Source organism: Intestinimonas sp. UBA1698 (assembly GCF_002320075.1).
Classification (GTDB): domain Bacteria; phylum Bacillota; class Clostridia; order Oscillospirales; family Oscillospiraceae; genus Intestinimonas; species Intestinimonas massiliensis.
In genome coordinates, this window is sequence record NZ_DCJO01000018.1 from 22,862 (window position 1) to 70,326 (window position 47,465).

The 47,465-nt window shown below is 64.1% G+C and carries 47 protein-coding genes and 1 tRNA gene; 15 read left to right on the forward strand and 33 right to left on the reverse strand.

The features are described 5' to 3' along the window. Nucleotides 1–44: 44 nt before the first annotated feature. From B3H64_RS04015 to B3H64_RS04030, 4 genes are read right to left on the reverse strand one after another with little or no spacing between them, the layout of a single operon-like run. Nucleotides 45–3,131, reverse strand: a complete 3,087-nt coding sequence (locus B3H64_RS04015) for an efflux RND transporter permease subunit (RefSeq protein WP_286733176.1) — start codon at nucleotides 3,129–3,131, stop codon at nucleotides 45–47. A gap of 6 nt (nucleotides 3,132–3,137) precedes the next feature. Next, complete coding sequence (locus tag B3H64_RS04020; protein WP_050617239.1) at nucleotides 3,138–4,313, reverse strand: efflux RND transporter periplasmic adaptor subunit; 1,176 nt, start codon at nucleotides 4,311–4,313, stop codon at nucleotides 3,138–3,140. Nucleotides 4,314–4,332: 19 nt separating this feature from the next. Then, nucleotides 4,333–5,628, reverse strand: coding sequence for a TolC family protein (locus B3H64_RS04025; protein ID WP_050617240.1), 1,296 nt, complete (start codon nucleotides 5,626–5,628; stop codon nucleotides 4,333–4,335). Continuing rightward, nucleotides 5,625–6,272 carry a TetR/AcrR family transcriptional regulator gene (locus B3H64_RS04030; protein WP_050617241.1) on the reverse strand — a complete coding sequence of 216 codons (648 nt, stop codon included), beginning with the start codon at nucleotides 6,270–6,272 and terminating at the stop codon, nucleotides 5,625–5,627. Before B3H64_RS04030 ends, B3H64_RS04025 begins: the two co-directional genes overlap by 4 nt. A 156-nt stretch (nucleotides 6,273–6,428) precedes the next feature. On the opposite strand from B3H64_RS04030, the gene lysA reads away from it, so the two are divergent. After that, nucleotides 6,429–7,724 carry a diaminopimelate decarboxylase gene (gene lysA, locus B3H64_RS04035; RefSeq protein WP_050617242.1) on the forward strand — a complete coding sequence of 432 codons (1,296 nt, stop codon included), beginning with the start codon at nucleotides 6,429–6,431 and terminating at the stop codon, nucleotides 7,722–7,724. 284 nt (nucleotides 7,725–8,008) lie between these two features. Beyond that, nucleotides 8,009–8,257 (forward strand): sporulation transcriptional regulator SpoIIID, encoded by a 249-nt coding sequence (gene spoIIID, locus B3H64_RS04040; protein WP_050617243.1) that lies wholly within the window; start codon nucleotides 8,009–8,011, stop codon nucleotides 8,255–8,257. Nucleotides 8,258–8,303: 46 nt separating this feature from the next. Here spoIIID and aroE read toward each other — a convergent pair whose 3' ends face one another. Genes aroE through aroF form a run of 8 tightly spaced genes read right to left on the reverse strand, consistent with a single transcriptional unit; the run spans nucleotide 8,304 to nucleotide 15,578 of the window. After that, nucleotides 8,304–9,164, reverse strand: coding sequence for a shikimate dehydrogenase (gene aroE, locus B3H64_RS04045; RefSeq protein WP_154666620.1), 861 nt, complete (start codon nucleotides 9,162–9,164; stop codon nucleotides 8,304–8,306). 18 nt (nucleotides 9,165–9,182) lie between these two features. Further along, entirely contained in the window at nucleotides 9,183–9,635 is a 453-nt protein-coding gene (gene aroQ, locus B3H64_RS04050) for a type II 3-dehydroquinate dehydratase (RefSeq protein ID WP_050617245.1), read from the reverse strand. Continuing rightward, on the reverse strand, nucleotides 9,632–10,126 hold the full coding sequence (locus B3H64_RS04055; RefSeq protein WP_286733184.1) for a shikimate kinase: 495 nt from the start codon (nucleotides 10,124–10,126) through the stop codon (nucleotides 9,632–9,634). The genes aroQ and B3H64_RS04055 overlap by 4 nt, the downstream gene beginning before the upstream one ends. A gap of 1 nt (nucleotide 10,127) precedes the next feature. Continuing rightward, entirely contained in the window at nucleotides 10,128–11,282 is a 1,155-nt protein-coding gene (locus B3H64_RS04060) for a bifunctional chorismate mutase/prephenate dehydratase (protein ID WP_050617247.1), read from the reverse strand. A 9-nt stretch (nucleotides 11,283–11,291) separates the two neighbouring features. Next, nucleotides 11,292–12,269, reverse strand: coding sequence for a chorismate synthase (locus tag B3H64_RS04065; RefSeq protein WP_050617248.1), 978 nt, complete (start codon nucleotides 12,267–12,269; stop codon nucleotides 11,292–11,294). Between the two features lie 5 nt (nucleotides 12,270–12,274). Beyond that, nucleotides 12,275–13,447: a 3-phosphoshikimate 1-carboxyvinyltransferase gene (locus tag B3H64_RS04070; protein ID WP_286733187.1), complete on the reverse strand. Its 1,173-nt coding sequence runs from the start codon at nucleotides 13,445–13,447 to the stop codon at nucleotides 12,275–12,277. After that, nucleotides 13,444–14,520 carry a 3-dehydroquinate synthase gene (gene aroB / locus B3H64_RS04075; protein WP_286733190.1) on the reverse strand — a complete coding sequence of 359 codons (1,077 nt, stop codon included), beginning with the start codon at nucleotides 14,518–14,520 and terminating at the stop codon, nucleotides 13,444–13,446. Before aroB ends, B3H64_RS04070 begins: the two co-directional genes overlap by 4 nt. 38 nt (nucleotides 14,521–14,558) lie before the next feature. Next, nucleotides 14,559–15,578 (reverse strand): 3-deoxy-7-phosphoheptulonate synthase, encoded by a 1,020-nt coding sequence (gene aroF / locus B3H64_RS04080; protein WP_286733193.1) that lies wholly within the window; start codon nucleotides 15,576–15,578, stop codon nucleotides 14,559–14,561. 473 nt (nucleotides 15,579–16,051) lie between these two features. Between aroF and B3H64_RS04085 the strand changes: the two genes are divergently transcribed. After that, the gene (locus B3H64_RS04085) at nucleotides 16,052–16,261 is read left to right on the forward strand and encodes a hypothetical protein (RefSeq protein WP_286733195.1); all 210 of its coding nucleotides are present in this window, start codon (nucleotides 16,052–16,054) and stop codon (nucleotides 16,259–16,261) included. Here the strand turns inward: B3H64_RS04085 and B3H64_RS04090 are convergent. From B3H64_RS04090 to B3H64_RS04100, 3 genes are all read right to left on the reverse strand, one after another. Further along, on the reverse strand, nucleotides 16,258–16,392 hold the full coding sequence (locus B3H64_RS04090; protein WP_256319394.1) for a hypothetical protein: 135 nt from the start codon (nucleotides 16,390–16,392) through the stop codon (nucleotides 16,258–16,260). The two genes, B3H64_RS04085 and B3H64_RS04090, sit on opposite strands and share 4 nt — an antisense overlap. An 80-nt stretch (nucleotides 16,393–16,472) precedes the next feature. Next, nucleotides 16,473–18,122 carry a DAK2 domain-containing protein gene (locus tag B3H64_RS04095; protein WP_286733200.1) on the reverse strand — a complete coding sequence of 550 codons (1,650 nt, stop codon included), beginning with the start codon at nucleotides 18,120–18,122 and terminating at the stop codon, nucleotides 16,473–16,475. A gap of 43 nt (nucleotides 18,123–18,165) precedes the next feature. Next, entirely contained in the window at nucleotides 18,166–18,516 is a 351-nt protein-coding gene (locus B3H64_RS04100) for an Asp23/Gls24 family envelope stress response protein (protein WP_050617255.1), read from the reverse strand. Between the two features lie 156 nt (nucleotides 18,517–18,672). Between B3H64_RS04100 and B3H64_RS04105 the strand changes: the two genes are divergently transcribed. After that, nucleotides 18,673–18,864: a hypothetical protein gene (locus B3H64_RS04105; RefSeq protein ID WP_050617256.1), complete on the forward strand. Its 192-nt coding sequence runs from the start codon at nucleotides 18,673–18,675 to the stop codon at nucleotides 18,862–18,864. A 23-nt stretch (nucleotides 18,865–18,887) separates the two neighbouring features. On the opposite strand, the gene B3H64_RS04110 is transcribed toward B3H64_RS04105, so the two are convergent. From B3H64_RS04110 to B3H64_RS04120, 3 genes are read right to left on the reverse strand one after another with little or no spacing between them, the layout of a single operon-like run. Continuing rightward, complete coding sequence (locus B3H64_RS04110; protein WP_050617257.1) at nucleotides 18,888–19,349, reverse strand: PaaI family thioesterase; 462 nt, start codon at nucleotides 19,347–19,349, stop codon at nucleotides 18,888–18,890. Between the two features lie 7 nt (nucleotides 19,350–19,356). Beyond that, the gene (locus B3H64_RS04115; protein ID WP_050617258.1) at nucleotides 19,357–20,274 is read right to left on the reverse strand and encodes a SufB/SufD family protein; all 918 of its coding nucleotides are present in this window, start codon (nucleotides 20,272–20,274) and stop codon (nucleotides 19,357–19,359) included. Continuing rightward, on the reverse strand, nucleotides 20,271–21,008 hold the full coding sequence (locus B3H64_RS04120) for an ABC transporter ATP-binding protein (RefSeq protein WP_286733210.1): 738 nt from the start codon (nucleotides 21,006–21,008) through the stop codon (nucleotides 20,271–20,273). The genes B3H64_RS04115 and B3H64_RS04120 overlap by 4 nt, the downstream gene beginning before the upstream one ends. Before the next feature lie 206 nt (nucleotides 21,009–21,214). On the opposite strand from B3H64_RS04120, the gene B3H64_RS04125 reads away from it, so the two are divergent. Continuing rightward, a complete protein-coding gene (locus B3H64_RS04125; RefSeq protein WP_050617260.1) occupies nucleotides 21,215–21,907 on the forward strand; it encodes a ferritin family protein in 693 nt (230 codons plus the stop codon). Between the two features lie 124 nt (nucleotides 21,908–22,031). Here the strand turns inward: B3H64_RS04125 and B3H64_RS04130 are convergent, their stop codons facing one another. Further along, nucleotides 22,032–22,190, reverse strand: a complete 159-nt coding sequence (locus B3H64_RS04130; protein ID WP_286733215.1) for a hypothetical protein — start codon at nucleotides 22,188–22,190, stop codon at nucleotides 22,032–22,034. Nucleotides 22,191–22,298: 108 nt separating this feature from the next. On the opposite strand from B3H64_RS04130, the gene B3H64_RS04135 reads away from it, so the two are divergent. Next, entirely contained in the window at nucleotides 22,299–22,475 is a 177-nt protein-coding gene (locus tag B3H64_RS04135; RefSeq protein WP_321067888.1) for a ribbon-helix-helix domain-containing protein, read from the forward strand. 18 nt (nucleotides 22,476–22,493) lie between these two features. On the opposite strand, the gene B3H64_RS04140 is transcribed toward B3H64_RS04135, so the two are convergent. The 14 genes from B3H64_RS04140 to B3H64_RS04205 form a co-directional block, all read right to left on the reverse strand. Next, the gene (locus B3H64_RS04140; RefSeq protein ID WP_050617261.1) at nucleotides 22,494–23,198 is read right to left on the reverse strand and encodes a V-type ATP synthase subunit D; all 705 of its coding nucleotides are present in this window, start codon (nucleotides 23,196–23,198) and stop codon (nucleotides 22,494–22,496) included. A gap of 3 nt (nucleotides 23,199–23,201) precedes the next feature. Then, nucleotides 23,202–24,581 carry a V-type ATP synthase subunit B gene (locus tag B3H64_RS04145; RefSeq protein WP_050617262.1) on the reverse strand — a complete coding sequence of 460 codons (1,380 nt, stop codon included), beginning with the start codon at nucleotides 24,579–24,581 and terminating at the stop codon, nucleotides 23,202–23,204. Then, on the reverse strand, nucleotides 24,581–26,356 hold the full coding sequence (locus tag B3H64_RS04150; protein ID WP_094762317.1) for a V-type ATP synthase subunit A: 1,776 nt from the start codon (nucleotides 26,354–26,356) through the stop codon (nucleotides 24,581–24,583). Before B3H64_RS04150 ends, B3H64_RS04145 begins: the two co-directional genes overlap by 1 nt. Before the next feature lie 161 nt (nucleotides 26,357–26,517). Continuing rightward, nucleotides 26,518–26,835, reverse strand: a complete 318-nt coding sequence (locus B3H64_RS04155) for a V-type ATP synthase subunit F (protein WP_050617264.1) — start codon at nucleotides 26,833–26,835, stop codon at nucleotides 26,518–26,520. After that, on the reverse strand, nucleotides 26,828–27,829 hold the full coding sequence (locus B3H64_RS04160) for a V-type ATPase subunit (RefSeq protein WP_242853669.1): 1,002 nt from the start codon (nucleotides 27,827–27,829) through the stop codon (nucleotides 26,828–26,830). Before B3H64_RS04160 ends, B3H64_RS04155 begins: the two co-directional genes overlap by 8 nt. Before the next feature lie 33 nt (nucleotides 27,830–27,862). Further along, nucleotides 27,863–28,549 carry a V-type ATP synthase subunit E gene (locus tag B3H64_RS04165; protein WP_238073674.1) on the reverse strand — a complete coding sequence of 229 codons (687 nt, stop codon included), beginning with the start codon at nucleotides 28,547–28,549 and terminating at the stop codon, nucleotides 27,863–27,865. Between the two features lie 20 nt (nucleotides 28,550–28,569). Beyond that, on the reverse strand, nucleotides 28,570–29,058 hold the full coding sequence (locus tag B3H64_RS04170) for a V-type ATP synthase subunit K (RefSeq protein WP_050617266.1): 489 nt from the start codon (nucleotides 29,056–29,058) through the stop codon (nucleotides 28,570–28,572). 4 nt (nucleotides 29,059–29,062) lie between these two features. Further along, a complete protein-coding gene (locus tag B3H64_RS04175) occupies nucleotides 29,063–31,012 on the reverse strand; it encodes a V-type ATP synthase subunit I (RefSeq protein ID WP_286733224.1) in 1,950 nt (649 codons plus the stop codon). 1 nt (nucleotide 31,013) lies between these two features. Further along, entirely contained in the window at nucleotides 31,014–31,328 is a 315-nt protein-coding gene (locus B3H64_RS04180) for a hypothetical protein (RefSeq protein WP_050617599.1), read from the reverse strand. Between the two features lie 265 nt (nucleotides 31,329–31,593). Continuing rightward, the gene (locus B3H64_RS04185) at nucleotides 31,594–32,673 is read right to left on the reverse strand and encodes a putative glycoside hydrolase (protein ID WP_286733227.1); all 1,080 of its coding nucleotides are present in this window, start codon (nucleotides 32,671–32,673) and stop codon (nucleotides 31,594–31,596) included. 100 nt (nucleotides 32,674–32,773) lie between these two features. Next, the gene (locus B3H64_RS04190) at nucleotides 32,774–33,211 is read right to left on the reverse strand and encodes a MarR family winged helix-turn-helix transcriptional regulator (RefSeq protein ID WP_050617269.1); all 438 of its coding nucleotides are present in this window, start codon (nucleotides 33,209–33,211) and stop codon (nucleotides 32,774–32,776) included. A 122-nt stretch (nucleotides 33,212–33,333) separates the two neighbouring features. Next, a complete protein-coding gene (locus B3H64_RS04195) occupies nucleotides 33,334–33,954 on the reverse strand; it encodes an S-layer homology domain-containing protein (RefSeq protein ID WP_238073677.1) in 621 nt (206 codons plus the stop codon). Nucleotides 33,955–34,057: 103 nt separating this feature from the next. Continuing rightward, nucleotides 34,058–34,327, reverse strand: a complete 270-nt coding sequence (locus B3H64_RS04200; RefSeq protein WP_050617271.1) for a pro-sigmaK processing inhibitor BofA family protein — start codon at nucleotides 34,325–34,327, stop codon at nucleotides 34,058–34,060. A gap of 3 nt (nucleotides 34,328–34,330) precedes the next feature. Then, entirely contained in the window at nucleotides 34,331–34,579 is a 249-nt protein-coding gene (locus B3H64_RS04205; protein ID WP_050617272.1) for a DUF2508 family protein, read from the reverse strand. 528 nt (nucleotides 34,580–35,107) lie between these two features. On the opposite strand from B3H64_RS04205, the gene B3H64_RS04210 reads away from it, so the two are divergent. From B3H64_RS04210 to B3H64_RS04250, 9 genes are all read left to right on the forward strand, one after another. Further along, nucleotides 35,108–37,093, forward strand: a complete 1,986-nt coding sequence (locus B3H64_RS04210) for a DNA gyrase/topoisomerase IV subunit B (RefSeq protein ID WP_238073679.1) — start codon at nucleotides 35,108–35,110, stop codon at nucleotides 37,091–37,093. A gap of 51 nt (nucleotides 37,094–37,144) precedes the next feature. Then, the gene (locus tag B3H64_RS04215; RefSeq protein ID WP_286733231.1) at nucleotides 37,145–38,701 is read left to right on the forward strand and encodes a stalk domain-containing protein; all 1,557 of its coding nucleotides are present in this window, start codon (nucleotides 37,145–37,147) and stop codon (nucleotides 38,699–38,701) included. Between the two features lie 78 nt (nucleotides 38,702–38,779). After that, nucleotides 38,780–40,756: a hypothetical protein gene (locus B3H64_RS04220; RefSeq protein WP_286733233.1), complete on the forward strand. Its 1,977-nt coding sequence runs from the start codon at nucleotides 38,780–38,782 to the stop codon at nucleotides 40,754–40,756. Nucleotides 40,757–40,807: 51 nt separating this feature from the next. Beyond that, nucleotides 40,808–43,051 carry a DNA gyrase subunit A gene (locus tag B3H64_RS04225; protein ID WP_286733236.1) on the forward strand — a complete coding sequence of 748 codons (2,244 nt, stop codon included), beginning with the start codon at nucleotides 40,808–40,810 and terminating at the stop codon, nucleotides 43,049–43,051. A gap of 23 nt (nucleotides 43,052–43,074) precedes the next feature. Continuing rightward, a complete protein-coding gene (locus B3H64_RS04230; RefSeq protein WP_050617277.1) occupies nucleotides 43,075–43,947 on the forward strand; it encodes a YitT family protein in 873 nt (290 codons plus the stop codon). Between the two features lie 24 nt (nucleotides 43,948–43,971). Continuing rightward, nucleotides 43,972–44,562 carry a lactate utilization protein gene (locus B3H64_RS04235; RefSeq protein ID WP_050617278.1) on the forward strand — a complete coding sequence of 197 codons (591 nt, stop codon included), beginning with the start codon at nucleotides 43,972–43,974 and terminating at the stop codon, nucleotides 44,560–44,562. A 39-nt stretch (nucleotides 44,563–44,601) separates the two neighbouring features. After that, nucleotides 44,602–45,732, forward strand: a complete 1,131-nt coding sequence (locus B3H64_RS04240; protein ID WP_286733238.1) for a hypothetical protein — start codon at nucleotides 44,602–44,604, stop codon at nucleotides 45,730–45,732. A gap of 39 nt (nucleotides 45,733–45,771) precedes the next feature. Beyond that, nucleotides 45,772–45,847 (forward strand) — tRNA-Gly (locus B3H64_RS04245). A gap of 200 nt (nucleotides 45,848–46,047) precedes the next feature. Further along, nucleotides 46,048–47,217, forward strand: coding sequence for a CaiB/BaiF CoA transferase family protein (locus B3H64_RS04250; protein ID WP_050617280.1), 1,170 nt, complete (start codon nucleotides 46,048–46,050; stop codon nucleotides 47,215–47,217). Nucleotides 47,218–47,465: the final 248 nt, after the last annotated feature.

Here is a 47,465-nt window from a genome sequence, read left to right on the forward strand (position 1 = left end):
TCGGGACAGCCACAGGCTGTCCCGCTTCCCACCTTTTACTCCGCTTACTCCGCCGCAACCGGGGTGGAGGTCTCGCTCTCCCGCTTTCTGCGGTGGAATATATGGCTGATATTGTCAATGACTGAATAATACACCGGGGTAAACAGCAGGGTGATAACGGTCGAAACCACCATGCCGCTGATCATAGTGACACCCATATCCGCCATCATCTCAGCCGCGCCGCTCATACCCAGAGCCATGGGAACCACGGCCAGGATGGTGGTGAGTGTCGTCATCATCACAGGACGAATCCGCAGGGGACAGGCGTTGAGGATGGCTTCCTCGCGGCTCTCGCCCCGGGCCCGCCGGGTTTGGATGTAGTCCACCAGGATGATGGAGGCGTTGACCACGGTGCCGGCCAGCATAATGAGCGCCACCAGGGAAATCATCGACAGGTCCCGTCCGGTGAGCGGCAGGGCAAACAGGGCTCCCGCAAAGGCCACCGGCAGGATCATCATGACGATGACCGGCATGAGAAAGGACTCAAACTGGGAGGCCAAAATGAAGTACACCAGGCCCAGGGCCACCAGCAGAGCCAGCAGCAGGTCGCTGAAGCTGTCCATCATGTCGGCGTAGCTGCCACCGCTCTCGGCGGTGTAGCCCTCCGGCATCGGATACTCGGCTAGAATCTCCTTGATCTGCTTGGTCATGGCGGTAGTATTGCCGCTGATGGTGTCGCCGGTGACGGTGATCTGGCGGGACTGATTGACCCGGGTAATGCTCTGGGGCGCCAGCTCCACGTTCACCTCGGCCACGGAGGACAGCGGTACATAGCCTCCGTAGGCGGAGGCCACCGGCATGGAGCGCAGCGCGTCCAGACTCCGGACGGCCACACCGTCGCCCCGGACTACCACGTCCAGCTCCTTATGGTCGATGGTAACAGTGGTAGCAGTGGTGCCGGTGAGCTCGGCGCGCACCGCCGCGCCGATGGCGGCGGCGGTCAGGCCGTATTGGGCGGCCGCCTGGCGGTTCACGGTCACCGCAACCTGAGGCACCTGCTCGGACACCGAGCTGGACACGTCAATGGCGTCCTCCAGCGAGGCGATGCGCGCAGCCAGGTCCTCACCAATCCGGCTGAGGACCTGATAATCCTCACCGGTAACCGCCACACTGATGTCGCTGCTGCTGCCCATCATGGCCGTCATGTCGGAGGCGCTGGTGGTAATCTCACACCCGGCGATATCCCGGAGATACTCCCGCAGGTCCGCCGCCACCTGGGCGCTGCTGCGGGTCCGCTCGGTCTTATCCACCAGATTGAGCATGATGGTGGCCGACTCCGCCTGGGTCTGATAATACAGGTCGTTCAGCTCCGGACAGTGGTCCTGGGCCACGGCCACCACCCGGTCGGCGATGGCGGCGGTCTCCTCCAGCTCGGAGCCGATGGGCGTACTGACCTGGATGGTGACCTGGCCCTGATCCATCTCGGGCATGAGGACCATGTTGGTGGACAGGCAGGCGCCCACGAACACCGCCACCAGGGCGATGGAGGCCGCCATGCCCAGGCCCAAATGCCGCACGAAGAACCGCAGCACCCCGGTATAGGCCTTCCGGGCCCGCTGCACCAGGGACGGCCGGCCCGCCCGCTTGGCGTCCCGGGCTTCCCGGCGCAGCCTCTGCCGCCGGACCTTCTCCTCGTCCAGCAGGAAGTAGCACAGCAGCGGCACCAGGGTCACGGCAATGGCCAGAGAGGCCAGGATCAGGAAGGCGATGGTAAGGCAGAAATCCTTGAAGATCATACCCGCCAGGCCGCCGGTGAGACCCAGGGGCAGGAACACGGCCACGGTGGTCAGGGTAGAAGCCGTCAGGGAGAGCATGACCTCCCGGGTCCCCTCCACGCAGGAGGTCATCCGGTCATGGCCCTCTCCGGCGTAGCGGTAGACGTTCTCCAGCACCACGATGGAGTTGTCCACGATCATGCCCACGCCCATGGCGATGCCGCCCAGACTCATCATGTTCAAGGTCAGGTCAAACACGTTCATGAGCACGAAGACCGACAGGATACACACGGGCATGGAGATGGCGATGGTCATGGTAGCGTCCGGCCGCCGCAGGAAGAGGAACACCACGATAGCGGCCAGCACCACGCCCAAAACGATATTCTGGATGGCGGATTCCACTGCCATGTTGATGTAGTCGGTGGCCAGATAGGGTAGGGTATAGCGGATGGAGGGGGCCTTGGCCTGAAGTTCGGCCATTTTGGCCTCTACGGCGTTGGCGGTCGTGACCTCGTTGGCGCCGGATTGCTTGGTCACCTGAAGGAGTACGCAGGCCGTGCCATCTACCTTGGCGATGGTGTCCGGATCGGTAGTCTCCAGCGCCACGTCCGCCACCTCGGACAGGCGGATGGTACCGCCGGCGGGCAGGGCCAGGAGCATATTGGCCACGTCGTCCACCGTCTGGAACTTGGCGTCGGTGGAGACCGTCAGGGTCTTGGAGCCGTTTTGCATGTCGCCGCCGGGGTAGAGCAGATTTTCCGCAGCCAGGAAATTACAGACATAGGCATTGGACAGGCCGTAGCCCGCCGCCCGGGTGGGGTCGAGCTGTACGGCGACCTGCTGGCCCACGCCGCCAAAGATGTCCACGGCGGCCACACCTCCGATGCGCTCCAGGGCCGGCCCCACGGTGTCCTCCGCCAGAGCCTGCAGCTCAGACAGGTCGTCGCCCATCAGGGCCACCATGGCGGCGGGCATCATATCGCTGATGTTCAGGTTGATGATGACCGGGTCGGAGCAGCCGTCCGGCAGGGAGAGGGCGTCGAACTGCTCCCGCAGCTTGGCGGCGGCGATATCCACGTCGGTGCCGTCCACATAGAGGATCTGCACGGTGGTGACGCTGTCGGCGGAGCTGGACTGGACCTCATCCACGCCGGAGACCGACATGATGGCCGATTCCAGGGGGCGGGTAACCAGCTCCTCCATGTCGCTGGGGCCGGCGCCGTTGTAGTAGCAATAGACATAGGCCGCCGGGTAGGACATATTGGGCAACAGGGACATCTGGAGCTGGGTGGTAAAGACCACGCCGAAGACCAGGATCAGGATGACCGCCAGAAGGGTGGTCACCTTATGCTTGATGCAAAATTTTGAGATGGTCATCCGGCATCAGCCCTCCCCGGTTACGATCCGGACCAGGGCTCCGTCGGAGAGGTAGGCCTGCCCAACGGTGACCAGCTGCTGCCCGGCCTCCAGGCCCGAGGTGATCTCGGTGACACCGTTTCCGGTCAGGCCGGTGGTCACCTCCACATACCGGGCAGTGTCCCCCTCCACCACGTAGACATACTGGGTGCTGCCGCTGGTCAGGATGGCCTGGGTGGGAATCACGATGGTATCGGCAGAGGTGTCGGTATGGAAGGTCACGTCGGCAAACATGCCTGACAGCAGGCCCTCCACCTCGGCGGGAATGGATACCGTCACGGTATACAGCTTGGTCTGAAGACTGGCGGCCTTGTCCACGGAGCGGATGGCGCCGGTAAAGGCGGCGCCCACGGAGCTGACGGTCACGTCCACCGCGTCCCCGATCTTCAACTTGGGCACCAGGGCCTCAGAGACGGTGACGGTGATCTTGAGCTGATCCACCCCGTCGATGACGGCCACCGGCGTGGCGCTGGAGACGAAGGCATCCTGCACCGCCGACAGGGACAGCAGCACGCCGGAAATGGGGGCGATGACATTTCCGCTTCCGTCCACGTTCTCCAGAGCGGTGGCAAGCTGCTCCACGTTGGCCTTGGAGCTCTGGATTCCCGCCTCGAGCTGGGCCAGGGTGGAGTCCCGGGTCACCTGGGCGGACAGCAGGGTCAGCTCCGCCCCGTCGATCTCCGCCTGGGAGGCGGCGCCGATCTCCTGAAGGGCCCTCAGATCGCTGAGGTTCTTCTCGTACAGGGCAATCTGCTTTTCAAACAGGGCGGCCTGGTCCTGATAGCTCTTCACGGTGGAATCATAGCTGATGCTGGCCGCCTGGTAGGAGGACAGGGTACTGGCCAGATCCAGGGTGCAGATGGCCTGCCCCGCCCGGACGGTGTCGCCCACCTCCACATAGACCGCAGTGCACTTGGCCGCGGTGGCTACAAAGACCGACGCGTCCGTGTCGGACTCCACCTTGCCGGAGACCTTGTTCTCCGTGGAGATGGTGTTGGCGTTTACGGTCTCCACCTGGACGGCGGTGCCGGCGGGGGGCTCACTTTCGGCCGGGCTGTTTTGCGCGCCTCCCCCGCCGCAGGCGCTGAGGGAAACCAGCAGCGCGCCGCAGAGCAGCAGTGCCGGAATACGATGGCTTTTCATACGATGTAGGTCCTCCTTGTCAGTTCAGGATGCCGTGCTCCACAGCCCAGCGGTAGGTATTGTACGCGGAGAACAGGTCCAGCCGGGCCTGTTCCACCGTCTCCTCGGCGGCGCTCACCTTGTCGGCGGCATCCAGCAGGGCGTTGTGGGAGATGCTGCCCTGCTGATATTTGAGCTCCATGGAGGCATAGGTGTCCCGCTCGCAGGACAGGGCCGTCCAGGCAGCCGCCAGGACCTGCTGGTAATCCTTCACCTGGAAGTACAGGGTCCGGAAGGCCATCTCAAAGTTCTGCACCGTGGCGCTGTATGTATACTGGGCGGCCTGGCAGGTATGCAGCGCGGAAGCCAGTTGGTAGCGGCTGGTGTCGTAGTGGTATTTCTTGGCGGCGTCCTTGTAGTCCTCCTCAGCGTCCTGCAGGGTCAGCTCCGCGGCATACAGACTGTAGCTGGCCGCCTTGGCCTCGGCCAGGTCGGTCTCCAGGTCCATGGCCGCCAGCGCCTCGTCGCTCACCTCCGGCAGCTCGCCCAGCTTCATCTCTCCCGTCAGCTCGGCGCCCACCATCAGCTCCAGCTGCATGGTGTAGTTGGTCCGGTTCATGGCCAGGGTCTGGCGGCCGCTGACCAGCGAGGTGCGGCCGGCCGTCACCTGCTGCAGGGTCAGGGCGGAGATCTGTCCCAGGTCATAGCGCAGCTCCATCTCCTGAATGGAGCGCTCCAGCGTGTCCAGACTGCGGCCCAGGGAGGCGTCGGTCAGGTCCATCTCCAGCAGCGCCACGTACAGGGACTCCGCCGCCATGACCACCTGGTTCTCCGCCGCCCGGAGCTGGCGGACGATGTCGGCGTTGTCCTGCTGCAGCTCGCCATCCTTGATGGCGTCAAAGGTGTCCCGCACGGCGCTGTAGTTCTGCGCCAGCATGGCGGAGGAATAGGAGTTTCCCTGGCCGAACTGGATGAGCATCCACTGGTAATCGGCGATCTCGTTGAGCTGCTTTTTCAGGCTGTCGTACATTTTGTCGTAGTCGAGCACCTCGATGGAGGCAATGTTCTCCTCCAGGGCCAGCAGGTTGTAGTTGTTTTCCCGCAGGCGGCCCTCCAGGTTCTCAAAGGACAGGACGCCCACCGGGTCCGGCTGGGCCGGAGCCGTCGGCAGGGCCGCTTCCGCCTCCCCGGTCTCCTCCGGCGCCTGTACGGCGGAGGCCTCCTCCGCCGGGACCGCTGTCCCGTCCTCCGTCTGCCCCGCTGCGAAGGCGGACAGAACGCAGAGGGAGATCGTCATGGCCACTGCCAGCAGCAGCGCGATGGCTCTTCGATTCATGCTTGTATTCCTCCTTGTTGGGTTCGTGCGGCCTCTGGCCGGCTGTCCAGGCTGCCGTACTCCAGGATCTTAATGCGTTCCTCCAGCCTCCTGCGCTGCCGCTCCGTCTCGCCCGGATGTGTAAGGGCCTCCACCACGGCCGAGACCAGCGACATGACGGTCAGGGAAAAGACGGACTCCACAAACATCCGGTCCTTTTTCCGGAACCGCCTGACATCAATCTTTTGATAGAGCTCCTCCGGCAAAAACTCCGGCTCCTTGGACATCGTCTGCAAAAAATCCATCCCGGGATTGGCGCGCATAAACTGGATGCAGCGGTACATGGACGGGTCCTGGTTGTCCCCCCACTGCACCAGATCGTCATACGCCAGCAGGTGCATCTGGAACAGATCGCCCCCCGCCCGGTCCAGCAGCTTGCAGAAAACCTGGATGAAGTGGCGGTGCACATCGTCCAGCAGGTAGAAAAACAGGTCCTCCTTGCCCTCAAAATACTGATAAAAGCTCCCCCGAGGGATGCCGGCGATCTGGATGATCTTGTTGATGGATACCTCCGTATAGCTGGTGCGGACAAATTCCTCCCAGGCGGCCTCCATCAGGCGCCTTTGCTTCTCCTCCGGCAGACGGAAAAAAGTCCCGGTCGGCATGCAATTCCTCCCCATGTGACAAGCTGTCATAATTATAGAGAGACCGCCCTCTCCTGTCAACTATTTTTTGTTCTTTTTGCTCCGACCGGCACAGCGGTTGATTTCGGGCGGAAAACTTGTTAAACTGGGAGAAAACCAAAGCGGAGGCGCATCACCATGCTCAACGAGGTCCGAGACAACACCCTCTATTTCGACGGCTGCTCTACGGTGGAGCTGGCCCGCCAATACGGCACCCCTCTCTACGTGTTTTCCGAAAGCGAGATCGTCCGCCGCTGCTCCGAGCTGCGCCGCTGCTTTCTGACGGTCTGGCCCAACACCCGGGCGGCCTATGCCTGCAAGGCGTTCTGCACCCCCGCCATGCTTCGCCTGGTCCAGCGGGAGGGCCTGTGCATCGACGTGGTCTCCGGCGGTGAGCTGTACACCGCCATCCAGGCGGGCTTCCCCGCCGAGCGCATCGAATTCAACGGCAACAACAAGCTGCGCGCCGAGCTGGAGCTGGCGGTAGACTACGGCATCGGGCGGGTCATCCTGGACGGTCTGCAGGAGCTGCCCCTGCTGGAGGAGATCTGCGCCGCACGGGGCAAAAAGATGAATGTTCTCTATCGGGTCACCCCCGGCATCCAGGCCGACTCCCACGACTATATCGTCACCGGCCGGAAGGACTCCAAGTTCGGCATCCCGCTGGATGACGACGTGCTGTATCCCGCCGTCCGGGCAGCCCTGGACTCCAAGTGGGTCAACTTCCTGGGCTTCCACTTCCATGTGGGCTCCCAGCTCTTTGACAACGCCCCCTATCTGGCCGCCCTGGAGGTGGTGCTGGGCCTGGTGCGGGAGGTCCGCCGCCGGTTCGGACACACGGTGGCCGAGCTGAACCTGGGCGGCGGCTTCGGCGTCACCTACACCGACGAGGCGCGCCCCCCCTACGCCTATTTTCTGGACCCCCTCATGGCCCGGCTGGAGGCATTCTGCCAGGACGAGGGCATGACCCGTCCCGCCGTGGTGATAGAACCCGGCCGCAGCATCGTGGCGGAGGCCGGTCTGAGCCTCTACACCGTGGGCTCCATCAAGGACATCCGGGGCGTACGTAAGTATGTGTCGGTAGACGGCGGCATGACCGACAATATCCGCCCCTCCCTCTACGGCGCGGTGTACCGGGGGCTGCTGGCCAACCGGGCGGAGGAGGCCTCCACCGACACGGCCACCATCTGCGGCAAGTGCTGCGAGTCCGGCGACATCCTCATCCGGGATGCCCGCATCCCCCCGGCCCGGCCCGGCGACCTGCTGGCGGTCTTCTCCACCGGGGCCTACGGTTTTTCCATGGCCAGCAACTACAATTCCAGCCCCATCCCCGCCGTAGTGCTGGTAAAGGAGGGCCGTAGCGAGCTCATCGTCCGGCGGCAGAGCTACGCCGATCTGCTGGCCACCGCCGTCATTCCGGAGTCTCTGCAATGAGCGCGGGACGCACACTGATTCAGGACGGGCTGGTGCTCGACCCGGCCAGCGGGGTGCAGGCCCGGCAAAACCTGCCGCCGGAGGGCGGAGACCTGGGCCGTTCGGTCCGAAAATACGTGCAAAACAAACGCGCGCCCAGAGATTTTGACTCTGCGGCGCGCGTTTGTTGATCCGAATCACGTTTCAATCCGTCCTGCCGCCTTTCCAGATTCTCTCTTCATAACAATGCCCCCGCGCGCATATACATCCGACAGTGAGATTCAGATGCGGGGAGTGTTGTCAGCGTGAAAGGGAACATCGAGGAGCGGGCCTGCCAGTTGGCCCTTTACATAATCGAGAACAAGGCGACGGTGCGCGCGGCGGCCCACAAGTTCGGCATCAGCAAGTCCACCGTACACAAGGACCTTTCCGAGCGTTTGCCCGCCTTTAACCAGTCTCTGTACCACCAGGTCAAAAGCGTCCTGGATGAAAACAAGGCCGAGCGGCACATCCGCGGCGGCATCGCCACCCGCAAGAAGTACAAAGGCAACTAAAAACGCCCGGGCGGACCCCAGTCCGTCCGGGCGTTTCCCGTTCCGCTTACAGCTCCTTGAGGGCCTGCTCCACCAGGGCCCGCATGGCTCCGGCGTCCAGCGCCACGTCCGCGAAGTGCTCCAGCGCGTATACCGCCTGATAGATCAGCATGCCCAGACCGTTGAGGGCGGGATGCCCCGCCTCCCGGGCCCGGCACAGCAGCTCGGTCTCCGCCGGGTGGTAGATGAGGTCGCACACCGCCGCCGCCGGGGGCAACTCCTTCAGAAAGCTCAGGTCCTCAAACTGCCCGCCGGTCCCGGCCATGCCCAGGCTGGTGCAGTTGACCAGCAGCTCGGCCCGGGCCGCCTCCCGCCGCAGAGTGGCCTGGTCGAAGCCTGCCGCCTTCATCACAGCCGGGGCATGTTGACATAATTCTTCTGCCTTGGCCGCAGTCCGGTTGCACACCGTCACCGAGGCCGCCCCCTGCTGAACCAGCTTCAAAGCCACGGCCTTGGCCGCGCCGCCGGAGCCCAACAGCAGGACCCGCCGGCCCGCCGGGTCCACGCCTGCGTCGGCCAAAGCCCGGATAAAGCCCCGTCCGTCCGTGTTGCATCCGTATAATTTACCATTTCTTATACAAACCGTATTCACCGATTGGTACAGCGCCGCGTCCTGGTCCAGTTCGTCCATGCGGGGCACGAGGTCCAGCTTATGGGGCATGGTGGCATTGAATCCGGCGTACCCCGCCTCCCGGGCAGCATCCAGCCAGGCCGCCGCCCGCCCCGCCTTCACCGGTTGACATAAATAAACATAGTCCAGTCCCAGCGCCCGGATCATGGTGTTCTGGATCAGAGGGGATTTGGAGTGGAGCACCGGGTCCCCGATGACGCAGAGCTTCTTGGTGGTATTCTTCAATTCTACCTGCATGCCTTCGTCCACATCCCGTCAGTCAACGTTCTCTTTGCCTGCCTTCTCTTGCAAGAGAAAGTAGGACATCGCCGCCTCATAGCCGTAGAGGCCCAAGCCGCAGATCTGCCCCACACAGGCGGGGGCGGTCACCGAGGTGTGGCGGAATTCCTCCCGCTGGTGGACATTGGAGATGTGGACCTCGACGCAGGGCACCCGCACCGCCTTGAGGGCGTCCAGAAGGGCGTAGCTATAGTGGGTAAAGGCGCCGGGGTTCATGACGATGGCGTCGTAGACCCCCTGGGCGGCGTGGATGGCGTCGATGATGGCGCCCTCGTGGTTGGACTGGAAGCAGTCGGCGGCGGCGCCGTGGGCGGCAGCGAAGTCCTTGAGCCGCCGGCACAAGGACTCGTAGTTCTCCCGGCCGTAGATCCCCGGCTCACGCTGGCCCAGCAGGTTCAGGTTGGGCCCATTGATGATGAGGAATTTCATATGTCCAGCACCTCCAAAATCGTTTGCACCGTGGTCTCCGGGTCGGAAAAGTTGGTGACGGTGTGATGGGCGGCCGCCCGGTACACCGGCTCCCGCTGGCGAAAGCGCGCCAGAAAAGCCGCCCGGCCGTCCTGGGCCAGGGGCCGGCCCGCCATGGATTCGGCGTCATAGGTCTCCCCCGGGTCCCGGGCCAGGAAGATCACCGTCCCCGTCTCCCGCAGAGGGTCCATGGCGGCAGGGCGCAGGGGCAGTCCTCCGCCGCAGGCGACGATCAGTCCCTCCCGCCGGGCCAGCTCCCCCGCCGCCTCCACCTCCCGGGCGCGGAAATAGTCCTCCCCGCTCTGGGCAAAGATGTCCGGGATGGAGCGGCCCTCCCGCTCCACGATGAGGGCGTCGGTATCCACCAGCTCCCGCCCCAGGAGCCGGGCCAGCAGGCGGCCGCAGGTGGTCTTGCCGCAGCCCATCATGCCAATGAGTATGATGTTTTTCATATCAGCCTCCGCACGTCCGGTAGTTGCCCAGGACCCGGAGGCTCTCAGCGGTCTGGGAAAGCTCCCGGAGCACCCCATCCATGGCCGGATCGGCCAGGTCGCCGGTGAAATCCACAAAGAACAGGTACTCCCAGCTCCGGCCCACAATGGGGCGGGACTCCAGCTTCATCATGTTCAGACCGTTGACGGCGAAGAGGGTCATGATCTCGTGGAGCGCACCGCTGCGGTGGGGCAGGACAAACAGGGCGCTGACCTTGTCGCTGCCCGACCGGCGCTCCATCACCGGCGAGACCACCACAAAGCGGGTGTAGTTGCTCTCGCTGAGGCTGATGTGCTCGGCCAGGATCTCCAGGCCGTAGAGGGCGGCCGCCCGCCGGGAGCAGATGGCGGCCTTCGTCACGTCGCCGCTGCCGGCCACGTACCTGCCCGCCTCGGCGGTGTTGAGCCGTGCGATGCCCTTCCAGGCCGGGTGGGCCTTCAGAAAATCCGCGCACTGACGCAGGCCCTGCTCGTGGGAGTAGACCTCCCGGACGGTGTCCAGGGTGGCCCCTTTGGGGGCCAGCAGGCAGTGCTCCACCTTGACCACCTGCTCCCCCACGATATAGTGGCCGTACTTGGCCAGCAGGTCGTAGACCTGACTGATGGAGCCGGTGGAGCTGTTCTCGATGGGCACCACGCCGTAGTCCGCCCGGCCCTCCCTGAGGGCCAGAAAGACCTCCTCCCAGGTCTCCGCCGCCTGCCGGGGGCGCTCCTCCCCGAAGAAGAGGGCGGTGGCCTCCTCGGCGTAGGCGCCGGGCACCCCCTGATAGAGCACCCTGGGCTGTGTCAGGGGCGGCCGTGCCCCGGCCAGGGCGGCGCGGATACGGGCGTAGCCCTCGTCCCCCGCCTCGGTCACCAGCTTACGCTGCTGCCGCCGGGAGAGGCCCAGGATGGTCTCGTACAGGGCGGTGACGTCGGCCTTGGCCGCTTGTCCCTCGGCCAGCGCCGCCTTCCGGGCCAGTACGTCCTTCTCCCGGGCGGCGTCCAGCACCGGGAGGCCGTGGGCCTGCTTATAGGCCCCCACCCGGCCCGTCACCTCCATCCGGCGGAGAAACAGGCGGGTCAACTCTCCGTCGATGGCGTCGATCTCTCTGCGGTACGCTTCCAGTTCCGTCATACCGTCACCTCACAGGTCCAGCAGTGCGCAGCTCGCCAGGGCGGCGGCCGCCTCGATGACCACCACCGCCCGGGGCACGATGCAGGGGTCGTGCCGGCCGTGGATAGACAGCCTGGCGTCACAGCCCCGCTCCAGGTCCACGGTGTCCTGCTCCAGAGAAATGGAGGGAGTGGGCCGGATACAGACCTCGAACTCCACCGGCATCCCGTTGGTGATGCCGCCATTGACCCCGCCGGAGCGGTTGGTCCGGGTCCGGACGGTCTCTCCCTCCATATAGAAGGGATCGTTGGCCTGGCTGCCCCGGAGGGCGGCGAAGCCGAAGCCTGCGCCGAAGGCCACCGCCTTGACGGCGGGGACGGCATACAGGTATTGGGCGAACAGGCCCTCCACGTTACACCCGAAGTCGGGGCTCCCCAGCCCGGCGGGCAGGCCGGTGACGGTACAGCGGATGCACCCCCCCACCGAGTCCCCGTCGGCCTTGGCGGCCAGGACGGCCTGCTCCATCTGCTCCGGGGTGGGGTCGGGAATGCCCGCCACGTTGGAGACGGCGGCGGCGACCGCCACCCCCCACTCCCGCAGGATCAGCTTAGCCACCGCCCCGGCGAACACCAGGGGGGCGGTGAGCCGGCCGGAGAAGTGGCCGCCGCCCCGGTAGTCGTTGTGGCCGCCGTAGCGGACGCCGCCGCTGTAGTCGGCGTGGCCCGGCCGGGGCAGCGCCTTGAGCTGGGCGTAGTCCCCGCTGCGGGTGTCGGTGTTTGAGATGACGGCACACAGGGGGGTGCCGGTGGTCTTTCCCTCAAAGACGCCGGAGAGGATCTGGACCTCGTCGGCCTCCTTCCGGGCGGTGGACATGGCGCTCCCGCCCGGAGCCCGGCGGGCCATCTCGGCCCGGATGAAGTCCCAGTCCAACGCCACGCCGGAGGGCGCCCCCTCCAGGGTGACGCCGATGGCGGGGCCGTGGGACTCTCCGAAGATGATGTGTCGCATAGTGTTCAGCTCCTCTGTATCTGTCCGCCCAGGCGCTCGTAGTCCTCCCAGAAGTCGGGGTAGGACTTGGCCACGCACTCCGCCCCGGTGATGGTGACGGGGGCGGCGCAGCGGGTGGCCGCGACAGCGGCCATCATGGCGATGCGGTGGTCGTTGTGGCTGTCCACCGTCACGCCCCCGGCCAGGCCCTCCGGCTGTCCGGTGATGGTCAGGCGGTCCGCCCCCTCAACCACGTCGGCCCCCAGGGCGGTGAGCACCTGGGTGACGGCGGTCAGCCGGTCGCTCTCCTTGATGCGCAGCCGGGCGGCGTTGACGATCCGGGTGATCCCCTGCCGCAGGGCGGCGTGGGCCGCCAGAGGCGGGACCAGGTCGGGGCACTGGGATACGTCCAGCTCCGCCTCGCCGGGACTGCACAATTGCATATGGTAGGGCACGATGCACCGGTCCCCCTGGGCGGAGCGGGGGTTGAGCCCCAGAATCTCCACCTGACCGCCCAGACCGTTGGCGGCGTAATAGAAGGCGGCCTGGGAGTAGTCGCTCTCCACCGCGGCGCGGCAGGGGCGGTAGGTCTGCCCGCCGGGGACCCGTAGGGTCCGCCCGTCGGGGCACTCCGCCCGGATGCCGAAGCGCTCCAGGGCCTCCAGGGTCATGTCCACGTAGCCCCGGGACTCCAGCGGAGTGGTCAGCGTGATCCGGGAGTCCCCCTCCAGCAGGGGCAGGGCATAGAGCAAGCCGGTGACAAACTGGGAGGATACGTCCCCGGGCAGAGCAAAGGTCCCCGGCGTCAGCCTCCCTTGGACGGTAAGGACGCCGTCCTCCTGCCGGTAAGCGATCCCCTTCTCGTCAAAGAGATCGAAGTAGGGCTTCTGGGGCCGCTCCATGAGCCGCCCCCGGCCGGTGAAGCGCCCGCCGCCCCGCAGGGCCAGGGCCACCGGGATCAGAAAGCGCAGTGTGGAGCCCGACTCGCCGCAGTCCAGGACGGGCAGGTCCTCCCCCGGCGCTTTCAGCGCGGCCATGCAGCGGCGGGTGGCCTGGATGTCCTGGGAGTCCGCCAGATGTTCGATCCGGCTCTCCCCGTCCGCCAGGGCGGCGGCGATGAGCAGCCGGTGGGCCTGGGACTTGGAGGGGGGCGGCGTGATGGCCCCCCTGAGCAGGCCGGGGGTGATGGTCACATTCATTCCGCGCAGCCCTCCAGCAGTCCCAGCAGCTCCCGCTTGGACATCCGGTGCAGGACGGCCCTGCCCAGGTCCTCCAGAAGGACAAGGGTGATCTGTTCTCCCGTCCCCTTCTTGTCCAGGCCGACGGCGGCGGCGTAGTCGGCCTGGGTACAGGGAATTCGGGTCGGCAGGCCGAAGGCGGAGACCAGGGCCTCGACGCGCTCCGGCACCCCCGCCGGGGTCACCCCCAGCGCCGCTCCCAGCCGGGCGGCCAGGCACATGCCCGCCGCCACGGCCTGGCCGTGGGTCCAGGTCTCATAGTGTCCCGCCTTCTCATAGGCGTGGCCCAGAGTGTGGCCGAAGTTGAGCACCATCCGCTCGCCGGTGTCCCGCTCGTCCTTCTCCACCACCGCCCGCTTCAAATCACAGCAGGTATACAGGACCGATTCGATGTTCTCCATCACCGCCCGGCGGCTGGGCGTCTTCTCCAGGGCCCGAAAGAAGGCGGCGTCCCGGATGCAGCCATATTTGATGACCTCGGCCATGCCGTCGGAGAAGGTCTTGTCCTCCAGCGTGTCCAACACCTCCGGGTCCATGACCACCAGGCGCGGCTGCCAGAAGGCCCCGGCCAGATTCTTGCCGGCGGGCAGGTCGATGGCCACCTTGCCCCCCACGGAGGAGTCCACCTGGGCCAGCAGGGTGGTAGGGACCTGCACGAAGTCTACCCCCCGCAGGATGGTGGCGGCGGCAAAGCCCGCCAGGTCGCCCACCACGCCGCCGCCCAGGGCCACCACGGCGTCGGTGCGGGTGAGGCCCATCTCCATAAAGGAGTCGTAGAGCACCCCCAGGTTGTGCAGGCTCTTGGTCTGCTCCCCGGCGGGCAGGGAGATTACCGAGGCGGTGTACCCCCTGGCCCAGAGGCTCTGGAGCAGCCGATGGGCATACAGGCCCCCCACGGTGTCGTCGGTGACCACCGCCAGGCGAGTGGCCCTGGGCAGCACCTGCTGGCACAGCTTGCCTGTGTCGTCCAGCCGTCCGGGGGCGATGTGGATGTCATAGGAGCGATCTCCCAGGGAAACAGGCAGCAATTTCATTTCTGCGCACCAGCCTTTCCGGCGAGTTTGGGCCCGGCTTACAGCACCAGGCTCTTGCCCATCATGGGTACCATGGTCTTGACTTTTTTCATCAGCGCGTCAAACTTCTCCGGCGTCAGGGACTGCTGTCCGTCGCACTTGGCGTGGGGCGGGTCGTTGTGGACCTCGACAATCAGTCCGTCGGCCCCGGCGGCGATGGCCGCCATGGCCAGGGGCTCCACCATCCAGTACATGCCGGCGGCATGGGAGGGGTCCACGATGACGGGTAGGTGGCTCATCTTCTTCACCGCCGGAATGGCCGACACGTCCAGGGTGTTGCGGGTGTAGGTCTCGAAGGTGCGGATGCCCCGTTCACAGAGGATGACGTTCTCGTTGCCCTCCGACATGATGTACTCGGCGGACATGATCCACTCCTCGTAGCTGTTGGACAGGCCCCGCTTGAGGAGAATGGGCTTGGACATCCTGCCCACCTCCTTGAGCAGCTCGAAGTTCTGCATGTTCCGGGCGCCCACCTGGACCACGTCCACCTCCCGCTCGAACAGGTCGGCCATGCGGGGGTCCATGATCTCGGTGACGATGGGCAGACCGGTGGCCTGGCGGGCCTCCATCAGCAGGTCCAGGCCGGGGGTGCCCATGCCCTGGAAGGAGTAGGGGGAGGTGCGGGGCTTGAAGGCGCCGCCCCGCAGCAGGGCCGCGCCGGAGCGCTTCACGTCCTTGGCGACCTCCACGATCTGCTCCTCCGACTCCACAGAGCAGGGGCCGGCGATCACCGAGAAGCTGCCGCCGCCAATCCGGGCCTTGTCCACCTCCACCACGGTGTCCTCGGGGTGGAACTTGCGGTTGGCCTTCTTGTAGGGCTCCTGGACCCGCATCACCCGCTCCACGTGGGGATTGATGCTGATTTTGTCCATGTCCACGGCGGTGGTGTCTCCCACCAGGCCCAGGATGGTGCAGCCCACGCCGTTGGTGATGCCCACCTCCAGGCCCTGGGCTCTGAACTGTTCGGCCAGAACGGCGATGTCCTCCTGCCGGGTACCGGGTCTCATAACGACTACCATAACTGTTGACTCCCTTTCCGCAATGGGCGCGGAACAGATATAAAAAATGCGCCCATTGACGATAAAATCAATGAGCGCAGCTCAAAACATGCCCATGGGCCCCCTTGCGGGGCCCGCCCATTCACTTTATCCCGCTGTATTTCTCCACGCCAAAAAAGCCGGCGCCCATAAATCGAGCCCAGCCAAAATAGGGAAAGCAGCGGGATGCAGTTGTGAGGAGATCGTATCGCATACTGGCAGCCTCACTTTGAATGGTTAAGGGCATTGTACACCCAACCGGCGGAAAAGGCAAGGGAAAATTTTAATGCGTTGAAGCGGGAACTGCTGCCCCCGAGCCCATCGGTGCGCTCATGGAGCCGGGAGCGGAGGAGAAGATCTACCCCAAGAGCCAGGGGGCAAGGGCCTTCCTCAAGCACGCCCGGATCACCGTGGCCGTGGACCTCGCCTAGCTGGCGGTCAACCTGACGGCGGTATTGGGATTCCACTCAGCCAGCCTCTCCATCGGCATCATGCCGGTGGCGCTCTGGTTCATCGGCTCCAACATCGTGGTGGGAAACAGGGTGGAAAAGCAGCACCTCTGGGGAACGGATGCCCTCCTGGTCCAGAAGTGGACGGGGTATCTCTGGGCGTCCTTTATCGCGGCCTTTGTCTCGGTGATGGCGGGCAGCCTGCTGAGACACTAGCTGCACTCAGGCGGGTCTCCGGAGGCCGCCTCCACCTTTGTATAGAGGAGGACCGCCCCCAGCACCCCCAGGAAGAGCACCGCCCGGGGGTCAATCTTTCGTTCCGTCTTGCCTTCCATCCTGATTTCCATGGGCATTCGGCCCTCTTTCCCTGTGGGTTCCTGGACCGCAAAAGCGGGGGCGGCCGCGGCCGCCCCCGTCTGTTCCGCGCTCATTCCGCAGAGATCATATAGTAATAGACCGGCTGGCCCCCGGCCAGCAGAGTGATCTCGGCGTTGGGGCAGGCGGCGGTGAAGATCTCCAGGGCGGTCTGGGCCTGGGTCACGCTGACGTCCTCGCCGTAGAAGATGGTGATGAACTCGGCCTCCTGCTGGGGCTCCGCGCCGGCCAGGCGCTTGAGCAGGGCCGTTAGGTCCTTGTCGGTGCCGAACAGGGCGCTCTCTGCCAGAGCCAGATAGTCCCCCTGCTGGATATCAAAGCCGTCAAAGTCGGAATTCCGGGCGGCGTAAGTGATCTGACTGGTGTGGACGTTGCCGAAAGCCTCGGTCATGCCGGAGACATTGTCCGCCTCAGAGGCATCTGGGTCGAAGGCCAGCATGGCTGAGATGCCCTGCGGCACCGTCTTGGTGGGCAGGACCACCACCTTTTTTCCCTCGGCCAGGGGGATGCACTGCTCGGCCGCCATGATGATGTTTTTGTTGTTGGGCAGGACAAAGACCACCTCGGCGGGGGTCTTGTCGATCTCCTTGAGGATGTCCTCGGTGGAGGGGTTCATGGTCTGTCCGCCGCAGATGATGCCGTCCACTCCCAGGTCATGGAAGACCTCGGCCAGGCCGGTGCCGGCGCAGACCGACACGAAGCCGAAGGGCTTCTCCGCCGGCGCGATTTTCCGGGTCTGGTCCGCCTCGCCCTCCTGGGCGGCCTCGGCCAGGATCTCAGTGTGCTGATTGCGCATATTCTCGATCTTCACGGTCTGAAGCGCGCCGTAGGTGATGGCCTCCTCCAGCACTTTGCCGGGATGGTTGGTATGGACGTGGACCTTGATGATCTCGTCGTCGTCCACCAGCACCAGGGAGTCGCCCAGGGCATTGAGGAAGCCCCGCAGGGCCTCCGGGTCCTTCTTGGTATCCCGGGAGCAGATGAACTCGGTGCAGTAGCCGAACTTGATATCGGCGGTGTCGAAGCTGCCGAAGTCGGCGTGCTCCTTCACCGGAGCCGCGGCCTCGCCGTCCGATTCGGGCATGGGCTCGCCCCGCAGCTCGTCCAGCATTCCCTGGAGGATGATAAGGAAGCCCTTGCCGCCGGCGTCCACCACCCCGGCCTTCTTCAGCACCGGGTTTTGGTTGACGGTGTCAGCCAGGGCCACGTGGCCCTCCTTGATGGCCTCTTCCAGCACATACTCCACATTCCGGTCCTCCCGGGCGGCCTCGGCGGCCCTTCTCGCGCACAGCCGGGAGACGGTGAGGATGGTGCCCTCGGCGGGCTTCATCACCGCCTTGTAGGCGGTGGCCACGCCGTAATCCAGGGCGATGGCGAAATCGGCACCGTCGGCGGTATCCTTGTCCTTTAGGGCCTTGCCAAAGCCCCGGAAGAGCAGGGAGAGGATGACGCCGGAGTTGCCCCGGGCCCCCCGCAGCAGGGCGGAGGCGTTGGCGTTGGCGGCGGCCCCCACCGAGGCCCAGGATTTTTTCTTCAGCTCGGCGGCGGCGGTGCCGATGGTAAGGCTCATATTGGTGCCCGTATCCCCGTCGGGGACAGGGAAGACGTTGAGCTCGTTGATCTGCTGCTTCTGTGAATTGATGGAGGCCGCGGCGTGGATGACCATCTGCGCCAGAGACGCTCCGTCAATGGTTCCTCTCATGTCGATGTTCCTTTCTGTCAATGGTTCCGGCTGCTGTGGTCAGTCAGCCGATGACCATGGAATCCACGCATACGTCCACGCTCTTGACCTTGGTGCCGGTGATGCGTTCCACCATATAGCGCACCTCGCTCATGATCGAGCGGCTGACGGCGGTCAGGTTGACCCCGTTGTCCACGATGATGTGCAGCTCGATGGAGACGGTGTCGTCCTCATTGAAGCGCACCTTCACGCCCTTGGCCATGGACTCACGGCGCAGGAGATGCACCAGCCCGTCGGTCTTGGACCGGACCGCCATGCCCTTGACGCCGAAGCAGTTGGTGGCGGCGGCGCCGGTGATGTTGGTAAACACATCGCTGCCGATGGTGATGGCGCCTTTTTCTGTCTGCAGCTTCATTGGAAACCTCCTTGTGCAGGAAACTATACTTTTACAGTTCATATATTGTATTCTATTTCCCCGTAAATTACAAGATAAAAAGTTGTTTGGGGTGATTGTAATTTGCCCTGCAATCGTGTAAACTATGGGTATCTCTATCATCAGGAGGCGACAGGAATGAAAGTTGCCCGCTTTGTGCTGAAGATTGTCGGGTTCTCCCTGGCCGCTGCGGCCGCCGTGTGCTGCATCGTGGCCTATTGGGACAAGATCGCCGGATTCTGCTGCGGCGTGAAGGAGAAGGTCGCGGAGCGCAGCTCCTGCTGCTGCCACCCCTCGGAGTACGACGACTACGCAGACTGGGACGAGTAAATCAGGGCAAAAAGAGCCCGGAGTCAAATGGCTCCGGGCTCTTTTTCTTCTTCGGACTTCATCCAGCCGGTAATGTAGAAGGTAAAGTTGCCGCTGGCCACCTCCACCCCCTCGTCGTCGGTCAGGGACATGCCGAATACGCTCAGGGTCCTGCCCAGCTTGACGGCCTGGGCCCGGCAGCGGATCTTTCGATTGCTGCCCCATGCGGGCCGGAGAAAGTTCATGCTGTAGTTTACGGTGACGCAGCCTCTGCGGTAGGCGGCAAAGGTGGCCGCCCCGCCCACCGTGTCCGCCAGGGCGGCCAGAGCGCCGCCGTGGACGATGCCGTGGGGGTTCAGGCTGTGCCGACTGACCTCCAGCTCTCCCTCGGCCCAGCCGTCGCCCGCCGCCACGATGGAGATGCCATTGTATTTGTCGAACATGGGCTCGCCGCCGTTGCTGTAGTGGAGCTCGTTAAACACCCGGACCAGCTCGCCATCGCTCATACCCCGTTTACTGCAGGAATCCATCGAGAATCTTTTCCTCCGCTTCCTCCTCGGTGAGTCCCAAGGTCATGAGCTTCAGGATCTGATCACCGGCGATGCGCCCGATGGCGGCCTCGTGGATGAGCTGGGCGTCAGGGCTCTCGGCGGCAATGGCCGGGATGGACTTGATTTTGGCGTTTCCCATGAGGATGGAGTCGCACTGGACATGGCCGAAGCAGCGGGCCTCTCCGATCATCCGGGGATAAAAGACCTGGCGGGATTCGTCCTGGGCCACGGAGCGGGAGATGACCCGGCCGCTGGCATCCTCCCCGGCCAGGACGATGTCCATCTCGGACTCGGCCGTCTGCCTGCCGTGGGTCAGCAGCTTTTCCGTGATGACCCCCTCGCCGCCGGCGCCCACCACAATTTTGGTGTACCGCTTGGTGGAGTCGATGCCCCGGATCTGGGTGGTCTCCATGTGGATGGAGGCCCCCTCCTCCAGGTAGACGATGGTCTGGGGATTCATGATGCGCTCGCCGGTGCCCTCGCCCTCGCCGTAGTGCTTCTCCACATAGCGCACCTTGGCGTTCTTCCCCACGTGGAAGGTATGCACACCGTCGTGCTGGCTGGTCTCGCAGCCGGAATTGTGGATGCCGCAGCCGGCGATGATGTCCACATCGCAGTCCGCGCCCACGTAAAAATCGTTGTAGACCAGGTCGTTTAGGCCGGTCTCGGTGATGATGACCGGGATGTGGACCGACTCGTTTTTGGTGCCCGGAGCGATGTGAATGTCGATGCCCGACTTGTCGGTCTTGGTGTCGATGACGATGTGGGCGGTGTTGGACCGCCCGTCCAGCCGCCCGTTCTTCCGGATGTTGTAGGCCCCCATCGGGGTCTTTTCCAGGTCTGCGATCTCCTTGAGGAGCTTCCAGTCCACGTTGTTCACTTCATCGCCCCCTCGTTCATATAGCTGCACCCGGTGACAGTGTTGGCCAGGATCAAGGGGAAGATCTCCTCCTTGGGCCCGTACTGGGTGATCTGGCCGCCGGAGACCATGACGATCTCGTCGGCCAGGTTGATGATGCGCTCCTGGTGGGAGATGACCACCAGCGTGGCGTCCTTCGCGTCATGGAGCTGCTGGAAGGTCTCGGTGAGCCGGGCAAAGGACCACAGGTCGATGCCGGCCTCGGGCTCGTCAAAGATCATGAGTCCGGCCTTCCGGGCCAGGATGGTGGCGATCTCGATGCGCTTGACCTCGCCGCCGGAGAGGGAGGTGTCCACCTCCCGGTCAATATAGTCGTTGGCGCACAGACCCACACGGGTGAGGAACTGGCACTCCTCCTCGTGAGTCAGGTCCCTGCCGGAGGCCAGCTCCAGCAGGTCCTTCACCTTGAGGCCCTTGAACCGGGGGGGCTGCTGAAAGCCGTAGCTGATGCCCCGGCGGGCCCGCTCGGTGACGGAAAGGCCGGTCACATCCTCCCCGTTCCACAGGATCTGTCCGGAGGTGGGCTGCACCAGGCCCATGATGGCCTTGGCCAGGGTGGTCTTGCCGCCGCCGTTGGGGCCGGTGATGACCACAAATCGGTTGTCGGAGATGGTGAGAGACACGTCGTTGAGGATGCCCAGCTCGCCGCCGGCCTCGTCCGTCACCTGATAGGATAGATGCCTGATTTCAAGCATATACGTCTGCTCCTTCTATTTTTATCTTTCGTAAGTGTAAATTGTACCACGGTCCGCCCGCTAATACAAGCGGTTCAGTAGGATAAATTCTCTTTTCCCCTCTCCCGCACCGGGATTTTTTGCTTCAAAATCGGGACCTCCATGGCAGCGGCGCTCTTTCCCGCATAGTATGGACTGAATTTCTATGATTTAGGAGGGCTGATTGAATGGAATGGGATCAGGGGTTCCGGCCCGAACCCGGACCGGGCCTGTGCGGCAGCGACCGCGAGATTTTTGAACGGGTGTGGCGGCGGGTCATGCCCGAAGACCGATATGACTCCCCGGTGATGCTCCTGGGGGAAGAGGCGCCGTGTCCAGCCCCCGCCGTCCCGGCGGCGGCGCCGCCGGCTTCACCGATGCCGTGCCCCACCCTGCCGCCGCCGCTGCCGGGGGTGTCCATCTGCGCCAACCCGGGGCCGATGGAGCCGTCCGGCGGCAACGTGCCCTGCCTGGGGACGGCCTCCGCCGTCCACGGGGCCGAGCTGCAGTCGTTCATCCTGCACGAGCTGATGGACGCCCGGACCTACCAGGCCATGGCCCGGCGGGCTGACCGCTCTGCCGCCCGGACCCTGTCCGGTATCTCCGCCGATGAAAGGCGGCACGCCAAGCGGCTGTCCACCGCCTATTTCCTCATCTCCGGCGTGCGCTACTGGCCGGTAGAGCAGGCGGTGGTCTCCCTGGACCTGCCGCTGGCCGCCCTGCTGCGGCGGCGCTTCTGGGAGGAGCAGGAGGGCGAAGCCGCCTACCGGGCGGCGGCGGCCGCCACGGCGGACCCCTGCCTGCAGGAGCTCTACATAGAGCTGGCGGAGGATGAAAATTCCCACGCCTGGCTCCTGCGGGGGATTCTGGAGGCCATGTAGGCCCGGCCCCGCGTCCCCCTGATTGGTCGCTTTAAGGGGTTGGGTCCGGGGAAGGGGGAACTCGAAAGCCCCCTTCCCCGGCGCTTTTCCCGCCCCTTTTCCGGAAAAGGGGCGCCGCCGGAGGCTACCCCTCCCGAGGCGCCCAGTGCGGGCAGGTCTGGTCCTTGGTGCGCTTTTTGATCCGGGGGTACTTGCAGTGTCCGCAGTCCACCTCGTGGTATCCCTTGCCCCATTTACGGTAGTGCTGGGCAAAGTATTTGCAGGTCCCGCAGGTCTTTTCCATATACACCACCTCCGCCATAAGTATATACCATGTATGTACCATATGTAAACCACTTGTTGCAAAAAAGTGGGCATGATATAGTACATATATAGTACAGGGGGAGGCTACATGATGGGTGAAGCTCAATTAGTGAACCGGACCAAATTTGTTTCTTCCTTAAAAAATGAGCTGGTGCCTCTGTTTAACCAGCTTTCTGCGGATACCAGAGTACCAAAATCCCGCCTTTTGGACGAGGCCATTGAGGACCTGCTCAAAAAATACGAAAAAAGGAGGGCGCTCGACTGAGCGCCCTCCTTTTTTCGTTCAGATCTTCGCCTCATTGGACTGGAATGCCTCCAGGGCCTCCTGGTCCTCCTCGCGCTTCTCCTCAATGGCCTGCTGGAGGAGCATATCCTTCACCTTCATCAGGCGAATGGTGGCGGCGCGCTCGTTTTCGTCCAGCTTCATGGAGATATACTTGATGGACTCCTCCATCTGGGGGATCTTCACATACTCCAGGGCGTTGACCCGGCGGCGGGTCTTTTCGATCTCCTCCGCCAAAAGCTGAGAGGTCTTTTCCACCTCCGCCAGGCGCAGCATATCCTGGAACACCCCCGCCAGCGCGTCCACGGCGTCGTCCAGGGCGCCGGAGGTGGCGGCGAAGCCATAGGGATAGATATCCCCCTGGTCCTCGTTTTTGGTCTTGAAGTGGTACTCGGGCACGTTGACCGACATGATGTTCTGGAAGCTCATGGTCAGGTCCACGGACTGCTTGGGGTACATGAGGGACTGCTCCAGCATCTCGGTGGACATGAGGGCGGAGGCCACGGTAAAAGACCCGTGGGCCCGCATCAGAGCTTCCTCCACCTTGGCGCGCAGGGCCCGGTTCTCCCGCACCACGTCCAGGAACTGCTTCATCAGCTCGTCCCGCTTATCCTTCAGGAGCTTATGGCCCCGGCGGGCCGTTTTCAGGCGGCCCTTCAGCCGGGTCAGCTCCATCCGGGTGGGGTTTACGTTGATCGCCGGCATACCTTACCCCTCCTTTTTCGGGAGGTACTTCTCGATCATCTCCGGCTTGATGCGCTTGAGCTCGGAGGTGGGCAGGATGGAGAGGAGCTCCCAGCCCAGGTCCAGGGTCTCCTGGATGGAGCGGTTCTCCTCGCTCCCCTGGTTGACATAGCGCTTCTCGAATTCGTCGGCGAACTTGGCGTACAGCAGGTCGGTGGGGGACAGGGCGGCCTCGCCCAGGATGCTCATCAGCTCCTTGTTCTCCTTGCCGGTGGCGTAGGCGGCGAAGAGCTGGTTCATGGTCCCGGCGTGGTCCTCTCGGGTACGGCCCTCGCCGATGCCCTTGTCCTTCAGACGGGACAGGGAGGGCAGCACGTCCACCGGCGGGTTGATGCCCTTGCGGTACAGCTCCCGGGACAGGATGATCTGTCCCTCGGTGATGTAGCCGGTCAGGTCGGGGATGGGGTGGGTCTTGTCGTCCTCGGGCATGGTGAGGATGGGGATCATGGTGATGGAGCCCTCGCAGCCCAGGCGGCGGCCGGCCCGCTCGTACATGGTGGCCAGGTCGGTGTAGAGGTAGCCGGGGTAGCCGCGGCGGCCGGGGACCTCTTTCTTGGCCGCGGAGACCTCGCGCAGGGCCTCGGCGTAGTTGGTGATGTCGGTGAGGATGACCAGCACGTGCATGCCCTTCTCAAAGGCCAGGTACTCGGCGGCGGTCAGGGCCATGCGGGGGGTGGCAATACGCTCGACGGCCGGGTCGTTGGCCAGGTTGGTAAACAGCACGGTGCGGTCGATGGCGCCGGTGCGGCGGAAGTCCTGGATGAAGAAGTCGGACTCCTCGAAGGTGATGCCGATGGCGGCAAAGACCACGGCAAAGTTGGACGCGCCGTCCAGCACCTTGGCCTGGCGGGCGATCTGGGCGGCCAGGGAGGCGTGGGGCAGGCCGGAGCCGGAGAAGATGGGCAGCTTCTGGCCGCGGACCAGGGTATTCAGGCCGTCGATGGTGGAAATGCCCGTCTGGATGAACTCGTTGGGGTAGTCCCGGGCGGCGGGGTTCATGGCCAGGCCGTTGATGTCCCGGTGCTCCTCGGCCAGGATGTCAGGGCCACCGTCGATGGGCTTGCCCATGCCGTTGAAGACCCGGCCCAGCATGTCGCCGGACACGGCCAGCTCCAGGGGGTGGCCCAGGAAGCGGATCTTGGAGTCCTTCAGATTGATGCCGGCGGAGGGCTCGAAGAGCTGGACCACGGCGTTGTCGCCGTTGACCTCCAGCACCTTGCAGCGGCGCAGGGTGCCGTCGGGGAGCTCGATCTCGCCCAGCTCGTCGTAGGTGACGCCCTGGACCTTCTTGACCATCATCAGAGGGCCGTTGATCTCCTGTATGGTGCGGTATTCACGGATCATCAGAATTCCCCTCCCTTCGCGGCTGCGGCGTCGATCTGGTCGGCCATGTCCTTGCGGATGGCCTCATAGACCATGGGGTACTCCGCCTCGGGCACGCTCTTGGCCCGGCCGATGCGCTCCCGGGCGGGGATGTCGAACAGGGCGGAGGCAGCGGCCCCCTTGGCAATGGCGGCCCGGCAGAGCTTGTCGTACTCCAGAATCATGGCCATCAGCTTTTCCTGCCGGTCATAGGAGGAGTAGTTGTCAATGTCCATAAAGGAGTTCTGCTGGAGGAAGTCCTCCCGCAGCATCTTGGCGGTCTCCAGGGTGAGCTGATCGTTGGGGGACAGGGCGTCCTTACCGACGAGCTGCACGATCTCGTTCAGGCTGGCCTCCTCCTGGAGGATGTTCATGGCCCGCTCCCGGTTCTGCAAAAACTCCTTGCCCAGGTGCTCGTCGAACCAGGGCTTCAGGGAGTCCAGATACAGGGAATAGGAGTTCAGCCAGTTGATGGCGGGGAAGTGGCGGCGGTAGGCCAGAGAGGCGTCCAGGGCCCAGAACACCTTGACGATGCGCATGGTAGCCTGGCTGACGGGCTCGGACAGGTCGCCGCCGGGAGGGGAGACCGCGCCCACGGCGGTCAGGGAGCCCCGGCGCTCGTCGTCGGAGCCCAGGCACTCCACCATGCCGGCCCGCTCGTAGAACTGGGCCAGGCGGGAAGACAGGTAGGCGGGGTAGCCCTCCTCGCCGGGCATCTCTTCCAGACGGCCGGACATCTCGCGCAGAGCCTCGGCCCAGCGTGAGGTGGAGTCGGCGATGACGGCCACGTGGTAGCCCATGTCGCGGAAGTACTCGGCGATGGTGATGCCGGTGTAGATGGATGCCTCACGGGCGGCCACGGGCATGTCGGAGGTGTTGGCGATCAGCACGGTCCGCTTCATCAGGGACTCGCCGGTGCGGGGGTCCTGGAGCTCGGGGAACTCCCGGAGCACGTCGGTCATCTCGTTGCCGCGCTCGCCGCAGCCGATGTAGATGACGATGTCCACGTCGGACCACTTGGCTAGCTGGTGCTGCATCACCGTCTTGCCTGAGCCGAAGGGGCCGGGGATGGCCGCGGTGCCGCCCTTGGCCACGGGAAACAGAGTGTCCACGATGCGCTGGCCGGACAGCAGGGGGGCCTTGGGGGGATATTTGTGCTTATAGGGCCGGCCCACGCGGACGGGCCACTTCTGGGTCATGGTGAGCTCCACCTTGGAGCCGTCGTCCTTCTTCAGCACGGCCACAGTCTGGGTCACGTTGAACTTGCCGGCCTGGATGGACTCCACGGTGCCGGACAGGCGGGGGGGCACCATGATCTTGTGCAGCACTACGGCGGTCTCCTGGACGGTGCCCAGGATGTCGCCGCCGGTGACCTTGTCGCCCGGCTTGGCCACGGGCACAAAGTCCCACAGCTTCTCCCGGTCCAGGGCGGGGACCTCCACGCCGCGCTCCAGGGTGTTCTTGCCGGTCTGCTTCATGATGACCTCCAGCGGGCGCTGGATGCCGTCGTAGATGTTCTCGATGATGCCGGGGCCCAGCTCCACCGACAGGGGAGAGCCGGTGGACTCCACCGCCGCGCCCGGCCCCAGGCCGGAGGTCTCCTCGTAGACCTGGATGGAGGCGGAGTCGCCGTTCATGGTGAGGATCTCGCCGATGAGGCGCTGCTCACCCACGCGGACCACGTCGGCCATATTGGCGTCTTCCAGGCCCGTGGCTACCACCAGCGGTCCCGAAACCTTGACAATCTTTCCGCTCAAATATATCGACCTTCTTTCTCGTCAGGGCAGGCTGTGCATCCCTCGCCTCGGCGCAGACGCCAAGGCTCATTCGCCCGGCTGCCCCTCCTCTCCCCAACGAAATCTCGTGGCTTCGCCGGGGGTCCCATTCTTAAAATCGGGGGCGGCTCACGCCGCACTTCCTATAAAATGTCTGCGCCCACCGCGCGCTCCACGGATTTCTTCACGTTGTCCATGCCGATGCCCAGGCTGCCGCTCTTGCCGGGGATCAGGATGATGGCAGGGGTCAGGTCGTCCTTGTAACGGGCAATCTCGGGGGCGAGCCCCTGGGCCAGCTGCTCGGTCAGGTAGACGATGGCATAGCTCTCCCGGGCCAGCCGGTGGAGGGTCTCGCGGCCCTCCTCCACCGTCTCGGCGGGGAACACGTCCAGGCCCAGGGCCTTAAAGCCCAGGACGCTGTCCTGATCGCCCAGCACGGCGATCTTATAGTGGTCAGACATAGCTATCACGCAGCCTTTCCCGGATGGCGTCCGTATCCAGGCCCGCCAGCCGTCCGGTCAGGATGATCCGGATGGTGGTGAGCTCTGCCTCCCGGGCATAGAGGTAGCCGATGAGGGGGTGCTCCCCGAAGGCCACCCGCTTGCCCTGGGTCAGATAAGCGGTGACGGCGTTGTCGCACAGCCGCTCAAACTCGGTGAGGGGTCCGCCCTCCATGGCCTTGGCTCCGGCCTCCGCCGCCCCCTCCAGGGGGGTCCGGGCAAAGACGCCCGCCAGGTCGGCGCCACCGGTGGCCGCCGCGATGAGGCTGTCCAGCTTCACATTGCCGCCCTGAATGAGCACCCGTTTGAGAAAATCAGCGCCCCGGCCCATGCGGGCCGAGCGGACCGCCGAGCGCAGGTTGGCGCTGTCGATGCTCAGGCGCACATAGCCCTCCAGGAACCGGCTGTTCACCGACCGGGCGGCCTGGAGCATCTCCTCGTAGTAAGCCCGGTCCAGGATCAGGTCGGCGGCCTGGGGGTCAGCGCTGGAGGCCAGCACGCCCCGGGCCTCGGCCACGGCCTGCCGGAACACTGGAGTGCAGTGGTCCAGGTCCTCCCGCTCGAAGTCCTCCCGGAGCTGCCGGACAGGGCAGCGCCCGGCGTCGATGAAGAGTCCGGCCGGGTCGGTCCCCATGGCGGCCGCCTTGAGCAGCACCTTGGCGTTGTGATAATCATACTTGATGCAGAACACGTCCACGATGCCCGGGTCGGGCGACGCCTTCCGCAGATCAGCAAAGAGCTCCAGCCGGGCCTGGTCCAGCAGGTGCTCGATGGCGGCGGGGGTGAGGGCGGGGAAGTCCTCATAGCCGCACTCCGTGAGCACCTTGGCCGCGTCCTCGGCGGTACGGGCGTCCAGCATCCGCTCCATCCGTTCCCGGGTCAGCATCCGGTTCTCCATGGCGTGGATGCGCGCGGAGATGTAGAGATAGTCGTATTCGCTTCTTTTTTTCGCCACTTGGCGCCCTCCTTTCCGTCCGGTGAGGGACCGTTATTCAAAAAGCGCCCTTGCCACTTCCGCGGCCAGGTCCTCCTTCTGGAGGTGGATGAGCACCTCGAAGGAGCAGTTGGTCTCCACCTTGTCGTCCCGGAGGATGAGGCCGCCCGCCATGGGACGGGTCTCTTCGGCCATGGTGAGCATCCCGGTACCGGCCAGCACGGCCGAGGCTCCGGTGACCACCTTGTCCAGCACGGCGCCCGCCTTGGTCTCGGTCAGCTCGTCGGGGAGCTTGGGGGCCACCTGCCGGGCCAGGATCTCGTTGGCCCGTGTGACCACCGCCTTGCCGAAGCGGGACCGGTCCTTCTGGGAGAAGATGACCTGCTCCCGGCCCGTGCGGCTGGCCTTGACGGCCAGATCGGCCAGCAGAGCCACGTACTGCTCGTCGGGCAGGGCCGCCAGATCGGCCAGGGCCTTGTCAAAGGCCTTGCCTACCATCTCCTGCTTGGCGGCCAGGACCAGCTTACGGGCCTCGAGCTGGGCCACGCTGGCCAGCCGCTCCTCCCGCTGCGCGGCATCCTGCGTCCCCTTTTGGAGGATGGCGCCGGAGTCGCTTTTGGCCTGCGCCTCATATTTGGCGGAGATCTCCGCCGCCTGGGCCTGGGCCTGGGCGGTCAGCTCGTCGATCTCCTTCTGGACATCGGCGTCGATCTGACCTGTGATCTTTTCGATTCCGTTCATTCGGTTACCGCCTTTCCCCATTAAAGGGCGTTCATCAGCAGCAGCACGGAGGCCAGCAGGGACAGGATGGCGTAGAACTCCACGATGCCGCAGAGAATGATGCCCTTGGCCCAGTCGTCGGGCTTTTTAGCCACCACATTGATGGCGGAGGCGGCCACGCGGCCCTGGTACTTGGCGGACAGCCAGCCGCCGATGGCCATGGGGATGCAGGAGACAAAGATGGTCAGGCCCTGGGTCACGGTCAGGGGCACGATCCCCCCGGAGAAGGCGCCCATGGTGAACAGGGCGAAGAACCAGATGACCAGGCCGTACAGGCCCTGAGTGCCGGGGAGCACCTGCAGGATCAGGCACTTGGAGAAGTGCTCGGGAGCCTCGGTGAGCAGGCCGGTGGCCGCTTCGCCCACCATGCCGGTGCCCCTTGCGGAGCCGACGCAGCACAGGCCCACCGCCAGCGCCGCGCCCAGGAAAGCCAGGCCAATTCCGCCAAACGCCTCAAAAAATTCCAACATGTTATTATTCCTCCTTAATATCAACATATTTGGTGTGAATGAACAGGGGTCGGAAGGGCTTTCCGCCCTCCTTGTAGAACCGTCCGAAGAACTCCAGACACTGGAGCCGCAGGTCATGGACGTAGCAGCCCAGCAGGTTGAGGGCGAAGTTGAGCATATTGCCGATGAAGGAGATGATGACGAAGCCCACCACATTGCCGGTGACGGAGCCCAAGGTGTTAAACACCTGGGCGATGACGCTGCCGGCCAGCATCAGGGCCATCAGGCGGGCGTAGGACAGGATGTCGCTGAAAAAGCCGGTGGCGCCGTTGTAGACCGCGCCGATGAGGGCGGTCAGCTTGCCGAAGCCCTTGGCGTTGCGGGTGGAACCGATGACCAGCATCACCAGGCCCACGATCAGCACCACGGGGTAGCCGCCCACGCTGCCGATGCCCAGGATGGCCAGGGCCGCGCCGCCCAGGATGATCCACCAGGTGACCTCGCTCCAGATGGCGTCGGCCACGTCCCCGGTCTGGACCTTCCGCACCACACTGATGATCATACCCGTGATGATCTGGATCAGGCCCAGCACCAGCGAGCCGATCAGGATCGCCAGGGTGTCGTTCAGCGGGGTGAACAGAGCGGGCAGCGCAAGGGTGCTGGCCGGATTGATGATCTTGGCGATCTGGGGGATGAAGTCCCCGAAGAAGCCGCCGGTCAGTGCGCCCATGAGGAAGGTGCTGATGCCGCACAGCAGCAGCAGTCCGGCGAAGTCCGCCATGCCGTCCTTGGGCTTCATCTTGTAGATGACCACCAGGGCGGCGGCCACCATCAGGATGCCGTAGCCCATATCCGCCATCATCAGTCCGAAGAAGAAGATGAAGAAGGGGGCCATCAGCGGGTTGGGGTCCACGCCGTCGTAGGCGGGGAGCACATACATGTTGGTGACCATGTTCAGGGGCCTGGTCAGTTTGTTGTTCTTGAGCTTAATGGGGACTTGAGGGTACTCCTCCGGCGCGGGGTCGTTGGCCTCCCAAGCGGCGGGGTACTGCCCCAGCACCTTTTCCAGGGCGGGGAGATTTTCCGCCGGGACCCAGCCCTCGAAGAAGATGGTGGCCTGGGACTGTAAAAGCCGGCCCTTGTACTCCTCCCGCTGGATCTCCTGGGTCATGCGGTCAATGCACAGCTTGATGTCCTCCCGGTGGGGGACTAGGGCCGCGATGGCGCCTTTCGCCTCCGCCAGCTCGCCCTCCAGCCGGCGCAGCTCGCCCTCCAGCCGGTCGGTGTTCTCCCGGGCGGTGCCGGTCCATCCCCGCAGGGAGGAGCGCGAAAAGCCAAATTTTTTCAGCGTCTCGAAGGCGGTCTCCTCGGCGCTGCGGTGGCATAGGATCAATACGTACTGGAATTCCCGGTCCTTGCCGGCGGGGATCACCTCCACCAGCTCCGTGGCCTCCTCCAGCGCCTGTTTCACCGTATCCAGGGCGACGGTGGACATCACCGCGCCGAAGGTGGCGGACACCTCCCGGGTACCGGTGGTCTCCAGGGGGATGTCCAGCTCCAGCCAGGGGGTCAGGGCGGCCTTCTGTGCCCGGAGCTTGCCCTGTTCGTTCTGGATGGCGGAGATCCGCTTTTCCTGGGCGTTGACCGCCTGGGCCGCCTCCATGGCGGAGGCGCGCAGCCCTTCGTCGAAGAGCTGCCCCTCGGTGACCTCCGGCCGGGCCTGTAGCAGCCCCCCCTTCTCCTTGCCGATCCCCTTCAGCGTGTTCAGGGCGGCGTTCAGGAGGGCGGCGTCCGCCTTGACCCGGGCCAGGCCCGCGTCGTCTACCCGGGTCAGGGCCGCCCAGTCGGGGTCCGCCAGCTTGTCGGTGGGTTCGCTGATCTCCACGCAGCCCAGGTGCTGGAGCTGCCGGAGAAGGGTCTCCCGGTCCGCGGCCATGCCGAACAGGCGAATGTGTTTCATTTTGACGATGGACATATTAGACTCCCACTACCCTTCTGATAATGAGTGCCGCCGCGTCCTCCAACTTTCCTTCCGCCGCCCGGCGAAGGTCATCGCAGGACCGCCGCGTTTCCTCCATGACGGTCTCTGTGTGTTTGGCAGCCGCTTCCTCTGCCCGGGTCATCATCTGTCTGGCCTGGGCCTCGGCATCGGTCCGCGCCGCGGCCACCCGCTCCTTGCCCGCCCGCTCGGCGTCGGACACCAGCTTTTTGGCCGCCTCCACCGCCTCTGCCTTGCGTTGAAGGGCTCTCTGCTCGGTCTCCGTCACCATTTGGACTGCTTCCAGGGACATGTTATCACCGCCTTTCAATCTCGCTTCCATGGTATAATGCCTCCCATGATAATTAGCATCATACCTTATTCCTTTCGGAATTGCAACCTTGCCTTTTGCAGGCTCTTGTGCAGTTTTGTGCATTTTTTCTTCGTACCTAGTTATTTTGTTCCGTTCCACGGAACAGCAGTACCGGTTTTAAAAAGAAGGCGCACGGGATGCCCCGCGCGCCCTTTTTTAGGGTTCCATTTTTTGTTTAACTCATACAAATCCAGCCCTCTTTTTTTCACGGCCAGCACACCCAGCTCCGATCCTTGGCACCGGGCTCATCCTGCACGGACACCAAATGGACCTCCGGCTCCTCGAAGCCCACGGCTTCCAAGCGTTCCACGCACTGTGCCCAGCCGGTTCCGATTCCGCGCACCCAGAGGCGGTCGGCGCTCTGCGCCAGGGCGGCCACGGTCTGACCCGACCGCTCGTCCTTGCCCTTCTCCAGCGTGTCCCGATCGGTAGCCACGGAGAGCCGGACCTCCGGGTAGTCGCTCAGGGCTTCCTCTACTTCCTTGTAGAATTCACCAATGACGGCCGAGAACTGCGCTCTGTCATAGGCGGCGCCCGGCTTGATATAGCCCAGGTTGCCCTGGGTGGGGTAGCCGGCGTTGTCCAGCAGGATCTCGTCAAAGCCCAGGGCGGCCAGTTCGGCGCACACCCCGGCCACATACTGCCGCACCGTCTGGCTGGTGGGGCTGGACCACTTGAGCCCCTCCGGGTCGGTCCAGCGGTAGCCGCTGTTGGTGATAATATTCAGGCTCCGGTCGGCGTCGGAGAGCTTGTCATCCTTAAAGCAGGAGACCCGTGCCACGGTATAGAGCCCTTCCCGGCCGTTGAGCTCCCGGATGGCGGCGTTGCGGTCCGGGTCCGCCGAAGAGGCCCCGGCACGGACGGCCAGATCCAGCGCCGAAACATAGGCCAGGGAGCCATCGTCCCCTTTCATATCAAAGAGGGCGGCCTGCGCCCCGGCCTCCGCCAGCCGGTCCTCCGCAGTGCCGTCGGAAAGGGCCTCCCGGGGCAGCAGGGCGGCGTGGAGGTATTCCGGCGCAGGGGCCTCCGGGGTGACCACCACCACCGTGGGGCTGACCGCCGGGGACTCCCATTCTGCAGAGGGGCTTGCAGAAGGGGTATTTTGTTCCGTCCACGGGAACACCAGCCTTCCCCCCTCAGACGAGTAAACCATAAATTGTTGTAGCCAGAGCAATGCAGCTACCGTCAGCACCAGCACCGCCGCCAACAGGGCGATGATCCATTTCAGTACGCTGCGGAGGGGAGAGCGGCCGCGGTAAGAATCATAGCCGTAATTCTTTCTCATCTCAACTTCATCCTTTGATCGCAAGCGGATGTTCATCGGTCGGGCGGAAGCAGTATATCACGGCGAGCCGCAAAAGGAAAGAGAAGGCTCTTTCCGGCGGCTATTCTGTGGCCTCCCAGGCCAGCAGGGCCTCATCCAGGCGAGACAGCGCCGCGATGATCTGGTCCTTTTCCCTCTCCGTCAGGGTATCCATCACAGAGGAAAAGTATCCCCCCACGTCGGTCTCGGTCTTTTTCCGGAGCTGTTCATACCGGGCGGTGGCGGCCACGTAGATGACCCTGCGGTCCTCACCGGAGCGCTCCCGGCGGGCCAGCTCCAGCTTTTCCAGCCGGTCCACGATGCCGGAGACGGTGGAATTGGCGCTGCCCGTCCGCTCGGCCAGAGCGCTGATGGGCATGGGGCCCTCCTCACCCAGCACGGTGAGCACCAGCGCCTGTGGAAAGGTCAGGTGCAGCCGTCCAAAATGCTCCCGAAAGAGACGGGACATGTGCTGTGTCACCTTGAGGTATCGCATCAGAATATCGCCGGAACCCTTCATGTCTGCCGCTCCCTTCTGGCCGACTGCTTCAAATACGAACAAATCATATCGCTTTCGGGGCTCTTCGTCAATTCGGGCCTAAAAAGATTCATGAAAAGTTAATAAAGCGGGAGCGCCCCTCCTTATCCCACCGCGGGGGTGGTCAGCCGCCGGAGGATGACGGCTAGCTGGGCCCGGCTGGCCGGTCCGCCGGGGTCCAGGCGGTTGCCGTCCCTGCCGGTGATAAGGCCCGCACCCACGGCGTGGGCCATGCCCTCCCGGGCCCAGGTGTGGATGCCGTCCCGGTCGGGATAGATGTCCAGCACACCGGCGGCCAGCTCCAGGCCGGCATACTGGGCGTACCGCCACAGAAAAACGGCGAGCTGCTCCCGGGTGACGATGTCGCCGCCGCCGAAGGAGCCGTCGCCGTACCCTGCGGCGATGCCCTGCTGGGCGCACCAGGCCGCCGCGTCGGCGTAATAGTACCAGCCCTCCACATCGGGGAAGGAGCTCCGGTCCGCCGGGGCGGGGCTGCCCGCCAGCCGCCAGAGCACTGCCGCCACCATACCCCGGGTCACCGGGGTCTCGGGGGAGAAGGTGGTTTCCGACGTGCCGTTCATCAGCCCGTCCCGGGTGACCTTGGTCACCGCGTCGTAGTACCAGGCCCCCGCTGCCACGTCGGTGTAGGAGGCTGCGGCCGCCCCCACCGTCAATCCGGCCGTGAGGGCCAGGGCGAAAAGCGCCGTAAAAAATCCCTGTCGCATGGGATGCACCTCATTTCTGAATCAGTGCACCCATTTTACGACAGGGATTTTACAAAACTGTGAACGCCGGCCCACTTTTTGCGTCCGGGACCGGTCCTGTTTTTTACAGGGCCAAGGCCCAGTGGAGCATCAGCAGCAGGCCGAAGCCGGGCACACCCAGCAGCCCCATCACCAGGGCGTTGGCCAGATTGACCCCCAGGCTCACCCCGATGAGGCCGCCCACAGGGCTGAAGGCCGCCAGCGCGGCCAGCCCCACCCCGGTCCGCAGGCACAGCCGGAGCAGATGCTTCAGGGGGCGGCCCAGCAGGGCCAGCACCCCCACCGCCAGCAGGCCCACCAGGAGCCAGGGCAGGGTATCGGTCATCAGCGTCATGCCTCACCCCTCCCCGCAGCTCTCCATCTCCTTGACCCGCCGGAGCAGGTAGGAATACCGGGCCTGGAGCGAATTGATCTCAAAGACATAGGATTCGATGAGGTCCGGGTCGTGGGTGCTGTTGAAGCCGGCATACGCTTGGCTGATGAGGGTCCGGGTCTGGGCCAGTCCCTCCTTCAGGGCTCGTTTCTCCGACTCCTGCTCGCTCTCCGCCCGTCTGCGGAAGGAAAAGACCCGCGCCGCCTCCGCCATTTGGACCGCCTCCCTTCTGTTTCAATATAGTCTATGGTAAGTTTGGACAATTATGCCATGTCCCATACCAGAAAAATCCGGGCATGCTCTTGCGCACCCCGCGCATACTAGATCCGGGCAGGACAGTCGGGGCTGAAAGTCGAACGCGCTTTGCCCCGCAGCCGCATTTCCTTCTAAGCCGGTGCCGGGCGACACGGAACCGCCGCTCTGACGGGCGGAGGGAATCCAAAGACCGCCCTCAGGCGAAAGGCGGAAGGACGGCCGGCGCATTGGGAGACGTTTTTTAAAACCCAACCCCAAAGCAGCCGCACGCCTGTCCGGATTTAAGAGGTCCTCCCCCGCGAGACGATTTTGTCAGGCGGAAGGACGCAGGACCGCAACGCGCCGCAGGAAGATTCCTGCGGCGCGCTTTTTCGTCCCGCCTTCCGCGAAGCCGTGGTTTTTTTGTAGCCCGCCTTTCCTTGACACATTGCTGTCAAATGGGATACACTATATCTTGAGTTATTATGGAAATGTGAGGAGAGTCCCATGCCAAAAAGCGCCAAGCAGTACGGCAACGAATCCATCTCCGCCCTGAAGGGGGCCGACCGGGTCCGCAAGCGGCCCGGGGTCATCTTCGGCTCCGACGGGCTGGAGGGGTGCGAGCACGCCGTATTCGAGATTTTGTCCAACGCCATCGACGAAGCCCGGGAGGGCCACGGCAGCCTCATCACCGTTACCCGCTACGAGGACAAGTCCATCGAGGTGGAGGACTTCGGCCGGGGCTGCCCAGTGGACTGGAACGAGAAGGAGCAGAAGTACAACTGGGAGCTGGTGTTCTGTGAGCTGTACGCCGGCGGCAAATACAACACCAACGACGGCGACAACTATGAATATTCCCTGGGCCTCAACGGTCTGGGCTCCTGCGCCACCCAGTACGCCTCGGAGTACTTCGACGCCGTCATCCACCGGGACGGCCTGGAGTACACCCTCCACTTCGAGAAGGGAGAGAACATCGGCGGGCTGCAGAAGGCCCCCCACAGCGGGAAAAAGACCGGCTCGAAATTCCGCTGGAAGCCGGACCTGGAGGTCTTTACCGACATCGACATTCCGGTGGACTACTATCGGGACGTTCTCAAGCGGCAGGCGGTGGTCAATGCCGGAGTCACCTTTCGGTTCCGCAATCAGGCCGGCGGCAAGTTCGAGACCACCGAATTCCGGTATGAAAACGGCATTGTGGACTACGTCTCCGAGCTGGCGGGGGAAAATCCTCTCACCGCCCCGGTGTTCTGGCAGGCCGAGCGGAAGGGCCGGGACCGGGCGGACAAGCCGGAATATAAGGTAAAGCTGTCGGTGTCCTTCTGCTTCTCCAACACGGTGCAGGTCATCGAGCACTACCACAACTCCTCCTGGCTGGAGCACGGCGGCAGTCCGGAGAAGGCGGTGAAATCGGCCTTCGTCTCGGCCATCGACGGCTATCTGAAGGCCCAGGGCAAGTACCAGAAGAGCGAGAGCAAGATCACCTGGAACGACATCCAGGACTGCCTGGTACTGGTCAGCAACAACTTTTCCACCCAAACCTCCTATGAAAATCAGACCAAGAAGGCCATCAACAACAAGTTCATCCAGGACGCCATGACCGAGTTCCTCAAGAGTCAGATGGAGGTCTACTTCATTGAAAACCCCTTCGACGCGGGGAAGATCGCCGAGCAGGTGCTCATCAACAAGCGCTCCCGGGAGTCGGCGGAGAAGGCCCGCCTCAACATCAAAAAGAAGCTGTCGGGCAGTCTGGACATCGCCAACCGGGTGCAGAAATTTGTGGACTGCCGCAGCAAGGACACCGAGCGACGGGAGCTCTACATCGTGGAGGGCGACTCGGCTCTGGGCAGCGTCAAGCTCTCCCGGGACGCGGAGTTCCAGGGCATCATGCCCGTCCGGGGCAAGATCCTCAACTGCCTCAAGGCCGACTACGCCAAAATCTTCAAAAGTGAGATCATCACCGACCTTCTGAAGGTCATGGGATGCGGGGTGGAGGTCAACGACCGCCACGCCAAGGACATGGCGGCCTTTGACCTGATGAACCTGCGCTGGAGCAAGATCGTCATCTGCACCGACGCCGACGTGGACGGCTTCCAGATCCGCACCCTGATTCTCACCATGCTCTACCGGCTCACCCCCACCCTGATCCAGCGGGGGTACGTCTACATCGCGGAATCCCCCCTGTACGAGATCAATTATAAGGAAAAGACCTGGTTTGCTTACTCGGACAAGGAGAAAAACGATATCCTCGGCGGGGAGCTCCGGGATAAGAAGTGCATCATCAACCGCTCCAAGGGTCTGGGCGAGAATGAGCCGGAGATGATGTGGCTGACCACCATGAATCCGGCCACCCGGCGGCTCATCCGGGTCATGCCTGAGGACGTAACCCGTACCGCCCAGGTCTTCGACCTGCTGCTGGGCGACAACCTCACCGGCCGCAAAACCCACATCGCCGACAACGGCTACAAATACCTGGAGCTGGCCGATATCTCCTGAACCCCCGCACCGCTTCCGTCCCCGCGATCACGATCCATAAGGAGGCACCCCATGAAAAAGCGATTTTTGTCCCTGCTGCTGGCTCTGTCCCTGTCCCTCTCCATTCCCTCCTTTGCCGCAGGAGCCGCCGGCCCGACGCCCCCCGCCTGGTGTCCGGCGGAGGAATACGCGGTGTTTGCAAACAGCCAGGCCTACAAAGGCGATACCTGGAGCAAGATCCTCTCCCTGCGGGAGGACGCGGCGGCGGGCAATCTGGCTCCCACCAGCAGCTCCAGCACCGTGCTGTACAACCGCCAGAGGGAGCTGAAAAAATCCAACGACCCCGGCGTGCGCTTCGAGCTGGGGCTCATCGACGTGAAGTACACCCTCAACGCCGCAGCCCAGGGGAAGACCGTCGGGATCTCCTCCGATTTCGAGATGGCCGCCTACTACGGCAAGGGAGATGAGCCCGCCTGCTATCTGGCCTACCTCTGGAACGCCCGGTCCAAGCTGTGGACCCATGACCTGACCACCGGGCTGGAAGGAGCCCTTGGCTATTATGCGGCCTCGGTGGCATATCTCTTCCCCTACGCATCATTCACCATGGACCAGATCCTGAACTGGGGGCAGGCCAACGGCGTGTCCGCCGAGCGGCTGGCCTATGCCAAAAGCCTCCTTTTCGTCACCCTGGACGGCGACTTGGTCCATCCCCGTTCCGTCCGCATCAGCGCCGACGCTGTGGACACCACCACCGCCCAGACCCGGAACCAGCGCACCATGGTCCCGATTCGTCGCCTGGCCGAGCTCATGGGAGCCACAGTGGACTATGACGCCAGCTCCCGGCAGATCACCATTCGGCGGGCCGCCGACACCTTCGTCATGACCCTGGACCGCACGGAGGCCCTGCGCAATGGCGAGCCGTTCCAGATGGATGTGGCTCCCTACGCCGAGAACAACCGCACATACATCCCCATCCGGTATATCGCCGAATGTTTTGGCCAGAGCGTGGAGTGGAACGGCGGCCAGCAGCATGTGGTCATACAGGAGGACAAGTCTGTGGCAGGCGACTCGAATCTGGAGGCCTGGGCCCTGGCCATGGGTGCGCTGCTCAACTATGAAAATAACCCCCAGGAGGCGCACCTTTTCGGCGGCAAGCGCCGCTTTGGCGCCAACCCCGTGGGGGGCGTGGTATCCAACCGGCTGGAGACCACCGGGCCCGACTTTGGCCGGCAGATTCTGGCCGATAGCTGGGGCATCACCGACCGGGAGGCCCTGATCGCTGCCGTCGGGACCCTGGTCCAGTCGCTCGACCAGACCTACCCCGCCTGGGACCTGTTCCGGGTAAGCCATCTGGCACAGTGGGGCTATCTGGCCGGTTACGTGACCTATTATGAAGCCCTGGAGCTGGTGGAGCCCGCCGCGCAGGCCCTGTGCGACCAGTTCTCTGCCTGGGAAGCGGCCTATGAAAATTATCTGGAGGGCTGGTGTGCCTGGAGCGGTCAGGACGCCGCCGACGTGTGGCAGACCAGCCGCGGCCTGCTTTATCGGGAAATGCGCGCCACCCCGGATATGGCCCGCCTTCTGGACGACAATCTGTTCCAGACCGGCGTCGTCCCCCTCCCCGGATGAAGATAGCGGTCATCCATGGAAATCGGGCCGCTGAAAGCGGCAGCTCCGGCTTCTCATTTTAACAAAGGAGGCTTACTTATGAAAAAAACATTCCTGTCCCTGCTGCTGGCCCTGTCCCTGACCCTCTCCCTGGCCGTGCCCGTCCTGGCTTATGAGGGCGAAAACACCGACCCGGAATGGGTGGCCTGGAAGACCCAGTGGCTGGCCGCTCACCCTGAGGAGGCGGCCGCCTTCGACGCCGACGCCTATTTTGAAAACGAGTACCTGTCCGACTGGTGGTACTCCTCCAAGGAGGAGTTTATGGCCGATTGGGGTCTGGAGACCGAGCAGGATTTCTGCGATTTCATGCGGGACGACTGGCTGGCCGGTATGCAGGCCGACGAGGCGCGTCAGACCTGGATGGACCAGTACGAATCCGCCCATCCCGGCGCCCTCAGCGCCTTTGACCCCGACGCCTGGTTCCAGGCACACTACTATGAGGACCCGAAGCAGGCGTTCATGGCGGAGTGGGGACTGGAGACCCAGGACGCCTTCAAGGACTTCATGCTGGACGACTATGTGGACACCCTCATCGCCCAGGAGGAGCGCCAGGCCATGCTGGACGAGTTCGAGGCCGCCCATCCCGGCGTCATCGCCGCCTTCGATGCCGACGCCTATTTTGAGGAAAATTATAGCTGGTGGTCCGGCGGCAAGGAGGACTACATGCGCTGGATGGACCTGGCCGCTGAAGAGGACTTCCGGCAGGATATGCTGGACGATATGATCTACAGCATGGCCTGGAGCCAGTCCTGGGAGGACACCCGCAACGAGGAGATCCTCGCCATGGGCGGGGTGCCCGGCCAGTTGGGCGTCATGGTGGACGGTACTTACCTCTCCTTCCCTCAGGACAAACCGCCCTATGCGGTGGACGGCGTCACTTACGTCTACGCCGACGCGCTGAACGCCGCCATCGGCTCGTCGGCAACCGGCGGCGCGGACGGGTACGTCCCCCTGCGCGACGCGGCCGTGGCCGCGGGCTACGAGGTGTTCTGGGACGACGCCTATCAGACCGTGGTCCTCCTTGATCGGGCAGGCTTTATCGCGGAGACCGACGCCCGCTTTACCGTTCTGAACCGCGCCCTGGCCGCCTGGGCCCCGGAGGATGGGAAGAACTATCAGTCCGCCGTGGACATCACCGCCGGATATACCAAGTTCAACTCCCTGGACGGGGACCAGACCTGGACCATGAGCGCCGCGCTCACCGCCCTGTCCGGTGCCGCCGGCGTGGAGCTCAGCGGCTCCTATGACCTGTCCTCTCTGATGGACATTCTGAAGGCCGCCAATCCCTCTCTCACCCAATCCACGGACGACGCCCTACCGGGGCAGTACAGCGCCCTGCTGAAGGGGGACTTCGGCGCCCGGCTGGACCAGGAGAACGAGATGCTCTATCTGCGCATGTCCCTGTTCTCCTCCCTGTTCTCCATCCTGGGCAAGCCGTACCCCAAGGACGTGTGGATCTCCCAGTCCCTGGAGGGCTATCTGGACCTGAGTCCGGACGTTACCCCCACCGTGGGCGGTTATCTCTACCTGCTGAGCGGCCCCGATGCCAACGGGTACTCCTATGCCCGCAGCTACCAGTATCTGACCGAGGCCGCCGACACCCTGGCCGCCCTGGTGGGCGACGACCGCTTTGTACAGAAGGGCCGGGACTCCGTGCTCACCCTGAGCAAGGAGGACCTGGGCGACCTGCTGGCGGAGAGCGGCTCCTATTCCACCGCGGAGGATATCCGGGAGTTTGCCCTCACTCTCACCGTGAAAGCCGATGGCACCGTCACCGGCAGTCTGGTCTACCGCCCCGAGCCCTACTCCGCTTATTCCACCGAGGGCCGCATCACCGCGGGCTGGTCCCTGGCCCTCTCCGGCAGTGAGATCGAGCTGGAGTACCACGTCAAGAATGAGGGCGTGCTCCGCCTGACCGTCACCGCTTCCACCAAGACCACCTCCGCCGCGCCCGCCGTCACCCCGCCCGAGGGCGCCGCCGTCCTCCCGGCCGAGGACCTGTGGAACCTGGAGTGAGCCTCCGGCCCCCGCGCGCCCGGAAATCCACCGAACGAGGAATTGATACCAATGGCTAAGAAAAAGAAGCCGGACGACGAGGTCAAGCACCGCCCGGCCGATCCCAATGTGATGGGCCTGCATCCCGAGGTGCTGGAGCAGCCCATCACCGAGACCCTGGAAATCAACTACATGCCCTACGCCATGAGCGTCATCGTCTCCCGGGCCATCCCGGAGATCGACGGCTTCAAGCCCTCCCACCGCAAGCTGCTGTACACCATGTACACCATGAAGCTGCTGGGGGGTGCCCGGACCAAGAGCGCCAACATCGTGGGCCAGACCATGAAGCTCAACCCCCACGGCGACGCCGCCATCTACGACACCATGGTCCGCCTCAGCCGGGGCTACGGGGCCCTGCTGCACCCTCTGGTGGACTCCAAGGGCAACTTCGGCAAGGTCTACTCCCGGGACATGGCCTGGGCCGCCAGCCGGTACACCGAGGCCCGGCTGGACCCCATCTGCGCCGAGCTGTTCCGGGACATCGACCAGGACACGGTGGACTTCACTCCCAACTACGACGGCTCCCTGATGGAGCCCACCCTGCTGCCCACCACCTTTCCCAACCTGCTGGTGTCCTCCAACATGGGCATCGCCGTGGGCATGGCCTCCAACATCTGCGGCTTCAACCTGGGCGAGGTGTGTGACACCACCGTGGCCTACCTGAAAAACCCCGGCCACGACCTCATGTCCACCCTGAAGGCCCCCGATTTCCCCACCGGCGGCGAGCTGCTCTACGACGCAGACGAGCTGTCCGCCATCTACCGTACCGGGCGGGGGTCCTTCAAGGTGCGGGCCAAGTGGCGGTATGTGAAGGATGAGAATCTCATCGAGATCTACGAGATCCCCTACTCCACCACAGCCGAGGCCATCATGGACAAGGTGGCCGAGCTGGTCAAGACGGGCAAGCTGCGGGAAATCGCCGATATGCGGGATGAGACCGACCTGAACGGTCTGAAGCTGACCATTGATCTCAAGCGCGGCACCGATCCGGACAAGCTGATGCAGAAGCTCTACCGCATGACCCCCCTGCGGGACTCCTTCTCCTGCAACTTCAACATTCTCATCGCCGGGATGCCCCGGGTCATGGGGGTGCGGGAGATCTTGGAGGAGTGGACCGCCTGGCGCATGGAGGGCGTGCGCCGCCGGACCTATTTCGTCCTGAAAAAGCGGGAGGAAAAGCTCCACCTGCTCCAGGGCCTGCAAAAGATCCTGCTGGATATCGACCGGGCCATCCGGATCATCCGTGAGACCGAGGAGGACGCCGAGGTCGTCCCCAACCTGATGATCGGCTTCGGCATTGACCAGGTCCAGGCCGAATACGTGGCGGATATCCGCCTGCGCAACATCAACAAGGAGTATATCCTGCGGCGGACCGAGGAAACCTCTTCCTTGGAGGACGAGATCGCCGACCTGCGGGACCTGGTCAACGACCCGGGCCGCATCAAGCAGGTCATCATCGGGGAACTGGAGGCCGTCAAGAAGAAGTACGCCCAGCCCCGCCGGACCGGGATCGTCTACGAGCACGAGTCCGAGACGGCGGAGCCGGTTGCCGACGTGCCCGATTACCCCGTCCACATCTTTCTCTCCCGGGAGGGCTACTTTAAAAAGATCACCCCCGCCTCCCTGCGCATGTCCTCGGAGCAGAAGTACAAGGAGGGGGACGGCCCCTTCCTCCAGTGGGAAGGGAGCAACCGGGACGAGCTGCTGGTCTTTACCGACCGCCAGCAGTGCTACAAGGCGTGGCTGTCCGACTTCGACGACGCCAAGGCCAGCGTACTGGGGGACTACCTGCCCACCAAGCTGGGCTTTGACGAGGGGGAGAGTCCCCTGTGGGCGGTGGTCACCGGCGACTTCGCCGGCCACATCCTCTTCTTCTTCGAAAACGGCAAGGCGGCCCGGGTGGAGCTGTCCGCCTATCAGACCCAGACCAAGCGAAAAAAGCTGACGGGGGCCTACTCCGACAAGAGCCCTCTGGTCACCGCCCTGCTGCTCAAGGAGGATCTGGAGATGGCCGTTACCTCCACGGAGGGCCGGTGCCTCATCTTCCACACCGCCTCCCTGGCGCCCAAATCCACCCGCGCCACCCAGGGGGTCAACGTGATGACCCTCAAGCCCAAGTATCAGGTGGCTGACGCCCGCCCCCTGGCCGACACGCCCATCGTCAACGCCGCCCGCTACCGGGCCCGCTCCCTCCCGGTGGCGGGAGCCCTGCTGAAGGAGGAGGACCGGGGCGAGGAGCAGATGACCCTGCTGTAACACATTCAGAACCGAGGTAACCCATGAAGCAGCGTGTATACAAGACTTTCACCGCCTATCTCTGGCTCACCCTGGCCAGCGCGGTCTACGCGCTGGGCTTCAACTGGTGCTATGCCCCCAACCTCATCGGCTTCGGCGGCATCACCGGCGTGGCTCAGATCATCCATTCGGCTCTGCCCTGGGCCCCCATCGGCACGGTGGTTATCCTGCTGAACATCCCCCTGTTCCTGCTGGGCTGGCGGTTCATCGGCGGCCACCTGCTGGTGACCAGCCTGTACGCCATGTTTGTCTCCTCCCTGATGATCGACGGCATGACCGCTCTGGCGGGTCCCTTCCGACCCATGGAGCCCCTGCTGGCCTGCATCTACGGCGGCGTGCTCATGGGCGCTTCCCTGGGTGTGGTGTTCCTTCAGGGGGCTACCACCGGGGGCACCGATCTCATCGCCCGCCTCCTGAAGCTCCGTCTGGCCTGGCTGCCCATGGGCAAGCTGCTGATGGTCATCGACCTGGTGGTCATCGTGGCGGTGGCCGTCGCCTTCGGCAACCTGAACAGCGCCCTGTACGGCCTGGTGGCCCTGTATATCTCCACGCTGGTCATGGATATGGTGCTCTACGGGCTGGACAACGCCAAGGTGGCCTACATCATCAGTGACCGCCACCGGGAGATCTCCGACGCCATCATCCGGGACATCGACCGGGGCGTCACCATCCTGCACGGGGAGGGCGCCTATTCCGGGGCGGAGAAGAAGGTGCTGCTGGTGGCCTTCAAGCAGCGGCAGATCGTGGCCATCAAGCGGCTGGTGAAGGAGCTGGACCCCGCCGCCTTCATCATCGTGTGCGAGGCCCACGAGGTCCTGGGCGACGGCTTTCGGGACTACAAGCAAAACGACATCTGATCTTAATCCAGGAGGAACATGACTATGGCTGATCTGGAAAAACTGAAGCAGAACCTGCAGAAAAACGGCTTTGAAGTGACCCACTTCGCCACCGCCGCCCAGGCCGCCGACTATCTGGACGACCAGATCGACGGCAAGACGGTGGGCGTGGGCGGCTCCATCACCGTGCTGGAGATGGGCCTGGCCGAGCGGCTGCGCACCCACAATACCCTGCACTGGCACTGGACTGGGGACGGCGACCAGGCCGCCGCCGCCACCTGCCAGGTATACCTGTCCTCGGTGAACGGCGCGGCGGAGACCGGCGAGCTCATCAACATCGACGGCAACGGCAACCGGGTCTCCTCCGGACTGTACGGGCACGAGAAGGTCTACTTTATCATCGGCGTCAACAAGGTGGCTCCGGACTACGAATCGGCCCTGTGGCGGGCACGGAACATTGCCGCCCCCAAGAATGCCCAGCGCCTGCAGCGCAAGACCCCCTGCGCCGCCAAGGGAGACCGGTGCTACAACTGCTCCAGCCCGGAGCGCATCTGCGCGGCCCTGGTGGTCTATTGGAAGAAGCCCACGTCCATGGATTTTGAGGTTGTGCTGGTGGACGAGCCCCTGGGCTACTGAGGCCCGGGCCCACCCGATACATAAGAGGAGGCAGAGCCCTTGAAAACGCGGATATTGGCCCTGGCGCTCTGCCTGTCTCTGCTGTTGACGGGCTGCGAGGCCATGCTCCACGGGGAGTACCTGACGGTGGAGCCCCACAGCATGCTCTCCGCCGCCGAGGACGACTCCTCGGTCATCCGGGTGGAGAACTACCAGGAGCTGGTCAGTGGCATCCTCAGCCTGGTCTCCGCCTGTCAGGAGCAGGGCGTCATCCAGCTCAGCAACTACAACACCCGGGATGTGGAAGCCGACCTGACCGCCGCCTGTCTGGAGGTGAGCCATGAGGACCCACTGGGAGCCTATGCGGTGGACTACATCAAGCACGAATTCTCCCGCATCCTCACCTACTATCAGGCCACCATCACCATCGGCTACCGCCGTACCCTGGAGCAGATCCGCAGCGTCGTCCCCGTCACCGGCTCCAGCGCCATCCGCAGCGAGGTCCAGGGGGCCCTGGCCCAATTTCAGCCGGAGGCGGTACTGCGGGTGACTTACTTCAATGAGGACGAGGACTACATCCGCGCCCTGGCCCTCCAGGCCTATTATGACACCCCGGCGGCCGCCTTCGGCATGCCGGAGCTGTCCGTGGCCATCTACCCGGACGCGGGCTACCAGCGTATTGTGGAGATTTCCTTTACCTACGCCGAGCCGGTGGAGGCCCTGCGCCTTAAAAGCGCCCAGCTCCAAGAGGCCGCCCGGGAGGTGGCCCAGCCCGCCGTCAGCCGGAATTTCCGGGGCCGGCTGCTGCTCTCTGCCCTGTTTGGAGCTCTATTGGACCACCGGGCTGCCCTGGAAGCCGCCGCGCCGGAGGAGAGCGGCTCCCTTGTCCCGTCCTCCTGGCCCTACGCCGCCCTGGTGGAGGGCGCCCCGGACAGCGAGGCGCTTGCCCTGGCCTTCCAACTGCTGTGCGACACAGTGGGGGCCGAATGCACCGTGGTCCGGGGCACTCTGGACGGACAGGAGCACTTCTGGAACATCGTCACCGTGGACGGAAGCCACCGCCATGTGGACGCCTCACTGGGCCGGGACGGCTTCTATCTGACCGACCAGGATTACCAGGCCCTCTCCGGGGCCGAGTGGAGCGCAGAGGATTACCCCGCCTGCGGCGAAAAAATTGAATTTACCCCTTGACAATTGCGGCGTATTTTCTTATAATATATCACGTCGCTTGCAGGTGTAGCTCATCTGGTAGAGCGCCACCTTGCCAAGGTGGAGGTAGCGAGTTCGAGCCTCGTCACCTGCTCCACGTCGCCGCGGACTTTCCATTGTCCACGGCGACTTTTTTATTGAAAATTTGTCGCTTCCTCCTTCCGTTCCTCCTCCCCCCATCAAACCCGCTGCACTGGGCTTTGATGGGGGGCTGTCCTCTTTTCTTTTGCTCCGCCGGATTGACGCGGGCTGAAACTTTCCGTATACTGGAAGCATCAAGAAAAGGGAGGCTTTTTTATGGGTGCTCTGGACGGACTCAAGATTCTGGACTTTTCCACACTTCTCCCCGGCCCCTACGCCACCCTGCTGCTGGCGGACCTGGGAGCCGAGGTCCTCAAGGTCAGCGGCCGGGACAAATACGACCTGGTGGTCCACTGGCCCCCGGAGATCGAGGGCTCCGGCACCACCGCGGCGGCGGCCTGGCTGGGTCGCAACAAAAAGACCATCTTTTTGAATTTGAAGAAGCCCTCCGCCGTAGAGGCGGTAAAGCGGCTCATTCTGGAGTATGACATCCTGGTGGAGCAGTTCCGCCCCGGCGTCATGGCCAAGCTGGGCCTGGACTATGAGACTCTCAGGGGGGTCAACCCGCGGCTCATCTACTGCTCCCTCACCGGGTACGGACAGACCGGCCCCCTGAGCCCCCGGGCCGGGCACGACATCAACTACATGTCCCGCTCGGGGGTCATGGCCTCGGCGGGCCGGAAGGCCACCGGCCCGGTGCTCACCAACATGCAGGTGGCTGATGTGGCCGTGGGCTCCATGAACAGCGTGGTGGGCATCCTGGCGGCGGTCCACCACCGGGACGTCACCGGCCGGGGCCAGTACATCGACGTGGCCATGCTGGACGGCATGGTGCCCTTCAACTCCATGGACGGCGCCTGCTTCCTGGCCGGCGCCCCCGCCCCGGAGCGGGAGAGCCAGATGCTCAACGGCGGGGAGGTCTACGACTTTTATGAGACCTCCGACGGCGGCTACATGAGCGTAGGCTCCCTGGAGCCCAAGTTTTTTGCCGACCTGTGCCGGGGGCTGGGCCGTCCTGAGTGGGCCGATGGGCGGATTCGGAAGGCCGACCTGCCCCTGGTAAAAGAGACCTTCCGGGACATCTTCCGGACCAAGAGCCGGGACGAGTGGACGGAGCTCTTCTCCCATTACGACGCCTGCGTGGAGCCGGTGCTGACGCTGGCGGAGGCGGCGGCGGACGCGCACATCAACGCCCGCGGACTGGTGCCCGACGTCCCTCTGCCCCTGGCGGAGGGCCGGACCGTGCGGCAGCTCGGCTGCCCCATCAAGCTGTCCGACTGTCCCGCCGCGTACCGTCACGCGGGGTACCCGGAGGGCTGGCACACCGAAGCGGTGCTGACCGGCCTGGGGTACACCGCAGAGGAAATTCGGGACCTGAGCGAATAGAAGCAGAGCGCGCGGCGCGGGAACTTCTTCCCGCGCCGCCTCTTTTTGCCGTTCCGCGCCGGGCCAGAGGACGGATAAAACTTTTTCGAACAAGTTTTGAGAATCCTGTATGAAAATCATGTGCTCGTTCGTTACGAGGGTAGAAGGCCCCGCAGAGGCCCCCATACGAAGGAGGATGATTCCCATGAAAAGAAAAACGGCAAGATGCACCGCGCTGTCCCTGCTCCTGGCCCTGGCGCTCGCCACGG

Excerpts from the sequence above, each read along its gene's own strand:
- B3H64_RS04120 (WP_286733210.1), bottom strand. The coding sequence starts at position 21,008 with ATGCTTGAAATCAGGCATCTATCCTATCAGGTGACGGACGAGGCCGGC.
- B3H64_RS04250 (WP_050617280.1), top strand. The coding sequence starts at position 46,048 with ATGGGTGCTCTGGACGGACTCAAGATTCTGGACTTTTCCACACTTCTC.
- B3H64_RS04200 (WP_050617271.1), bottom strand. The coding sequence starts at position 34,327 with ATGACGCTGATGACCGATACCCTGCCCTGGCTCCTGGTGGGCCTGCTG.
- B3H64_RS04025 (WP_050617240.1), bottom strand. The coding sequence starts at position 5,628 with ATGAATCGAAGAGCCATCGCGCTGCTGCTGGCAGTGGCCATGACGATC.
- B3H64_RS04215 (WP_286733231.1), top strand. The coding sequence starts at position 37,145 with ATGAAAAAGCGATTTTTGTCCCTGCTGCTGGCTCTGTCCCTGTCCCTC.
- B3H64_RS04110 (WP_050617257.1), bottom strand. The coding sequence starts at position 19,349 with ATGAGCGATGGCGAGCTGGTCCGGGTGTTTAACGAGCTCCACTACAGC.
- B3H64_RS04100 (WP_050617255.1), bottom strand. The coding sequence starts at position 18,516 with ATGAAGCTGCAGACAGAAAAAGGCGCCATCACCATCGGCAGCGATGTG.
- B3H64_RS04015 (WP_286733176.1), bottom strand. The coding sequence starts at position 3,131 with ATGACCATCTCAAAATTTTGCATCAAGCATAAGGTGACCACCCTTCTG.
- B3H64_RS04125 (WP_050617260.1), top strand. The coding sequence starts at position 21,215 with ATGGAATGGGATCAGGGGTTCCGGCCCGAACCCGGACCGGGCCTGTGC.
- B3H64_RS04165 (WP_238073674.1), bottom strand. The coding sequence starts at position 28,549 with ATGAACGGAATCGAAAAGATCACAGGTCAGATCGACGCCGATGTCCAG.
- B3H64_RS04030 (WP_050617241.1), bottom strand. The coding sequence starts at position 6,272 with ATGCCGACCGGGACTTTTTTCCGTCTGCCGGAGGAGAAGCAAAGGCGC.
- aroE (WP_154666620.1), bottom strand. The coding sequence starts at position 9,164 with ATGCAGGTAGAATTGAAGAATACCACCAAGAAGCTCTGCGTCATCGGG.
- B3H64_RS04170 (WP_050617266.1), bottom strand. The coding sequence starts at position 29,058 with ATGTTGGAATTTTTTGAGGCGTTTGGCGGAATTGGCCTGGCTTTCCTG.
- B3H64_RS04060 (WP_050617247.1), bottom strand. The coding sequence starts at position 11,282 with ATGACGGAACTGGAAGCGTACCGCAGAGAGATCGACGCCATCGACGGA.
- B3H64_RS04155 (WP_050617264.1), bottom strand. The coding sequence starts at position 26,835 with ATGTCTGACCACTATAAGATCGCCGTGCTGGGCGATCAGGACAGCGTC.
- B3H64_RS04185 (WP_286733227.1), bottom strand. The coding sequence starts at position 32,673 with ATGAGAAAGAATTACGGCTATGATTCTTACCGCGGCCGCTCTCCCCTC.
- B3H64_RS04205 (WP_050617272.1), bottom strand. The coding sequence starts at position 34,579 with ATGGCGGAGGCGGCGCGGGTCTTTTCCTTCCGCAGACGGGCGGAGAGC.
- B3H64_RS04140 (WP_050617261.1), bottom strand. The coding sequence starts at position 23,198 with ATGCCGGCGATCAACGTAAACCCCACCCGGATGGAGCTGACCCGGCTG.
- B3H64_RS04065 (WP_050617248.1), bottom strand. The coding sequence starts at position 12,269 with ATGCGACACATCATCTTCGGAGAGTCCCACGGCCCCGCCATCGGCGTC.
- B3H64_RS04210 (WP_238073679.1), top strand. The coding sequence starts at position 35,108 with ATGCCAAAAAGCGCCAAGCAGTACGGCAACGAATCCATCTCCGCCCTG.
- B3H64_RS04020 (WP_050617239.1), bottom strand. The coding sequence starts at position 4,313 with ATGAAAAGCCATCGTATTCCGGCACTGCTGCTCTGCGGCGCGCTGCTG.
- lysA (WP_050617242.1), top strand. The coding sequence starts at position 6,429 with ATGCTCAACGAGGTCCGAGACAACACCCTCTATTTCGACGGCTGCTCT.
- B3H64_RS04190 (WP_050617269.1), bottom strand. The coding sequence starts at position 33,211 with ATGAAGGGTTCCGGCGATATTCTGATGCGATACCTCAAGGTGACACAG.
- B3H64_RS04090 (WP_256319394.1), bottom strand. The coding sequence starts at position 16,392 with ATGGAAATCAGGATGGAAGGCAAGACGGAACGAAAGATTGACCCCCGG.
- B3H64_RS04095 (WP_286733200.1), bottom strand. The coding sequence starts at position 18,122 with ATGAGAGGAACCATTGACGGAGCGTCTCTGGCGCAGATGGTCATCCAC.
- B3H64_RS04225 (WP_286733236.1), top strand. The coding sequence starts at position 40,808 with ATGGCTAAGAAAAAGAAGCCGGACGACGAGGTCAAGCACCGCCCGGCC.
- aroF (WP_286733193.1), bottom strand. The coding sequence starts at position 15,578 with ATGGTAGTCGTTATGAGACCCGGTACCCGGCAGGAGGACATCGCCGTT.
- B3H64_RS04230 (WP_050617277.1), top strand. The coding sequence starts at position 43,075 with ATGAAGCAGCGTGTATACAAGACTTTCACCGCCTATCTCTGGCTCACC.
- B3H64_RS04130 (WP_286733215.1), bottom strand. The coding sequence starts at position 22,190 with ATGGAAAAGACCTGCGGGACCTGCAAATACTTTGCCCAGCACTACCGT.
- B3H64_RS04055 (WP_286733184.1), bottom strand. The coding sequence starts at position 10,126 with ATGAAAAACATCATACTCATTGGCATGATGGGCTGCGGCAAGACCACC.
- B3H64_RS04235 (WP_050617278.1), top strand. The coding sequence starts at position 43,972 with ATGGCTGATCTGGAAAAACTGAAGCAGAACCTGCAGAAAAACGGCTTT.
- B3H64_RS04135 (WP_321067888.1), top strand. The coding sequence starts at position 22,299 with ATGATGGGTGAAGCTCAATTAGTGAACCGGACCAAATTTGTTTCTTCC.
- B3H64_RS04175 (WP_286733224.1), bottom strand. The coding sequence starts at position 31,012 with ATGTCCATCGTCAAAATGAAACACATTCGCCTGTTCGGCATGGCCGCG.
- aroB (WP_286733190.1), bottom strand. The coding sequence starts at position 14,520 with ATGAAATTGCTGCCTGTTTCCCTGGGAGATCGCTCCTATGACATCCAC.
- B3H64_RS04195 (WP_238073677.1), bottom strand. The coding sequence starts at position 33,954 with ATGCGACAGGGATTTTTTACGGCGCTTTTCGCCCTGGCCCTCACGGCC.
- aroQ (WP_050617245.1), bottom strand. The coding sequence starts at position 9,635 with ATGAAATTCCTCATCATCAATGGGCCCAACCTGAACCTGCTGGGCCAG.
- B3H64_RS04145 (WP_050617262.1), bottom strand. The coding sequence starts at position 24,581 with ATGATCCGTGAATACCGCACCATACAGGAGATCAACGGCCCTCTGATG.
- B3H64_RS04105 (WP_050617256.1), top strand. The coding sequence starts at position 18,673 with ATGAAAGTTGCCCGCTTTGTGCTGAAGATTGTCGGGTTCTCCCTGGCC.
- B3H64_RS04070 (WP_286733187.1), bottom strand. The coding sequence starts at position 13,447 with ATGAATGTGACCATCACCCCCGGCCTGCTCAGGGGGGCCATCACGCCG.
- B3H64_RS04180 (WP_050617599.1), bottom strand. The coding sequence starts at position 31,328 with ATGTCCCTGGAAGCAGTCCAAATGGTGACGGAGACCGAGCAGAGAGCC.
- B3H64_RS04220 (WP_286733233.1), top strand. The coding sequence starts at position 38,780 with ATGAAAAAAACATTCCTGTCCCTGCTGCTGGCCCTGTCCCTGACCCTC.